At 71.3% G+C, this 56,927-nt stretch carries 49 protein-coding genes, 1 tRNA gene and 1 pseudogene (1 of these 51 running past the window's edge); 32 read left to right on the top strand and 19 right to left on the bottom strand.

All coding sequences use genetic code 11. From position 1 onward, the window contains the following. The 18 genes from VFV21_RS11805 to VFV21_RS11890 form a co-directional block, all read left to right on the top strand. Positions 1 to 931: amino acid--tRNA ligase-related protein (locus VFV21_RS11805; protein ID WP_329669622.1), on the top strand; the 931-nt coding region annotated here is incomplete at its 5' end. 3 nt (positions 932 to 934) lie between these two features. Beyond that, the gene (locus VFV21_RS11810) at positions 935 to 1,465 is read left to right on the top strand and encodes a GNAT family N-acetyltransferase (protein ID WP_329669623.1); all 531 of its coding nucleotides are present in this window, start codon (positions 935 to 937) and stop codon (positions 1,463 to 1,465) included. A 32-nt stretch (positions 1,466 to 1,497) separates the two neighbouring features. Continuing rightward, on the top strand, positions 1,498 to 2,127 hold the full coding sequence (locus tag VFV21_RS11815; protein WP_329669624.1) for an alpha/beta hydrolase: 630 nt from the start codon (positions 1,498 to 1,500) through the stop codon (positions 2,125 to 2,127). A 67-nt stretch (positions 2,128 to 2,194) separates the two neighbouring features. Next, entirely contained in the window at positions 2,195 to 2,926 is a 732-nt protein-coding gene (locus VFV21_RS11820; protein WP_329669625.1) for a YebC/PmpR family DNA-binding transcriptional regulator, read from the top strand. Beyond that, complete coding sequence (gene ruvC / locus VFV21_RS11825) at positions 2,923 to 3,450, top strand: crossover junction endodeoxyribonuclease RuvC (RefSeq protein WP_329669626.1); 528 nt, start codon at positions 2,923 to 2,925, stop codon at positions 3,448 to 3,450. Before VFV21_RS11820 ends, ruvC begins: the two co-directional genes overlap by 4 nt. Continuing rightward, entirely contained in the window at positions 3,447 to 4,046 is a 600-nt protein-coding gene (gene ruvA, locus VFV21_RS11830; protein ID WP_329669627.1) for a Holliday junction branch migration protein RuvA, read from the top strand. Before ruvC ends, ruvA begins: the two co-directional genes overlap by 4 nt. 26 nt (positions 4,047 to 4,072) lie before the next feature. Next, a complete protein-coding gene (locus tag VFV21_RS11835) occupies positions 4,073 to 5,962 on the top strand; it encodes a potassium transporter Kup (RefSeq protein ID WP_329669628.1) in 1,890 nt (629 codons plus the stop codon). A 137-nt stretch (positions 5,963 to 6,099) separates the two neighbouring features. Next, positions 6,100 to 7,131, top strand: coding sequence for a Holliday junction branch migration DNA helicase RuvB (ruvB, locus tag VFV21_RS11840; protein ID WP_329669629.1), 1,032 nt, complete (start codon positions 6,100 to 6,102; stop codon positions 7,129 to 7,131). Continuing rightward, positions 7,128 to 7,529: a tol-pal system-associated acyl-CoA thioesterase gene (ybgC, locus tag VFV21_RS11845; protein ID WP_329669630.1), complete on the top strand. Its 402-nt coding sequence runs from the start codon at positions 7,128 to 7,130 to the stop codon at positions 7,527 to 7,529. The genes ruvB and ybgC overlap by 4 nt, the downstream gene beginning before the upstream one ends. Before the next feature lie 16 nt (positions 7,530 to 7,545). Then, positions 7,546 to 8,322 (top strand): protein TolQ, encoded by a 777-nt coding sequence (gene tolQ, locus VFV21_RS11850; RefSeq protein WP_329669631.1) that lies wholly within the window; start codon positions 7,546 to 7,548, stop codon positions 8,320 to 8,322. A gap of 45 nt (positions 8,323 to 8,367) precedes the next feature. Then, the gene (tolR, locus tag VFV21_RS11855; RefSeq protein ID WP_034210867.1) at positions 8,368 to 8,808 is read left to right on the top strand and encodes a protein TolR; all 441 of its coding nucleotides are present in this window, start codon (positions 8,368 to 8,370) and stop codon (positions 8,806 to 8,808) included. Further along, on the top strand, positions 8,798 to 9,757 hold the full coding sequence (locus tag VFV21_RS11860; RefSeq protein ID WP_329669632.1) for a protein TolA: 960 nt from the start codon (positions 8,798 to 8,800) through the stop codon (positions 9,755 to 9,757). Before tolR ends, VFV21_RS11860 begins: the two co-directional genes overlap by 11 nt. After that, a complete protein-coding gene (gene tolB / locus VFV21_RS11865; RefSeq protein WP_329669633.1) occupies positions 9,754 to 11,064 on the top strand; it encodes a Tol-Pal system beta propeller repeat protein TolB in 1,311 nt (436 codons plus the stop codon). The genes VFV21_RS11860 and tolB overlap by 4 nt, the downstream gene beginning before the upstream one ends. A gap of 65 nt (positions 11,065 to 11,129) precedes the next feature. Beyond that, on the top strand, positions 11,130 to 11,633 hold the full coding sequence (pal, locus tag VFV21_RS11870) for a peptidoglycan-associated lipoprotein Pal (protein ID WP_329669634.1): 504 nt from the start codon (positions 11,130 to 11,132) through the stop codon (positions 11,631 to 11,633). Positions 11,634 to 11,636: 3 nt separating this feature from the next. Beyond that, positions 11,637 to 12,491: a tol-pal system protein YbgF gene (gene ybgF, locus VFV21_RS11875; RefSeq protein ID WP_329669635.1), complete on the top strand. Its 855-nt coding sequence runs from the start codon at positions 11,637 to 11,639 to the stop codon at positions 12,489 to 12,491. Positions 12,492 to 12,516: 25 nt separating this feature from the next. Next, positions 12,517 to 13,173 (top strand): 7-carboxy-7-deazaguanine synthase QueE, encoded by a 657-nt coding sequence (gene queE, locus VFV21_RS11880; protein WP_329669636.1) that lies wholly within the window; start codon positions 12,517 to 12,519, stop codon positions 13,171 to 13,173. A gap of 161 nt (positions 13,174 to 13,334) precedes the next feature. Then, positions 13,335 to 14,018, top strand: a complete 684-nt coding sequence (gene queC / locus VFV21_RS11885) for a 7-cyano-7-deazaguanine synthase QueC (RefSeq protein ID WP_329669637.1) — start codon at positions 13,335 to 13,337, stop codon at positions 14,016 to 14,018. Positions 14,019 to 14,069: 51 nt separating this feature from the next. Beyond that, positions 14,070 to 14,142, top strand: a tRNA-Lys gene (locus VFV21_RS11890). Positions 14,143 to 14,404: 262 nt separating this feature from the next. Here VFV21_RS11890 and VFV21_RS11895 read toward each other — a convergent pair. The 3 genes from VFV21_RS11895 to VFV21_RS11905 form a co-directional block, all read right to left on the bottom strand. Further along, positions 14,405 to 15,448, bottom strand: a complete 1,044-nt coding sequence (locus VFV21_RS11895) for a lipid A deacylase LpxR family protein (RefSeq protein WP_329669638.1) — start codon at positions 15,446 to 15,448, stop codon at positions 14,405 to 14,407. A 142-nt stretch (positions 15,449 to 15,590) separates the two neighbouring features. Further along, on the bottom strand, positions 15,591 to 17,411 hold the full coding sequence (recQ, locus tag VFV21_RS11900) for a DNA helicase RecQ (protein ID WP_329669639.1): 1,821 nt from the start codon (positions 17,409 to 17,411) through the stop codon (positions 15,591 to 15,593). Between the two features lie 100 nt (positions 17,412 to 17,511). After that, positions 17,512 to 18,027, bottom strand: coding sequence for a Dps family protein (locus tag VFV21_RS11905; protein WP_414638574.1), 516 nt, complete (start codon positions 18,025 to 18,027; stop codon positions 17,512 to 17,514). Between the two features lie 91 nt (positions 18,028 to 18,118). Here VFV21_RS11905 and hrpA point away from each other — a divergent pair, with 91 nt between their 5' ends. Next, on the top strand, positions 18,119 to 22,183 hold the full coding sequence (hrpA, locus tag VFV21_RS11910) for an ATP-dependent RNA helicase HrpA (RefSeq protein ID WP_329669640.1): 4,065 nt from the start codon (positions 18,119 to 18,121) through the stop codon (positions 22,181 to 22,183). Here hrpA and VFV21_RS11915 read toward each other — a convergent pair. Continuing rightward, the gene (locus VFV21_RS11915) at positions 22,167 to 22,643 is read right to left on the bottom strand and encodes a hypothetical protein (protein ID WP_329669641.1); all 477 of its coding nucleotides are present in this window, start codon (positions 22,641 to 22,643) and stop codon (positions 22,167 to 22,169) included. The genes hrpA and VFV21_RS11915 overlap by 17 nt on opposite strands. Positions 22,644 to 22,696: 53 nt before the next feature. Between VFV21_RS11915 and VFV21_RS11920 the strand changes: the two genes are divergently transcribed. Both VFV21_RS11920 and VFV21_RS11925 read left to right on the top strand, forming a co-directional pair. Then, complete coding sequence (locus VFV21_RS11920) at positions 22,697 to 24,820, top strand: bifunctional (p)ppGpp synthetase/guanosine-3',5'-bis(diphosphate) 3'-pyrophosphohydrolase (protein WP_329669642.1); 2,124 nt, start codon at positions 22,697 to 22,699, stop codon at positions 24,818 to 24,820. Positions 24,821 to 24,912: 92 nt separating this feature from the next. Further along, positions 24,913 to 26,523, top strand: coding sequence for a hypothetical protein (locus VFV21_RS11925; protein WP_329669643.1), 1,611 nt, complete (start codon positions 24,913 to 24,915; stop codon positions 26,521 to 26,523). On the opposite strand, the gene VFV21_RS11930 is transcribed toward VFV21_RS11925, so the two are convergent. Together VFV21_RS11930 and VFV21_RS11935 are read right to left on the bottom strand one after the other, a co-directional pair. Further along, on the bottom strand, positions 26,520 to 28,583 hold the full coding sequence (locus VFV21_RS11930; protein ID WP_329669688.1) for a glycosyltransferase: 2,064 nt from the start codon (positions 28,581 to 28,583) through the stop codon (positions 26,520 to 26,522). The two genes, VFV21_RS11925 and VFV21_RS11930, sit on opposite strands and share 4 nt — an antisense overlap. Positions 28,584 to 29,297: 714 nt before the next feature. Continuing rightward, a pseudogene (locus VFV21_RS11935) lies at positions 29,298 to 30,938 on the bottom strand (glycosyltransferase); the annotation flags it as partial. A gap of 77 nt (positions 30,939 to 31,015) precedes the next feature. Here VFV21_RS11935 and mrcB point away from each other — a divergent pair. From mrcB to tsaB, 4 genes are read left to right on the top strand one after another with little or no spacing between them, the layout of a single operon-like run. Then, positions 31,016 to 33,385 (top strand): penicillin-binding protein 1B, encoded by a 2,370-nt coding sequence (gene mrcB, locus VFV21_RS11940; RefSeq protein ID WP_329669644.1) that lies wholly within the window; start codon positions 31,016 to 31,018, stop codon positions 33,383 to 33,385. A gap of 4 nt (positions 33,386 to 33,389) precedes the next feature. Next, a complete protein-coding gene (locus VFV21_RS11945; RefSeq protein ID WP_329669645.1) occupies positions 33,390 to 33,899 on the top strand; it encodes a tetratricopeptide repeat protein in 510 nt (169 codons plus the stop codon). Beyond that, the gene (locus tag VFV21_RS11950) at positions 33,900 to 35,888 is read left to right on the top strand and encodes an ATP-dependent DNA helicase (protein WP_329669646.1); all 1,989 of its coding nucleotides are present in this window, start codon (positions 33,900 to 33,902) and stop codon (positions 35,886 to 35,888) included. After that, on the top strand, positions 35,885 to 36,577 hold the full coding sequence (gene tsaB, locus VFV21_RS11955) for a tRNA (adenosine(37)-N6)-threonylcarbamoyltransferase complex dimerization subunit type 1 TsaB (RefSeq protein ID WP_329669647.1): 693 nt from the start codon (positions 35,885 to 35,887) through the stop codon (positions 36,575 to 36,577). The genes VFV21_RS11950 and tsaB overlap by 4 nt, the downstream gene beginning before the upstream one ends. 241 nt (positions 36,578 to 36,818) lie before the next feature. Here the strand turns inward: tsaB and mgtE are convergent, their stop codons facing one another. Together mgtE and VFV21_RS11965 are read right to left on the bottom strand one after the other, a co-directional pair. After that, a complete protein-coding gene (gene mgtE / locus VFV21_RS11960) occupies positions 36,819 to 38,180 on the bottom strand; it encodes a magnesium transporter (RefSeq protein ID WP_329669648.1) in 1,362 nt (453 codons plus the stop codon). A gap of 533 nt (positions 38,181 to 38,713) precedes the next feature. Then, complete coding sequence (locus tag VFV21_RS11965; RefSeq protein ID WP_329669649.1) at positions 38,714 to 39,718, bottom strand: polyprenyl synthetase family protein; 1,005 nt, start codon at positions 39,716 to 39,718, stop codon at positions 38,714 to 38,716. 155 nt (positions 39,719 to 39,873) lie between these two features. Between VFV21_RS11965 and ssb the strand changes: the two genes are divergently transcribed. From ssb to rfbD, 5 genes are all read left to right on the top strand, one after another. After that, complete coding sequence (gene ssb, locus VFV21_RS11970) at positions 39,874 to 40,422, top strand: single-stranded DNA-binding protein (protein WP_329669650.1); 549 nt, start codon at positions 39,874 to 39,876, stop codon at positions 40,420 to 40,422. 62 nt (positions 40,423 to 40,484) lie between these two features. Further along, positions 40,485 to 41,540, top strand: coding sequence for a dTDP-glucose 4,6-dehydratase (rfbB, locus tag VFV21_RS11975; RefSeq protein ID WP_329669651.1), 1,056 nt, complete (start codon positions 40,485 to 40,487; stop codon positions 41,538 to 41,540). 1 nt (position 41,541) lies between these two features. Further along, positions 41,542 to 42,426 carry a glucose-1-phosphate thymidylyltransferase RfbA gene (gene rfbA / locus VFV21_RS11980; RefSeq protein WP_034210237.1) on the top strand — a complete coding sequence of 295 codons (885 nt, stop codon included), beginning with the start codon at positions 41,542 to 41,544 and terminating at the stop codon, positions 42,424 to 42,426. Beyond that, positions 42,423 to 42,980: a dTDP-4-dehydrorhamnose 3,5-epimerase gene (rfbC, locus tag VFV21_RS11985; protein WP_329669652.1), complete on the top strand. Its 558-nt coding sequence runs from the start codon at positions 42,423 to 42,425 to the stop codon at positions 42,978 to 42,980. Before rfbA ends, rfbC begins: the two co-directional genes overlap by 4 nt. After that, positions 42,977 to 43,873 (top strand): dTDP-4-dehydrorhamnose reductase, encoded by an 897-nt coding sequence (gene rfbD / locus VFV21_RS11990; protein ID WP_329669653.1) that lies wholly within the window; start codon positions 42,977 to 42,979, stop codon positions 43,871 to 43,873. Before rfbC ends, rfbD begins: the two co-directional genes overlap by 4 nt. Positions 43,874 to 43,925: 52 nt before the next feature. On the opposite strand, the gene VFV21_RS11995 is transcribed toward rfbD, so the two are convergent. Continuing rightward, positions 43,926 to 45,515: a peptide MFS transporter gene (locus VFV21_RS11995; RefSeq protein ID WP_329669654.1), complete on the bottom strand. Its 1,590-nt coding sequence runs from the start codon at positions 45,513 to 45,515 to the stop codon at positions 43,926 to 43,928. Positions 45,516 to 45,628: 113 nt separating this feature from the next. On the opposite strand from VFV21_RS11995, the gene VFV21_RS12000 reads away from it, so the two are divergent. Together VFV21_RS12000 and VFV21_RS12005 are read left to right on the top strand one after the other, a co-directional pair. Next, positions 45,629 to 47,692, top strand: coding sequence for a S9 family peptidase (locus VFV21_RS12000; protein WP_329669655.1), 2,064 nt, complete (start codon positions 45,629 to 45,631; stop codon positions 47,690 to 47,692). A 5-nt stretch (positions 47,693 to 47,697) separates the two neighbouring features. Next, positions 47,698 to 48,450 (top strand): helix-turn-helix domain-containing protein, encoded by a 753-nt coding sequence (locus tag VFV21_RS12005; protein ID WP_329669656.1) that lies wholly within the window; start codon positions 47,698 to 47,700, stop codon positions 48,448 to 48,450. A gap of 269 nt (positions 48,451 to 48,719) precedes the next feature. Here VFV21_RS12005 and VFV21_RS12010 read toward each other — a convergent pair whose 3' ends face one another. The 10 genes in view from VFV21_RS12010 to ccoN are tightly spaced (at most 9 nt apart) and all read right to left on the bottom strand, a layout consistent with a single transcriptional unit that may run on beyond the window. Beyond that, positions 48,720 to 49,436, bottom strand: coding sequence for a sulfite exporter TauE/SafE family protein (locus VFV21_RS12010; RefSeq protein WP_329669657.1), 717 nt, complete (start codon positions 49,434 to 49,436; stop codon positions 48,720 to 48,722). Beyond that, positions 49,436 to 49,663: a cbb3-type cytochrome oxidase assembly protein CcoS gene (gene ccoS / locus VFV21_RS12015; RefSeq protein ID WP_329669658.1), complete on the bottom strand. Its 228-nt coding sequence runs from the start codon at positions 49,661 to 49,663 to the stop codon at positions 49,436 to 49,438. Before ccoS ends, VFV21_RS12010 begins: the two co-directional genes overlap by 1 nt. Further along, positions 49,660 to 52,035, bottom strand: coding sequence for a heavy metal translocating P-type ATPase (locus VFV21_RS12020; RefSeq protein ID WP_329669659.1), 2,376 nt, complete (start codon positions 52,033 to 52,035; stop codon positions 49,660 to 49,662). Before VFV21_RS12020 ends, ccoS begins: the two co-directional genes overlap by 4 nt. Next, positions 52,032 to 52,529, bottom strand: coding sequence for a FixH family protein (locus tag VFV21_RS12025; protein ID WP_329669660.1), 498 nt, complete (start codon positions 52,527 to 52,529; stop codon positions 52,032 to 52,034). The genes VFV21_RS12020 and VFV21_RS12025 overlap by 4 nt, the downstream gene beginning before the upstream one ends. Beyond that, entirely contained in the window at positions 52,526 to 54,082 is a 1,557-nt protein-coding gene (locus tag VFV21_RS12030; RefSeq protein ID WP_329669661.1) for a 4Fe-4S dicluster domain-containing protein, read from the bottom strand. The genes VFV21_RS12025 and VFV21_RS12030 overlap by 4 nt, the downstream gene beginning before the upstream one ends. 3 nt (positions 54,083 to 54,085) lie before the next feature. After that, entirely contained in the window at positions 54,086 to 54,382 is a 297-nt protein-coding gene (locus VFV21_RS12035) for a hypothetical protein (RefSeq protein WP_329669662.1), read from the bottom strand. Continuing rightward, positions 54,379 to 55,311, bottom strand: coding sequence for a cytochrome-c oxidase, cbb3-type subunit III (ccoP, locus tag VFV21_RS12040; RefSeq protein WP_329669663.1), 933 nt, complete (start codon positions 55,309 to 55,311; stop codon positions 54,379 to 54,381). The genes VFV21_RS12035 and ccoP overlap by 4 nt, the downstream gene beginning before the upstream one ends. Next, positions 55,308 to 55,451, bottom strand: coding sequence for a cbb3-type cytochrome oxidase subunit 3 (locus VFV21_RS12045; protein WP_156968861.1), 144 nt, complete (start codon positions 55,449 to 55,451; stop codon positions 55,308 to 55,310). Before VFV21_RS12045 ends, ccoP begins: the two co-directional genes overlap by 4 nt. A 5-nt stretch (positions 55,452 to 55,456) precedes the next feature. Beyond that, positions 55,457 to 56,062, bottom strand: coding sequence for a cytochrome-c oxidase, cbb3-type subunit II (gene ccoO, locus VFV21_RS12050; protein ID WP_329669664.1), 606 nt, complete (start codon positions 56,060 to 56,062; stop codon positions 55,457 to 55,459). Between the two features lie 9 nt (positions 56,063 to 56,071). Continuing rightward, on the bottom strand, positions 56,072 to 56,927 hold the 3' portion of the coding sequence (ccoN, locus tag VFV21_RS12055; RefSeq protein ID WP_329669665.1) for a cytochrome-c oxidase, cbb3-type subunit I. The gene runs 590 nt beyond the window's last position; 856 of the gene's 1,446 nt are visible here — the last part of the coding sequence; its start codon lies off the right edge, out of view — the gene reads right to left on this strand; its stop codon occupies positions 56,072 to 56,074.

Genomic DNA, 56,927 nt, shown 5'->3' on the forward strand with positions numbered 1-56,927 from the left:
CCGCTACGGCTCGGACAAGCCTGACCTGCGCATCGCGCTGGAACTGGTGGATGTGGCTTCGCTGGTCAAGGGCTGCGAGTTCAAGGTGTTCGCCGAGTGGGCCAACCACGCCGAAGGCCGCGTCGCCGTGCTGCGCTGCCCCGGCGCCGCCGGCTGGTCGCGCAAGCAGATCGACGACATGGGCGCGCACGCCGCCAAGTACGGCGCCAAGGGCCTGGCCTACGCCAAGATCGACGAGGCGGGCGCGGTCAATTCTCCGATCGCCAAGTTCTTCGCCGAAGACGCCTTCGCCGCGCTGCTGGCCGCCACCGGCGCGCAGAAGGGCGACATCGTCTTCTTCGGCGCCGGCGCCTACAACAAGGCCAGCGACTTCATGGGTGCGGTGCGCCTGAAGGCTGGCAAGGACTTCCACCTCGTCTCGAACGACTGGAAGCCGCTGTGGGTCACCGACTTCCCGATGTTCGAATGGGACGCGGACGAGGCGCGCTACGTCGCGCTGCACCACCCGTTCACCGCGCCCGCGATCGACGACATCGCCGAGCTCAAGGCTAACGCGAAGATCGCGGTGTCGCGCGGCTACGACATGGTGCTCAACGGCAACGAGATCGGCGGCGGCTCCATCCGCATCCACCGCAGCGACATGCAGAGCGCGGTGTTCGACCTGCTGGGCATCGGCGCGGAAGAGGCCGAGGCCAAGTTCGGCTTCCTGCTCGACGCGCTGCGCTTCGGCGCACCGCCGCACGGCGGCATCGCCTTCGGCATCGACCGCATCGCCGCGCTGATGGCTGGCACCGAGTCCATCCGCGACGTCATCGCCTTCCCGAAAACCACCACCGCGCAGTGCCTGATGACCGGCGCGCCGTCGCCGGTGCCGGACGCGCAGCTGGCCGAGGTGCACGTCGCCGTCCGCCCCAGGCCCGACAAGGCCTGAGCAATGGCGCTGGCGATCCGTCGCGCCACGCCGGCGGACGCCGCGACGCTGTCGGCGCTCGCCGAGCGCACCTTCGTCGAGGCCTTCGGGCATCTCTATCCGCCCGAGGACCTCGCCGCCTTCCTGCGGGAGTCCTACGCCGTGGATCGCCAGCGGGAGATCCTGGAAGCGCCCGGCTACGCCGTCTGGCTGCTCGAGGACGACGGCGTGGCGGTGGGCCACGCAGCCGCAGGTCCCTGCGGGCTGCCCAATCCCGCGGTGAAGCCCGGCGACGGCGAGCTCAAGCGCCTGTACGTGCTGGCTGCCTACCAGTCCGGAGGCTGGGGCGGGCGGCTGTTCCAAACGGCGATGGACTGGCTGCAGGCCGAGGGCCCGCGCACGGTCTGGATCGGCGTGTGGTCGGAGAACCTCGGGGCGCAGCGTTTCTACGCCCGGCACGGCTTCTCGAAGGTCGGCGAGCACACCTTCCCCGTGGGGCGCGTGGTGGACCTTGAGTTCACCCTGTGCCGCGAAAAGACCGCCGCGCCGGCATAGACTGCCGCCTGCCCGCCGAACGAGCGACGCCCTTGCGCCCACCCTCCGGTCCCCGCGTGATCCTGCTGCACGGCGTCTGGATGCGCGGCTTCACGCTGTGGCCGCTGGCGCAGCGGCTGCGCCAACACGGGTTCCGCGCCGACGTCTTCGACTACGCCAGCCTGTTCCGCGGCCCGGCGCCGTCCGTGGACAAGCTGGCGACGACCCTGCTGGCCGCCGGCGGCGAGCCGGTGCATCTCGTCGGCCACAGCCTCGGTGGCCTGGTCGCGCTGGAAACCGCCGCCAGCTACGCCGGCCTGCCGCCCGGCCGCATCGTCTGCCTGGGCTCGCCGCTGGCCGGCAGCGGCGCCGCCCGCGGCATGGCCCGCAGCCACCTTGGCGCACTGCTGGGTCGCAGCGCCCGCCTGCTCAAGAGCGGCCTGTACGAGCTGCCGCGCGGGCGCGAGGTCGGCGTGGTCGCCGGCTGCAAGGCCGCGGGGCTGGGCAAGGTCTTCGGGCGCTTCGACGGCCCCAACGACGGCACCGTGGCGGTCTGGGAAACCCAGCTGCCGGGCCTGGCCGACCACCGTGTCCTGCCCGCCAGCCACACCGGCATGATCTTCTCGCCGGAAGTGGCGGCGCTGGCCGCCGGCTTCCTCCGGGACGGCCGTTTCCCCGTCTGAGCGCAGGGCGCCGGCCCTATAATCACCGCATCGCAAATCACCGTTCGTCAGGCAGGGGTTGGGTTCCATGGGCAGATTGATGGCCATCGAAGGGCGCAAGAACGCCCAGGACGCCAAGCGCGGCAAGGTCTTCACCAAGATCATCCGCGAGATTTCCACCGCCGCGCGCCTCGGCGGCGGCGACCCGAAGGGCAACCCGCGCCTGCGCGTCGCCGTCGACAAGGGCCTGGGCGTGAACATGTCGCGCGACGTGATCGAGCGCGCCATCAAGAAGGCCACCGGCGAGCTCGAGGGCGTCAGCTACGAGGAAATCCGCTACGAGGGCTACGCGCCCGGCGGCGTCGCCGTCATCGTCGACTGCCTCACCGACAACAAGGTGCGCACCGTCGCCGACGTGCGGCACGCGTTCAACAAGTGCGGTGGCAACCTCGGCACCGACGGCTCGGTCGCCTTCATGTTCAAGAAGGTGGGCGTGCTCAGCTTCGGCCCCGGCAGCAGCGAGGACGCACTCACGGAGGCCGCGATCGAGGCCGGCGCCGACGACGTGCAGGCCTTCCCCGAGGACGGCCTGGTCGAGGTGCTGTGCGCGCCGGAGTCGTTCGAGGCGGTGAAGTTGGCGATGGCCGCGGCCGGCTTCACGCCGCTCGAGGCCGAGGTGACGATGCGCGCCGACAACGACATCGCGGTCACCGGCGACACCGCGCTGCAGGTCAAGAAGATGCTCGACATGCTCGAGGACCTCGACGACGTGCAGAACGTTTATTCCAACGCCGACTTGGGCGACGTCGCCTACACGTGATCCGCATCCTCGGCATCGACCCGGGCTCGCAGCGCACCGGCGTTGGCATCATCGACGTCGACGCCGCGGGCAAGTGTGCCTACGTGCACTGCCAAGCCCTGAACCTGCTGGTGGACACCGAGGATTTCCCGGCGCGGCTGGGCAAACTCGTGTTCGAACTCGAGGAAGTGCTGGAGACCTGGCAGCCCACGGTCGTCGCCATCGAGTCGGTGTTCATGGACAAGTCGGCCACTTCGGCACTGAAGCTCGGCCATGCCCGCGGCGCCGCCATCGCCACCGTGGTGCGCCGCGGCCTGTCGGTGAGCGAGTACGCGCCGCGCCTGATCAAGCAGTCCCTGGTGGGCAGCGGCGCCGCCGACAAGACCCAGGTGCAGCACATGGTCCGCCTGCTGCTGAACCTCGGCGACAGGAAGCTTCAGGCCGACGCCGCCGATGCGCTGGCGGTCGCGCTCACCCACGCCCACACCAGCGCCACCGCCGGCCGCACCGGCCTGGCCAGTGCCTTGCTCCGGAGACGCAGATGATCGGCCGCCTGAAGGGTTTGCTCGTGTACAAGGCGCCGCCGGCGCTGATGGTGGACGTGGGCGGCGTGGGCTACGAGCTCTCGGCGCCGATGAGCACGTTCTACGACCTGCCCGAGGTGGGCCGCGAGGTCACGCTGTTCACCCACTACGCGGTGAAGGAGGACGGCGTGGCGCTGTTCGGCTTCCTCACCGAGGCCGAGCGCCGGCTGTTCCGCGAAGTGCAGAAGGTGACCGGCGTGGGCGCCAAGATCGCGCTGGCGGTGCTGTCCGGCGCCAGCGTGGATGATTTCGCGCGGCTGGTGCAGGCCGGCGACATCACCGCGCTGTGCCGCATCCCCGGCATCGGCAAGAAGACCGCCGAGCGCATGGTGGTCGAGCTGCGCGACCGCGCCGCCGATTTCGCCGGTGGCGGCGTCGCCGTCATCACCGGCAAGGGCGGCGCGGTGCCGGCCGACCCGGTCACCGAGGCCAGCGTCGCGCTCACCCAGCTCGGCTACAAGCCGGCCGAGGTGCAGCGCATGCTCAAGCAGGCCGAACCCGGCGACAGCGCCGAAGGCATCATCCGGAAAGCGCTCAAGTCCGTGCTGCGCGGCTGACCCCCACCCAACGCCACACCTCGACCATGACTACACCTGCTCACGACGGCGCCGCGGCGCCGCGCACCTGGCCGTTGGTGATCGGCGCCGTCGGCGTCGTCTTCGGCGACATCGGCACCAGTCCGCTGTACACCCTGAAGGAGGCCTTCGGGCCGCACTATGGCATCGACGCGGTGCCCGCCAACGTGCTGGGCGTGCTGTCGCTGATCCTGTGGTCGCTGGTGCTGGTGGTTACGCTCAAGTACGTCGCGATCCTGATGCGCGCCGACAACCGCGGCGAAGGCGGCATCCTGGCGCTGACGGCGCTCGTCCAGCGCAGCCTGCCGGTTGCCGCGCCGCTCGCCTACACGGTGGGCATCCTCGGCGTGTTCGGCACCGCGCTGTTCTTCGGCGATGGCATCATCACGCCGGCGATTTCCGTGCTCTCGGCGGTCGAGGGCCTCGAGGTGGCGGCGCCGGAGCTCAAGCGGTTCGTGCTGCCGATCACGCTGGTGGTGCTGGTCGCGCTGTTCTCGATGCAGAAGCACGGCACCGAGCGGGTGGGCCGGATCTTCGGTCCGATCACCTGCCTGTGGTTCTTCGTGCTGGCGGTGCTGGGCATCGTCGAGATCGCGCAGCACCCGGCCGTGCTGGCCGCGCTCAACCCCGTGTGGGCGGTGCGGTTCTTCGCCGAGCACGGCGTGGTGGCCTGGCTTGCGCTTGGCGCGATCGTGCTGGCCGTCACCGGCGGCGAGGCCCTGTACGCGGACATGGGCCACTTCGGGCGATTCCCGATACGCGCGGCCTGGCTGGGCCTGGTGATGCCCTCGCTGGTGCTGAATTACTTCGGCCAGGGCGCCTTCATCCTTTCCCACCCGGGGCGGGTGCAGAACCCCTTCTACGAGCTGGTGCCCGGCTGGGCGCTGTTCCCGATGATCCTGCTGGCGACGCTGGCCACGGTGATCGCGTCGCAGGCCCTGATCTCGGGCACGTTCTCGGTGGTGCGGCAGGCGATCCAGCTGGGCTACCTGCCGCGCATGCAGATCGTGCACACCTCGGCCCACAGCGAGGGGCAGATCTACCTGCCCTGGGTGAACCGGGCGATGCTGCTGGCCGTGATCGCCGTGGTCCTGTACTTCGGCAGCTCGAGCAAGCTGGCCATCGCCTACGGCGTTTCCGTCACCGGGACGATGTTCATCAGCACGCTGCTGCTGCTGATCCTGGCCAAGGTGCGTTGGCGGCTGCCGGGTTGGCAGGTGTGGCCGCTGGCGCTGATGTTCCTGGCGATCGAGGCGGCGTTCTTCTCGGCGAACGCGATCAAGTTCGTCGAGGGCGCCTGGTTCCCGCTGGCGCTGGGCGTGCTGGCCTTCGCGCTGATGCGCAGCTGGCGCCGCGGCCGCGAGCTGGTGCAGGCGCAGGTGAAGAAGGACAGCCTGCGCATCGAGACCTTCGTCAACAGCCTGGTCGCGCATCCGCCGCTGCGGGTGCCCGGGACGGCGGTGTTCCTGACCCCGTCGAACCAGTTCATGCCGCCGGCGATGCTCCACAACCTCAAGCACAACAAGGTGCTGCACGAGCGGAACGTACTGCTCAGCGTGGAGATCCTTGGCGTGCCCCGGGCCGACGAGGCCGAGCGGGTGGTGTACCTGGACCTGGGTCACGGGTTCGCGCGCCTGACCCTGCGCTTCGGCTACCTCGAGGACCCGAACGTGCCGCGCGCGCTCAAGCAGTGGCGCATCCCAGGTCCGGCCTTCGAGATGATGGAAACCACCTACTTCGCAAGCCGCGAAACCCTGGTCGCCGAGCCGGGGGAGGGCATGGCGCTCTGGCGCGACAAGCTGTTCCTCTTCATGTCCCGGAACGCGACGCCGGCGACGGAGTTCTTCCATATTCCCGGGAACCGGCTGGTGGAGCTGGGGACGCAGGTGGCCATCTGAAAGCAGGAGTTAGTGATTAGGAGTTAGGAGTTAGTAAGAGCCAGGAGCGATTCCACTAACTCCTAACTCCTAATCACTAACTCCTGGTTCCCGGCCGCAGGGGCCGCGCGCCGCCGGAACTGCCATAATCCCCCCCCATGGAAGACACCCGCGTCATCGCCCCCACCGCCACCCGCGAGGACGACCTGGCCGAGGCGAGCATCCGGCCCAAGCGCCTGGACGACTACCTGGGCCAGCAGCCGGTGCGCGAGCAGCTCAAGATCGCGATCGAGGCCGCCAAGGGGCGCGGCGAGGCGATGGACCACGTGCTGATCTTCGGACCGCCGGGCCTGGGCAAGACCACGCTCAGCCACGTCATCGCCAACGAGCTGGGCGTGAACCTGCGCACCACGTCGGGCCCGGTGATCGAGCGCGCCGGCGACCTGGCCGCGCTGCTGACCAACCTGCAGCCGCACGACGTGCTGTTCGTGGACGAGATCCACCGCCTCTCGCCCGTGGTCGAGGAGGTGCTGTATCCGGCGATGGAGGACTACCAGATCGACATCATGATCGGCGAAGGCCCCGCCGCCCGTTCGATCAAGCTCGACCTGCCGCCCTTCACCCTGATCGGCGCCACCACCCGCGCCGGCCTGCTGACCGCGCCGCTGCGCGACCGCTTCGGCATCGTCCAGCGGCTGGAGTTCTACAGCGCCGAGGAGCTGACCCGCATCGTCCGGCGGTCGGCCAGCATCCTGGGCATCGAGTGCGCCCCGGACGGCGCCGGCGAGATCGCCCGCCGCGCCCGCGGCACGCCCCGCATCGCCAACCGCCTGCTGCGCCGCGTGCGCGACTTCGCCCAGGTGCGCGCCGGCGGCACCATCACCCGTCCGGTGGCCGACGAGGCCCTGGCCATGCTGAAGGTGGACGCCGAGGGCTTCGACACCCTCGACCGCCGCATGCTGGGCATGATCATCGAGAACTTCGACGGCGGCCCGGTCGGCGTCGAGTCCCTGGCCGCGGCCCTGAGCGAGGAGCGCGGCACCCTCGAGGACGTGATCGAGCCCTACCTGATCCAGCAGGGCTACCTGGTCCGCACCGCCCGCGGCCGCATGGTGACCCACCGGGCCTACACCCACCTGGGCCTCAAACCCCCGCGCAAGGCCGTCCCGCCCGACCTGTTCGAGCCATGAGCGCGGCGCCGTTCAGCTTCCCGATAAGGGTTTATTGGGAGGATACCGACGCCGGCGGGGTGGTTTACCACGCCAGCTACGTGCGGTTCCTCGAACGCGCCCGGACCGAATGGCTCCGGGCGATGGGCATCGGGCAGCAGGGCCTGCGCGAAAGCGACGACCTGGTGCTGGTGGTCCGCGCGATGCAGCTCGATTTCCACCAACCCGCCCGGCTCGACGACGAACTGCTTGCCAGCGTCGTCGTCACCGAGCGGCGCCACGCCAGCCTGTTGATCGGGCAGGTGATTACCCGGGGCGACCAGGTCCTGGTCCGCGCGACTGTCCGCGTGGCCTGTCTGGTGGCTTCCAGTTTCCGCCCGCGCGCCCTGCCCGAATGGCTGGCCGCGGATTCCACGTAACCCGGAGCACGACAAGATGCCTCACCCGAACGCCCTGATCCTCGCCGCCGCCCCGGTGACCGAGCTCCCGACCGAGGCGTTGCCCGCCGCGACGGACGCGGCCGCGGCCGCCGGCGGCTCCGGCATCAACTACCTCGAGCTGATGCTGCACGCCAGCTGGCCGGTGCAGCTGATCGTGCTGCTGCTGGTGCTGGGCTCGGTGCTGAGCTGGGTGATCATCTTCCGCAAGAACCGCGTGTTCGCCCGCGCCGCCGACGACGCGGACGAGTTCGAGACCCGCTTCTGGTCCGGCGTCGACCTGACCCAGCTCTACCGCTCGGCCACCGACCGCAACCGCGTGGTCTCGGGCCTGGAGGCCATCTTCGAGGCCGGCTTCCGCGAGTACGCCCGCCTGCGCCAGAAGAAGGGCCTCGATTCGCGCACCCAGCTCGAAGGCGCCCAGCGCGCCATGCGCGCCACCTACGCCCGCGAGGTCGACCGCCTCGAGCACAACCTCGAGCTGCTCGCCAACATCGGTTCCACCGCGCCCTACGTCGGCCTGGTCGGCACCGTGTTCGGCATCATGGTGACCATGCACGGCCTGTCCACGCAGCAGAGCGCGTCCATCGCCGCCGTGGCCCCGGGCATCTCCGAGGCCCTGTTCGCCACCGCCATCGGCCTGTTCGTGGCGATCCCGGCGGTCTGGGCCTACAACCGTTTCGCCACCAAGGTCGAGCGCATCTCGGTGCGCTATGAAAGCTTCTCCGAGGAATTCTCCTCGATCCTGCAGCGCCAGTCCCACGTCGAGGAATAAGCGGGCAACCCCGTTTCCCCCGACCATACGTTGAGAGCTGTCGCCATGTCCGCCACCATCACCCGCCACCGCAAGCGCCGCAAGCTCAAGGCCGACATCAACGTCGTGCCCTACATCGACGTGATGCTGGTGCTGCTGATCATCTTCATGGTCACCGCGCCGCTGCTCAGCCTCGGCGTGGACGTCGAGCTGCCGCAGGCCCGCGCCAAGCCGATCGAGCAGCAGAAGGAGCCGGTGATCGTCTCGGTCACGGCCGAGGGTGCCTACGCGCTCAAGCTCGAGGGTGGCGCCAACGAGCCGATCGACGCCACCGAGCTGCAGGCCAAGGTCGCGGCCTTCGTGCGCGCCAACCCGGAGGTGCCGGTGTTCGTCGCCGGCGCCCGCGACGCCGATTACTCCACCGTCTTCGACACCATGGTGCTGCTGCAGCAGGCCGGCGTGCCGCGCGTGGGCCTGATGGGGCAGCCGCCGGAAAATGCACGCTGATACCGCCCGCCCCGGGGACGTGCAGGACGACATCGCGGCGCCGGTCGCGATGGCCATTGCCCTGCACGTCGGCCTGCTGGTGCTGCTGCTGGTTGCCGGCTGGTGGCAGCCCGCGCCGCAGGTGATTTCGGTCGCCGGCCCGGTGGTCGAGGCCTCGCTGGTCGTTTCTCCGTCCGACGTGGTCGCCGCCGAGCGCAGCGCCGCCGAGGCGCCCAAGCCCGAGCCCACGCCGCCGCCCCCGGTGGAGGCCGCGCCGCCGCCGCAGCCGCTGCCCGCGCCGCAGCCCCAGGACGCGCCCGACGAGGCCCAGGCGGTGCCGCAGGAGCGCGTGCCCGAACCCTCGCCGGTCGAACAGGACGCGGTCGCCAGGCTGGCGCTGGAGCAGGAGCAGGCCAAGGAGCGCGAGGAGCAGGAAGCCAAGCGCCGCCAGGAACAGATCGACCTGACCGAGCGCGAGCGCAAGCAGGAGGAGGCCGAGCGCCGCCAGCGCCTGCGCGAGCAGCAGCTGGCCCAGCTGGCCGAGATCCGCCGCGAGCGCGAGGAGGCCGAGCGCCGCACCAAGATGGAAGAGCAGCGCCTGCGCCAGCTCGCCGACCGGGAGGCCGCCCCCGCGCCCAGCCCGGCCCCGGCCCAGCCCGCCGGCGGCAACAACGGCGTCGACACCGACCTGGCCGCGCGCTATGCCCTGGCCATGCTGCAGACCGCCGAAATGAACTGGAACCGCTCGCTGGCCCCGGAAAGCACGCCCTGCAAGGTGCGCTTCACCCAGATCCCGGGCGGCGAAGTGATCGACATCAGCTTCCTGTCCTGCCCCTTCGACGGCCAGGCGCGGGAGTCTGTGGAGCGCGCCCTGCGCCGCTCGCCGATGCCCTACGCCGGCTTCGAACCCGTGTTCCAACGCCAGATCGACCTGACTTTCTGCTACCCCCAAGAGGCCTGCCCACGATGAGACGCTTACTGACCTTCCTGGCGTTCGCGCTGCTGCTGCCCTTCGGTTCCGCCCAGGCCCAGGGCCTGGACATCGGCATGGTGCAGGGCCGCGACGGCGCCCTGCCGATCACCATCGTGCCGATGCCCTACCTCGGCACCAGCGTGGCGCCCGACACCGACATCGCCGCGGTGATCCGCGCCGACCTCAACCGCTCCGGCCAGTTCAACGCGCTGTCCGAGCAGGACGTGATCGAGAAGCCGATCCGCGGCAGCGAGATCAAGTTCCCGACCTGGCGCGTGCTCAAGCAGGACTTCATCGTGGTCGGCCGGGTGCTGGACAACGCCGACGGCGGCTACCGGGTCGAGTACGAGCTGTACGACGTGGCCAAGCAGGAGCGCATGCTCGGCCTGGCCGTCGGCGGCCGCGCCCGCGGCATGCGCGACGTGGCGCACCAGATCGCCGACCAGGTGTACGAGAAGATCCTGGGCGTCCGCGGCGCCTTCTGGACCCGCATCGCCTACGTCACCGCCAACGGCCTGGGCGGCAACACCCAGTACGCCCTGATGGTCGCCGACTCGGACGGCTTCAACCCGCAGACGGTCGTGAAGTCGCGCGAGCCGCTGCTGTCCCCGGCCTGGAGCCCGGACGGCCGCAAGCTGGCCTACGTCAGCTTCGAGCGGGGCAATTCGACCATCTACGTGCAGGAAATCACCACCGGCGCCCGTGAGGTCCTGGCCAGTTTCAAGGGCATCAACGGCGCCCCGTCCTTCTCCCCGGACGGCCGCCGCCTGGCCCTGACCCTGTCCCGGACCGGCAACCCCGAGATCTACGTGATGGACCTGGCCACCAAGCAGGTGACCCAGGTGACCCGCCACTACGGCATCGACACCGAGGCGGTCTGGTCGGCCGACGGCCAGTCCCTCGTCTTCACCTCGGACCGGGCCGGCAAGCCCCAGCTCTACCAGGTGCCCGCCTCGGGCGGTGACGCGACCCGGGTCAGCTTCCAGGGTGATTCCAACGCAAAGGCCAGTATTTCCTTTGACGGCAAGAAGATAGCTATGGCGCAGGGCAGCGGAAACGTTTATCGTATTGCCGTTCTTGACCGCAGTTTTGGCGGGGCAGGGCGTTGGCAGACGCTGTCGCCGGGCAACCTCGACGAGTCGCCCAGCTTCGCCCCGAATGCCAGCATGCTGCTTTATGCAACCAAGGAAGGTAGGCGCGGAGTGCTGTTCGCAGTGTCTGCGGATGGCAGCGTGCGACAGCGTTTGGTGTTGGCCGATGGTGACGTCCGGGAGCCCGCCTGGTCACCGTTCAGGCAGAGATAAGCAAGGACGGGCCGAAAATAACCACAGCTACAACCCCTGCATCCGAATAATAAGAGGCTTCCCCAATGAACATGACCACCCGCGTGCTGCTCGCCGCTTCGATCACCGTCGCCCTGGCCGCCTGCACCAAGAAGACCAAGCCGGTTGAAGAAGCCGTCACCGAGACCCCGGCCGTGACCCAGCCGGCCTCCGACGGCCGCTACACCCCGGCTGACCTCGACACCGACTCCTGCCTGCGCCAGCGCACCGTGTACTTCGACTTCGACCAGGACACCCTGCGTCCGGAGTTCCAGGCCATCATGGCCTGCCACGCCAAGTACCTGAACGACCGTCCGGAGTCGCGCATCACCCTCGAGGGCAATGCCGACGAGCGCGGTACCCGTGAGTACAACCTGGGCCTCGGCGAGCGCCGCGGCAACGCCGTCTCCGGCGCCCTGCAGGGTGCGGGTGGTTCGGCCGGCCAGCTCACCGTCGTGTCCTACGGCGAAGAGCGTCCGACCTGCGGCGAGTCCAGCGAGACCTGCTGGCAGCAGAACCGTCGCGTCGAAATCGTCTACACCGCCAAGTAAGCGATGGGACGCCAGCGCATCCTTTGCGTTGTGACCGTGGTGGCGGCCCTCGTGGCCGCCACCCCGGCCGCTGCCCAGCGACTGAGCCTGGGCGAGCGCGTCACGCTGCTCGAGAACAAGGCCAACACCGAGAACCAGGCGGCGGTGCAGGGCAACATCGAAGCCCAGAACCGCATCGTCCAGCTGCAGTCCGAAGTGCAGTCGCTGCGCAACCAGATCGAGACGCTGCAGAACGAGATCGAGCAGCTCAAGCAGACCAACCGCCAGCAGTACCTCGACCTCGACGGCCGCCTCGCCCGCCTCGAAGGCGGTGTCGCCCCGGCCAACCCCGCGTCACCCCAGAATCCTGCCGCCGCGCCCGCCGCGCCCGCCGCACCGGCCGCACCGGCCGCCAATACCGCGAACGCGCCGGCCTCCGCCGGCCAGGCCCCGGCCGCTGATGCCGCCGCCCCGGCCGCCGCCGACCCCGCCGCCGAGGAAGCCGCCTACCAGGCCGCCCTCGATGCCCTGGTCGAGCGCTTCGAGGCCGATGAATCCGCGCGCCTGTTCCAGGGCTTCCTGCGCGACTATCCCAGCAGCGCCCTGGTGCCCAACGCCTACTACTGGCTGGGCGAGAGCTACTACGTCACCCAGAACTACGAGCTCGCGCTGGAAGCGTTCCAGACGCTGCTGTCGCAGCACGCCGGTTCGCGCAAGGAAGGCGACGCCCTGCTGAAGCTGGGCTACTGCCAGATCGCCCTGGGCCAGCGCGCCGCGGGCGAAGAGTCGCTGCGCCAGGTGTCCGCGCGCTTCGCCGGCACCGACGCCGCGGGCAAGGCCGAAAGCCGCCTGCGCACGCTCGCCCTCGAATCCCGCTGATCCCGGCCCCGCGCCGGCCCCCGCCATGGACACCCCGGCCGCCGAGCGCCTGCGCCTGACCGAAATCTTCCTGTCCGTGCAGGGCGAGGCCCGCGCCGTGGGCTGGCCGACCGTGTTCGTGCGCCTCACCGGCTGCCCGCTGCGCTGCCAGTACTGCGACACCGCCTATGCGTTCCACGGCGGCGAGTGGTGGGAGATCGAAACCATCCTGGCCGAGGTCGCCCGCCACGGCGTCCGCCATGTCTGCGTCACCGGCGGCGAGCCGCTGGCGCAGAAGCGCTGCCTGAAGCTGCTCGAGGCCCTGTGCGACGCCGGCTACGAGGTTTCGCTAGAGACCTCGGGCGCGCTCGACATCGCCGGCGTGGACCCGCGCGTAAGCCGCGTGGTCGACCTCAAGACGCCCGGCTCCAAGGAAATGCACCGCAACCTGCTGTCGAACCTGCCGCTGCTCACCGCGCACGACCAGGTCAAGTTCGTCATCTGCGACCGCGCCGACTACGACTGGGCCCGCGCGATGGTCTCCGAGCACGCCATCGCCGAACGCTGCGACGTGCTGTTCTCGCCCAGCCAGTCCGAACTCGCCCCGCGCGACCTCGCCGACTGGATCATCGCCGACCGCCTCCCCGTCCGTTTCCAGCTCCAGCTCCACAAGGTCCTCTGGGGCGACATGCCGGGCAAATAGTTTTTCAGACGCGGATTGACGCGGATGAACGCGGATAGAGCAAGATCGAACGAAAGGTGTGGGGTTCTCCGCGGGTTTGATCGGTCTTCTTCCTCCCTTGGTTTTGCGTTATCCGCGTCCATCCGCGTTAATCCGCGTCCAAAACCGCTTTTGGTAACCCCATGACAGAACAGCAGCGCAAGGCAGTGGTATTGGTTTCCGGCGGGATGGACTCGGCGGTCGTGCTGGCGATGGCGCGTGAGCAAGGCTTCCGGTGCCATGCGCTCAGCGTGTCCTACGGGCAGCGGCATACCTCCGAGCTGGCCGCTGCCGCCGCGCTCGCGGCGCTGCACGGCGCCGAGCACAAGGTGGTGACGGTGGACCTGCGCAGCATCGGCGGCTCGGCGCTCACGGCCGACATCGCCGTGCCGGAAACCGCGGCCGCCGGCATCCCCGTCACCTACGTGCCGGCGCGCAACACCATCATGCTGTCGATCGCGCTGGGCTGGGCCGAGGTGCTGGGCGCCGACGACCTGTTCTGCGGCGTGAACGCGGTGGATTACTCGGGATACCCCGATTGCCGGCCCGAGTTCATCGCCGCCTTCGAGCGCCTGGCCAACCTGGCCACCAAGGCCGGCGTCGAGGGCAACGCGCTGCGCGTGCACGCGCCGCTGATGCGGATGTCGAAGGCCGATATCGCGCGCGAGGGCGCCCGCCTGGGCGTGGATTTCTCGGCGACGGTGTCGTGCTACCAGGCCGACGCCGACGGCCGCGCCTGCGGCCGCTGCGACGCCTGCCGCCTGCGCGCCGAGGGCTTCGCCGCCGCCGGCCTGCCGGACCCCACGCGCTACGCCTCGCGCGAATGATGGGTTAGAATCTCCGCCCCGAGCGCCGGCAAGCCGCGCCCGGGCTTCGATGGGCCGTTAGCTCAGTTGGTAGAGCAGAAGACTTTTAATCTTTTGGTCGATGGTTCGAATCCATCACGGCCCATGTTCCTCAAATGCAGTCGCATTTGAGGAACCCCACGATCCTCACGCGCTGCGCGCGCTCGTATCGCGGGCCCCGATGCTCGCTCCCAATCCCCCGCGCCTGTCGGCGCGCCCCCCTTACCAAGGGGGGGCTTGGCGATGCAGGCATTTCTGGCGCTGCCCATGAAATAGGGGTCAGAGTAATTATTCGTTTGAAACGGATAATTACTCTGACCCCTTTTTTCCGTTTGCGGAGGCGTTGGTGGGGTGGTGGCGTGTTTGCTTCAGAAGGCGCGTGAGAAGGTGAGGGTGCCGAAGGCGGGGAGTTCATGCTGGCCTTCGAATTCGCGGGTACGGCGGACGTGGGTGGCGGTGAATTTCCAGGGGCCGCGGGTGATGGCGACGCCGAGGACGAGGTCGGCGACGGCGTCCTTCGGCTCGACCGAGTGGCTGTCCTTCGAGGTGTTGCCGTCGAAGAGGATGTCGTTGCCGACCCAGCGGCCGTCGAGGGCGATGAAGCCGTGCCAGCGGATGGCGTCGATGCTCTCGTCGCGGGTGCCGGGCGCGCTGTTGTCGCCACCGAGGCGCAGCGGGTTCGAGCCGAAGTCGTCGGGCAGGTGCTTGCCGAAGCGCAGCTCGGCGCCGGCGTTGGCGTAGGAGGCGAGGTTGCCGACGGCGCCGCCGGCATGGCCGATGGCGTCCCAGCGCCAGCCGCCCTCGGTGGTGGCGAACTCGCGGCGCCAGGCGCGCTCGTGCGCCAGCTGAACCACCACCTCGTCGCGCAGCTGGTTGTCCCAGCCCTTGAAGCGCGGGCGGCCGAACCACTGGTGCAGCGAGTCCTGGCCCATCTCCGCCTGCGCCGAGGGGCCGACCATGCCCAGGCGCAGCTGTGTGCTGCCAAGCCGGTTGCCCGTGCGCGCGTTCAGCGCGACGGACAGCGTGGCAACGCCGGCGTAGGGGCGGTCGTCCAGGATCACGTCGCTGCGGGTGCCGTCGGTGGGCGTGTAGGTGCCGTGCTGGAAGCCGAGCACGACGTTGTTCTGCTCGCCCTCGGGCACCAGCCAGCCGAGGGTGCGGGCGGCGACACGCACCGGCGCGGCCAGGCAGTCAGCGTCGAAGCGTTCGACGTTGGGCGAGACGTAGGCGACCACGAGGCCGTTGGTGTAGCCCTGGTCCTGGCCTTCGCGGCCGTAGAGGTCGTTGTCCGAGCGCAGCAGCCAGGTGGCGCGGTCCTCGCCGTTGTCGGCGGGGGCGGGGCAGGCGGCCTGGGCCAAGGCGGGGGCGAGCAGGAGGGCAGTGGCGGCGAGCGCCGGGAGGCGGAGGGTCATGGAGCCTGGCTTTTTTTGGGGACGCGCCATGTTACCGGGCCGGGGGCGCCGGTGATGGACGGCGGGTGAATGCGCAGCCTTGCGTCTTCACGCGCGTCGCGTACCTTGCGCGCGCAGGGCGCGAGCCGATGCCCGGCGAGCCTCAGGCGGTCTCGGCGTCCCGCAGCGCTGCCAGCACCTGCTCGCCGTAGCGCTCGAGCTTGGCCGCACCGACGCCGCTGACCTGGCCCAGGGCGTCGAGCGTGCCGGGACGGCGCTCGGCGATGGCGCGCAGGGTGGCGTCGTGGAAGATCACGTAGGCCGGCACCGACTGCTCGCGCGCCAGCTCGGCGCGCAGCTGGCGCAGGGCCTCGAACACCGGCTGGTCGGCGGCGTCCAGCGACACCGGCGCCGGCGCGCCGCCGCCGCGCCCCGTGCGGGCACCCTTCTCGCGCCGGCGCACCGACTCTTCGCGCAGGTGCACCGATTGCCCGCCCTTGAGCACGGGGCGGCTGGCGTCGGTCAGGCGCAGGCTGCCGTGGCCTTCGACGTCCACTTCCAGCAGGCCCATCGCCACCAGCTGGCGGAACACGCCCTTCCACTGCCGTGCGTCGAGCTCGGTGCCGATGCCGTAGGTGCTGAGCTGGTCGTGGCCGAGCTGGCGGATGCGCTCGTTGTCCGCGCCGGTGAGCACGTCGACCAGGTGGGTGACGCCGAAGCGCTGGCCGGTGCGGTAGACGCAGGACATCGCCTTTTGCGCGGCGACGGTGGCGTCCCAGGTGCGCGGCGGCTCGAGGCAGTTGTCGCAGTTGCCGCAGGCGCGCGGGTAGTCCTCGCCGAAGGCGGCCAGCAGCGTCTGGCGGCGGCAGCGGGTGGATTCGCAGTAGCCCAGCAGCACGTCGAGCTTGCGGCGCTCGAGCCAGCGGCGCTCCTCGCCGGCCTCGGAGTTCTCGATCATCTGCCGCAGCATCACCATGTCGCCCAGGCCGTAGCAGAGCCAGGCCTCGGCGGGCTCGCCGTCGCGGCCGGCGCGGCCGGTTTCCTGGTAGTAGCCCTCGAGCGACTTGGGCAGGTCGAGGTGGGCGACGAAGCGCACGTCGGGTTTGTCGATGCCCATGCCGAAGGCGATGGTGGCGCACATCACCACGCCGTCCTCGCGCAGGAAGCGGCGCTGGTTGGCGGCGCGCACGCCGGCGTCGAGGCCGGCGTGGTAGGGCAGGGCGGTGAGGCCCTGCGCGGCCAGGAACTCCGCGGTTTCCTCGACCTTGCGCCGGGACAGGCAATACACGATGCCGGCGTCGCCGCGGTGCGCGGCCAGGAAATCGAGCAGCTGGCGCCGGGCGTTGTCCTTGAGCTGCACCCGGTAGCGGATGTTGGGCCGGTCGAAGGAGGTGATGAACTGGCGCGCCTCGTCCAGGCCCAGCCGCTCGGCGATCTCGCGCCGGGTGGGTGCGTCGGCGGTGGCGGTGAGGGCGATGCGCGGCACCTGCGGCCAGCGCTCGTGCAGCAGGTTGAGCTCGCGGTACTCGGGGCGGAAATCGTGGCCCCACTGCGAGACGCAGTGCGCTTCGTCGATCGCGAACAGCGCGATGTGCGTGCGTTCCAGCAGGCGCAGGAAGCGGTCGGTGAGCAGGCGCTCGGGCGCGACGTAGAGCAGGTCGAGGTCGCCGGCCAGCAGGCGCGCCTCGACCGCCGCGGCCGCCTCGCCCGTCAGCGAGGAGTTGAGGTAGGCGGCGCGCACGCCGAGCTGCTCCAGCGCTTCCACCTGGTCCTGCATCAGCGCGATCAGTGGCGAGACGACGATGCCGGTGCCCTCGCGCAGCAAGGCCGGCACCTGGTAGCACAGGGACTTGCCGGCGCCGGTGGGCATCAGCACCAGGCAGTCGTTGCCGGCGACCAGGTGTTCGACCACGGCGGCCTGTTCGCCGCGGAAGTCGGCGTAGCCGAACACGCGGCGGAGCAATTCTCGGGCAGGGGTCGTCATGGCCACAGTTTACCGGGGGCAGGGCCCGCGGCGGGCTCGGGGATGGGCGTGCAGCGGTGTCGGAAGGCCGCCCGGGCCGAGGCCCGGGCCGCCGCGGGGCTTACTGCAGCAGCGAGCGCAGCATCCAGGCGTACTTCTCGTGGATCTGCAGGCGCTGGGTCAGCAGGTCCTCGGTCGGGTTGTCATCGGCATCGTCGGCGATGTCGAGCACCTTGCGGGCAGTGCGGCAGACCGCCTCGTTGCCCGCGACCAGCTGGCGGACCATTTCCTGCCACTCGGGGGCGTCGGGCACGCCGGGCTCTTCCTTGATGCTGGCGAGCTTGATGAACTGGGCGTACGACCCCGGCGCGTTGAAGCCCAGCGCACGGATCCGCTCGGCGATCTCGTCCAGCGCGGTCCACTGCTCGGTGTACTGGGCCATGAACATCGCGTGCAGCGAGTTGAACATCGGGCCCGTCACGTTCCAGTGGAAGTTGTGGGTCTTGAGGTAGAGCGTGTAGCTGTCGGCTAGGAAGCGCGACAGGCCGTCGGCGATCTTCCTGCGGTCCTTCTCGCTGATGCCGATGTCGATCTTGGGGGCACCAGCCGGGGCGGCGACGGTCTTCTTGGAAGCCATGGCGTTGCTCCTTGCTTGGGGACGCCGCGATGATACGCCGCAGCGCATTTAGCGGGGATGAACCCGCGCCCGGTGGCTACAATGGCCGCCCATGACGCCCGCCGCGCCGCCGATCCCCGCCTTCCCCGACCACGCCGCGCTCACGCGCGACCGCGGGCGGCTGCTGCGCCTGCTGGGTCAGTGGCGGAAGGCGCCCGAGGATGCCGCGCGCCGCGCCGCCTATGAGCAGGCGCTGGCCGCGTCCGTCGCCGCGCGCGAGCAGCGCGATGCGCAGGCGCCCACGCCCAGCTTCGACGACAGCCTGCCGGTGGCGCGCGAGGCGGACACGCTGGTCGGGCTGATCCGCAGGCACCCGGTGGTGGTGGTCGCGGGCGAGACCGGTTCGGGCAAGACCACCCAGCTGCCCAAGATCTGCCTGGCCGCGGGCCGCGGCCGCGCCGGCATGATCGGCTGCACCCAGCCGCGCCGCATCGCCGCCCGTGCCGTGGCGCGGCGCGTGGCCGAGGAGCTGCAGTCGCCGATGGGCGGCGCGGTCGGTTACCAGGTGCGCTTCACCGAGAACGTGGGCGACAACACCTTCGTCAAGTTCATGACCGACGGCATCCTGCTGGCCGAGATCCAGTCCGACCGCTGGCTGTCGAAGTACGACACGATCATCGTCGACGAAGCGCACGAGCGCAGCCTCAACATCGACTTCCTGCTCGGTTACCTCAAGCAGCTGGTGCGCAAGCGGCCGGACCTGAAGCTGGTGATCACCTCGGCCACGATCGACACCGAGCGGTTCGCGAAGCACTTCGACGGGGCGCCGGTGGTGAGCGTCGAGGGGCGCAGTTTCCCGGTGGAGGTGAGGTATCGGCCGGGCGACGACGAGGCGCAGGAAGAACGGGATCCGGTTGCCTTCTCCGGCAGCGCCGCGGCCAAACCGCCGCGGCCGGGCAGGAAAAGGGAACCGGACCCCGCGCTTCCTCGCGATAGGCCGCTGGCGGAGGCGATCGTTGCGGCAGCGGATGAAATCACCCGCGAAGACCCGCAGGGCGACGTCCTCGTCTTCCTGCCGGGCGAGCGCGAGATCCGCGACGCGCACGCCGCGCTCAATCGCCGCAAGTACCGCAGCACCGAAGTCATCCCGCTGTACGCGCGGCTGTCGGTGAAGGACCAGGACAAGGTCTTCAATCCCGGGCCGGGCCGGCGCATCGTGCTGGCCACCAACGTCGCCGAGACCTCGCTGACGGTGCCGCGCATCCGCTACGTGATCGACCCCGGCGTGGCGCGCGTGAAGCGCTACAGCCCGCGCGGCAAGCTCGACCGCCTGCACATCGAGCCGATCAGCCAGGCCAGCGCCGACCAGCGCAAGGGCCGCTGCGGCCGCATCGCCGCGGGCATCTGCTACCGGCTGTACTCGCAGGACGATTTCGAATCCCGCCCGCGCTACACCGACCCGGAGATCCTGCGCGCCTCGCTGGCCGGCGTGATCCTGCGCATGCTGACGCTGGGGCTGGGCCGGGTGGAAGACTTCCCCTTCATCGACGCGCCCGATTCGCGCGCCATCGCCGACGGCTGGCAGACGCTGCTGGAGCTGGGCGCGGTGGACGAGCAGCGCCAGCTCACCGCCATCGGCCGCGAGATGGCGCGCCTGCCGGTGGACGTGAAGCTGGCGCGCATGCTGGTCGCGGCGAGGGCGCTGGGCTGCCTGGCGGACATGACCGTGATCACGTCCTTCCTCGGCATCCAGGACCCGCGCGAGCGCCCCGCCGACGCCCGCGAAAAGGCCGACAACGCGCACGCCGAGTTCACCGATCCGAACTCCGAGTTCGTCGGCATCCTCAAGCTCTGGCGGGCCCACCACGCGGCGCACGAGGAGCTGATGCAGTCGAAGCTGCGCGATTGGTGCGAGCGCCGCTACCTCGCCTTCCTGCGCATGCGCGAGTGGCGCGAACTGCACCGCCAGCTGCTGCTGGCCTGCGAGGAGCTGTGGCCGGATGCAACGAACCAAAAGTCGTACCAGGTTCATTTTTCCGGAGATCGGCCCGGTAATGGCCAGGGCCCGCTCCGGAAAAATGAACCTGGTACGGCTTCCCGCGAAGCAGTCCAGGCCAACCAGGCCCTCCACCGCGCACTGATCGCCGGGCTTCCGTCGCAGATCGGCCACCGCAGCGAGAGAGGGCTTTACGATGCGCCGCGCCAGCGCAAGTTCTCGCTGTTCCCGGGATCGTCGCTGAGTAAGCTCCCGCCCGCCTGGGTGCTGGTGGCAACCTTGCTCGACACGCAGAAGGTCTGGGGCATGACCGCGGCGCGCATCGAGCCCGACTGGGTGATCGCCGAGCTGCCGCACCTGCTGGCGCGCAAGCATTTCGACCCGCACTGGTCGCGGCGCCAGGGCCGCGTCATCGGCAGCGAGCAGGTTTCGCTGTTCGGCCTGGTGCTGGCGCCCAAGAAGCCGGTGCACTACGGCGGCCTGTACCCGGCCGAATCGCGCGAGATCTTCGTGCGCCAGGGCCTGGTGCCGGGCGAGGTGGACACCCGCAGCCCCTTCCTCAAGCGAAACCTCGCCACGCTCGAGAAGGCGCGCGAGGAGGAGGCCAAGCTGCGCCGCGCCGGCCTGGTCGCCGACGAGGACTGGCAGGCGCGCTGGTACCTCGACCGGCTGCCGCCGGAGCTCAACTCGGTCGCCGGGCTCGACAGCTGGTACGGCAAGCTCCCGCCCGAGCAGAAGAAGTCGCTCGAGTGGTCGCTGGCCGACCTGCTGCCGGGCGAAGGCAGCGAGGCCGAGCGCTTCCCGAAATACTTCGCGCTCGGCGACGCCCGCCTCGCGCTGCACTACCGCTTCGAGCCGGGCCACGCCGAGGACGGCGTCACCCTCGACCTGCCGCTGCACCTGCTGATGGCGATCGACCCGACGCGCCTGGGCTGGCTGGTGCCTGGCCTGGTCGAGGAAAAGGCCACCGCCCTGATCCGCGGGCTGCCCAAGGCGCTGCGGCGCAACTACGTGCCCGCGCCGGATTTCGCCCGTGCCTTCGCCGAGGCGCACCCGAAGCCCGAGGCCGACAGCCTGGCCGGCAGCCTCGCGCACTTCCTCACCCGCGCCACCGGCGCGCCGGTCGCGGCGCTGGATTTCGACGAAGCCGCGCTCGAGCCCCACCTGCGCATGAACCTGCGCCTGGCCGAGCGCGACGGCCGCGTGCTGGCGCAGTCGCGCGACCTCGCCGAACTGCGGGCGCGCTTCGGCAGCGACGCCGAGCGCGCCTTCGCCGAGCGCGCCGGCGAAGACCTCGCCCGCGATGGCCTCACGGCCTTCCCCGACGCGCCCGTGCCGCGCGAAGTCCCCGGCGCCGCCGGCGTGCCGGCCTACCCGGCGCTGGTGGACCAGGGCGACACCGTCGCGCTCAGCGTGTTCGCCGATGCGCACGAAGCCGCGCGCGAGCACGATGCCGGCGTCCGCCGACTGGCCGCGCTCGCCCTGGCCGACAAGCAGCGGCAGGCCCGCAAGCAGCTGCCGGTGTCGCCCAAGCTGGCGCTGCTCTACGCCGCCATCGAAGGCTTCAGCCAGGCCCCGGGCCAGGCGCCCGCGCACGAGCACCTGCGCACCGACCTGGCCCAGGCCGCGCTCAATGCCGTGCTCGAAGGCGACTTCGCCGGCGTACGCGACGCCGACGCCTTCCGCCGCCTGCTCGACGGCGCCGGCAAGCGCCTGTTCGCCGAGGCCATGTCGCGCCTGCAGCTGGCCGAAGCCATCCTCGGCGGCGTCGCCGAACTCAAGCCACGGCTGGAGTCACCGCTGCTGGGCTGGGCCAGCGGCAACCTCGACGACCTCAAGGCGCAGCTGGCGGGCCTGGTGCCGCCGGGCTTCCTACGCGACACGCCCGCGGGCCTGCTGGCCGAATACCCGCGCTACCTCAAGGCCCTCTCGCTGCGCGCCGAGCGCGCCCTGCGCGACCCGCAGCGCGACCAGGCCCGCATGCTCGAGCTCAAGCCCTTCCACGACGCGCTGCTGCAGGCCCGGAAGACCGGCCGCGCCCAGGAGCTCGGCTGGCAGGAGCTGCGCTGGGACCTCGAGGAGTTGCGCGTGTCTGTGTTCGCGCAGGAGCTGGGCACCAAGCGCCAGGTCTCCGCCAAGCGCCTCGCGCGACAGCTCGAGGCGCTTACTCGACCCGCCTGACCTTGGCGCGGGCGTTGTAGCCCTCGATCCGCAGGCTCCAGGAGCCAAAGGCCGCCGGCGAGATGGTGGCCACGGGGTCAGTGACGTTCACCACCAGCGCGCCCGAGGTCTGGACGATGCGCCAGCGCTGCCCGTTCGCCAGCGTGATCACTTCGCCGGCGCCGCTCCAGCCGCGGAAGTTGCCGGGGATGCGCGAGACGATGTCGCTGTCGTCGGTGGCCACGGGCGCCGGCAGGCCGCGGCGGTCCTCGGCGGGCGCAGGCGCCGCGGCGCCCGCGGGCGAGGCATCCTGCGCGGCCAGCCACGCGTCGAGGCGCGCAAGTTCATCGGCGCTGAGTTTCTCCAGGCCCGCGGCCCGGAACTCCTCGGCGGTCATGCGCTGGCGCAGCGGCGCGCCGTCGGAAGCGTGCACGGAGGACGCGGCGAGCAGCAGGCAGGCAAGCAGGAGGGGCAGGCGCATGGCGTGGCTTCCGTAGCTGGTTAGACTGGGCGGGACCTCCCCGGATTCTAGCCTTGACGCCGCCCCGCGCCACGCCCCGCCTCCACGACTGGCTCGCCACCCCCGCCGCCCACGCCCCGCTGCTGGCGGCGCTGCGGGACGCGGCCGCCGCGCTGCCGCGCGCGCCCGAGGAAACCCTGGCCGTGCACGTGCTCGCCGTGCTGCAGCCGCTGCGCGCCGACCCCGAGGTGCTGGCGGCGGCCGCGCTGCACCTGTGGCCCGCGCTGCGCGCGGGCGTCGCCGCCGAGGCGCTGGGACCGCGCCTGCCGCCGCTGCTCGAAGGCCTGGCCGCCGCCGACCAGGTGCGCGCACTGCACCACCAGCGCCAGGGCAAGGGCAGCGCCGAAGGCCTGCGCCGCCTGCTGCTGGCCCTGGTGCGCGACCTGCGCGCGGTGCTGGTGCTGCTGGCCATCCAGCTGGTGCGCCTGCGCGAGGCCGGCACGCTTGAGCACGAGGCGCGCCACGCACTGGCCGAACTCACCTCCGACATCTACGCGCCGCTCGCCAACCGCCTCGGCATCTGGCAGCTCAAGTGGGAGCTCGAGGACCTCGCCTTCCGCTGGCTGCAGCCCGAGACCTACCAGCGCATCGCCCGCCTGCTCGACGAGAAGCGCGGCGACCGCGAGCGCTTCATCGAGGACGCAATGGCGCGCATCCGCGCCGCGCTGGCCGAGGCCGGCATCGCCGCCGACGTCGCCGGCCGCCCCAAGCACATCTACAGCATCTGGAAGAAGATGCAGCGCAAGGGCGTGCCCTTCAGCGAGCTCTACGACATCCGCGCGGTGCGGGTGCTGGTCGACGACATCCCCGCCTGCTATGCCGCGCTCGGCCTGGTGCACCAGCTCTGGCCCTCGATCCCGTCCGAGTTCGACGACTACATCGCGCACCCGAAGGGCAACGACTACCGCTCGCTGCACACCGCGGTGATCGGCCCGGGCGGCCGCACGCTGGAAGTGCAGATCCGCACGCACCAGATGCACGAGCACGCCGAGCTCGGCGTCGCCGCGCACTGGCGCTACAAGGAGGGCGGCGGCGCCGACGCCAGCTTCGAACGCAAGGTGGCGTGGATGCGCCAGCTGCTCGAGGCCCGCGACGAAGGCGAGGACGCGCTGCTGGCCGGCTTCTCCACCGAGCTCGTGGAGGACCGGGTCTACGTGCTGACGCCGCGCGGCGAAGTGATCGACCTGCCGCGCGGCGCCACCGTGCTCGACTTCGCCTACGCCGTGCACACCGAGGTCGGCCACCGCTGCCGCGGCGCCAAGGTCAACGGCCGCATCGTGCCGCTGGACCACGCGCCGGCCACCGGCGACCGCGTCGAGATCCTCACCGCCAAGACCGCCGAGCCGCGCCGCGACTGGCTGATGGCCAGCCACGCCTTCCTGGCCACCAGCCGCGCCCGCGACAAGGTGCGCGCCTGGTTCCACCGCATCGACCGCAGCCGCAACCTGCAGGCCGGCAAGGAGCTGCTGGAGAAGGAGCTTCGCCGCGTCGCGATGATGCACGCCGACCTCGCGCCGGTGCTGGCGAAGTTCCGGCTCGACACGGTCGACGACCTGCATCTCGCGCTGGCGCTCGGCGACCTCGGCCCGAGCCAGGTCAGCCGCGCGCTGCACGACCACGCGCAGGCGCTCAAGGCGCCGCCCGAGCCCGCCGCGCTGGTGTCGCGGCGCGCGCACGCGCCGATCGGCAAGGCGCCCTTCACCGTGGAGGGCGTGGGCAACCTGCTCAGCCAGATCGCGCGCTGCTGCCAGCCGGTGCCGGGCGATCCGATCGTGGGCTACCTGACGCGCGGTCGCGGCGTCAGCATCCACCGCGAGGGCTGCCCGGCGGCGCAGCGCCTGCTCGCGCGACAGCCCGATCGCTTCCTGCCGGTGGAGTGGGGCGGCGCGCGCGCCTCGAGCTACGAGGTGGACATCGTGCTGCACGCCTTCGACCGCAAATGGCTGCTGAAGGACCTCACCAACGTGATCGCCCAGCTGGGCGTGAACATCCTCGGCATCCAGTCGCGCGTGGACGAAGCGCAGGGCCTGGCCGAACTGCGCCTGGCCGTGCGCGTGGCCGACTTCGGCCAGCTCAGCGAAGTGCTGGGCCGCCTCAGCGCCATCCCCGGCGTGCAGGACGCCCGCCGCCTCGGCTAGCCCGGTCGGGGTCGCGTTCCGGACCCGGCCCGGGCCGGGTTGGCGTTCAGGGAGCGCTGCTATCCTGCCGGCATGACGAAGACCCCGACGCCATGACCGACCGCCGCGTCGACCCCGGCCAGACCCCGGCCCTGGGCTCGCTGGACCAGCTCGACCTGGGCGGCCCGGCGCGCCGGGTGCCGCCCGCATCGCCCGCTCAGCCGCACGCCCGCGCGGCGCGGCGCCCGCGTCGCTGGCCGTGGGTGCTGCTGGCCCTGGCCGTGATCGGCGGCGCGCTGGCGGTGGCGCTGGGCCAGTGGCGCGACCAGATCGGCCGCCGGCTTGTGCCCGAATCCGCGATCAACCGCGAGATTGAAGCGGCGCAGCAGGCCCTGGCCCGCGGTGACCTGACGCGCGCCGACGGCCGCGGCGCGCGCGAGCAGTTCCAGGCCGTGCTGGCCCGCGACCCCGACCATCCCGCGGCCCGCGCCGGCATGAATGCCGTGCGCGACGCGGCCGTGGCCCAGGCCCGCGCCGCGCTCGCGGCCGGCGACACCGAGACCGCCGCGCAGCGCCTGTCGCTTGCGCGCACGATGGCCGCGCCAGCGGCCGATCTGTCCCTGCTCGAACTCGAGCTGCAGCGCCTGCAGAGCACCGGCGCCGACATCGCCGACCTGCTGGGCCGCGCCCGCGAGGCGCAGGCCGCCGGCCAGATCGAACAGGTGCCCAACGGCGCGCTGGCGCTTTATTCCGACGTGCTGCGGCGCCAGCCGGACAACGCGCTCGCGCTCGAGGGACGCCGCGAGATCCTGGCCGGCCTGCTGCGCGACGCCGAGGCCGCGCTGGCCCGCGGCGAGCACGACGCCGCGCTGGCGCTGGTGGCGCGCGTGGTGGAAGCCGACCCCAGCCACCTCGGCCTGCCCGCGCTGCAGGCGCGGCTGGGCGAGGTGCAGCAGCAGCGCCAGCGCCAGCGCGAGGCGATCCTCGCCGCGGCCACGGCCGACCTGCGCGCCGGTCGCCTCGACGCCGCGGCCGCCGGTTACCGGCAGCTGCAGGCCAGCGAGCCCGATGCGGTCGAGGCGCGCCAGGGCCTGCAGGACGCCGCCGCGGCGCTGGCGGCGCGCGCGCGCCGCGAGGCCGCCGATTTCGATTTCGAAGCGGCGGAAGCGTCGCTGGCCTTGGCGCGCACCTGGGCGCCGGAGTCCGCGGACGTGGAGGCGGCGGCGATCCGCATTGCCGAGGCGCGCGCCGCGCGCGACGCGCTGCCGCCGCCGTCCGAGGCCGATCCGGACCGCCTGCGCGCCCTGCTCGAGCGCGCGCGCGCCGCGATGCGCCGCGGCGACCTGATCGATCCCCCCGGCGAAGCCGCCTGGGATTTCCTGCGCCAGGCCGCCGCCATCGAACCCGGCAGCGCCGACCTGCGCGATGCCCAGGCCGAATACGACCGCCGCGCGCGCGCCTGCTTCGAAGACGAACTGGCCGGCAATCGCCTGTCGGCGGCGCAGGCCTGCCTGGATGCCCGCGCGGCACGCCAGCGCGGCGGTGACGCCCTGGCCACGGATCGCCGGCGTCTGGCCGACCGTTGGCTGGCCTTCGCCGACGAGCGCCTGGGGGCGAACGAACTGGCGCTGGCGCGCCGCGCCCTGCAATCGGCGCAGGCCGTGGATCCGGGCCATCCGGGCCTCGGCGCGATGTCGGAACGCCTGGCCCGCGCGGGCGGTTAGCGCGGCGGCAGCGAGGCCAGCAGCGTGCGCAGGGTGTCGCGCACGGCCTCGCTGGAGAAGTGGCGGCGCGTGTTGTCCTGGCCGCCCTGCGACAGCTGCTCCCACAGCGCGGCGTCCTCGTGCAGGCGCACCACTGCCGCCGCGAACGCGTCCGCGTCGTCGGCCACCAGCACGTCGCGGCCGTCCTGCAGGAACATGCCCTCGACCGCGCAGGTGGTGGCTACCACCGGCAGGCCGTGGGCCAGCGCCTGGTTCACCTTGCCCTTGACGCCCGCGCCGTAACGCAGCGGCGCCACCGAAATGCGCGCGCCCTCGAGCAGAGGCAGCAGGTCCGGCACGTGGCCGTGGAAGCGGAGGCCGGGGCGCTCGCCCAGCGCGGCCACCTCGGCCGGCGCATCGCCGCCGACCAGATGCAGCACGACCCCGGGCAGGCGCGCGTGGATGCGCGGCAGGATCTCGTCGGCAAGCCACTGCGCCGCGTCCACGTTCGGCGGATGGCGGTAGCTGCCGACGAACAGCAGGCCCTGTCGCGCCGCGAACGGCGGCCCGCGATCGGCCACTTCGTGGATGTTGGAGACCACCGCGACCTTCGCGCCCGGCACTTCGGCCTCCAGCAGGGTCTTCTCGGCCGCGCTCACCACCCAGGTCGCGTCGCTGCGGGCGACCAGCGCCAGTTCGGCTTCGCGCGTGCGCGCGGCGGCGCGGCGGTGGGCCTCGTCGCCGGCGACCTCGGCCTCGCGCTGCTCGCGCAGGTAGTGCAGGTCGACCGTGTCGAACACCACGCGCGCCCGCGGCGCGTGCCGGCGCAGCAGCGGCAGCAGCGGCGAGAGCACGTAGTGGCGGCTGGCGATCACCAGATCGAAGCGCGGGCCCTCCTGCCGCAGCCAGCGCGGCACGTCGGCAAGGTGCGGCGTCCACCACGCGGCGACGCCGAGCTGCTGCAGCTCGCGCGTGTAGCCGTCGTCGTGGCTGCGGTCCTCGTTGAAGAAGTCGACCGCGCAGCCCGCCTCCCGGAGCAGGCGCAACAGGGCGGCCATCCGCACCGAACCGGAGTCGCGGTCGGGCCGCGGCGTGCAGGCGTCCAGCACCAGCACGCGGTGGCGGCGACCGCGTTCGCTGGCCGACACCGGGTCGGTGCCGGGCGGCGCGTGTTCGCGGGCCAGCACCTCGCGCCAGCGCTCGAGGAACTTCACCTGGTTGGTGACCTGGTGCTGCTTCACGCCCGAGCCCAGGTCGGTGCCGGAACTGATGCCTTCGTGGTGCACCACGACCGAGGCGGGCTGGTAGCGAACCTTCAGCCCGGCGGCGCGCACGCGCATGGCCAGGTCGGTGTCTTCGTAGTAGGCCGGTGCGTAGTGCGCGTCGAAGCCGCCCAGTCGCGTGAACAGGTCGCGCGGCAGCGCGATGGCGGCACCGGAGCAGTAGTCGACTTCGCGCACGAAGCCATAGCGCGGATGCGCGGGATCGTCGAAGCGGCCGTAGTTCCAGCCCGAGCCGTCGGCGAACACGATGCCGCCCGCTTCCTGCAGCCGGCCGTCGGGATACACCAGCTGGCTGCCGGCGAGGCCGGTGTCCGGATGCCGTTCGAACGTGTCGAGCAGGGCGTCCAGCCAGCCCGGGCGCACCGTGGTGTCGTTGTTGAGGAAGACCAGGAATTCGCCGCGGGCCTGCGCCGCGCCTGCGTTGCAGGCGCCGATGAAACCGAGGTTGCGGGCGTTGCGCAGGTAGCGCAGGCCGGGCACGCCCGGCAGCACGTCGGCGGTCGCGTCGCTGGAGGTGTCGTCCACCACGATCACTTCGAACGGCGTGCAGTCGCCGCTGTCGGCCAGCGCGTGCAGGCAGGCCAGCGTGTAGTCGAGCTGGTTGTAGGCGGGGACGATGATGCTGGCCCGCGGCGCGTCGGCCCGTGGCAGCCGCAGCGGCCGCTCGCGCAGGTCGGCGGCCGGCGGCGCGAAGGAGGTGCGCTGCGGCGCGCGCGCGGCGCGACGCTCGCGCACGCGCTGCCAGGTGCCGGCGAGGCCGCGCGTGCGCAGGCTGGCCAGCACGCGGCCCAGCACCATGCGCAGGTGGCGCGCGCGGTAGGCCAGCGCAAGCCGCTGGTTGGCGAGCGCGCCCAGCGCCTTGCGCGGCAGCGCGGTGGCGCGCCAGGTGCGGCTGGCGAAGACGCGATCCAGGTGGGCCTGCGCCTCGTCGCGCTGGCCGACGGCGACATCGCGCTGCCGGAGGAGGTCGCTGCGTTCGAGCTGGTGCGCCTCGCCGGCGCGCGCGAGTTCGTCGGCGCGATGCTGCAGGGCCGCGCGCAGGTCCTCGCGTTCCGCTTCGGCGGCCGCCAGCGTCGCGGCCAGCTGCTCTGCTTCGCGCGCGCGCGCCGCGGATTCGGCGGCGTGCGCGCCGGCGCGGGCCTCGGCGTCGGCCGCGGCGCGCTCGCGCTCGGCGGCATGCGCCCGGAGGGCGGCCTGTTCCTCGGCCAGGTGCCGGTGTCGTTCCTGCTGCGCCGCGATCTCGCCCTGGGCGAGGTGCAGCGCCTCGGCGCGGGCTTCGGTCTCCTCGCGCAGGCTGGCCAGCGCTTGCCGGGCCTGCGCGAGCTGCCGCGCCATCGTGCGGGCGACCTGCTCCGCGGTGACCCGGCGCATCGCCTCGGGCGTGGCCGCGGCGAGCCGCAGGGGGGCTGGCGCCACCGGCAGGCATTGGCGCCACGCGGTGGCCATGTCGGCGAGGTCGGCATGGGCCGGCGGCGGCAGCGCGCGTTCGCGGGCCAGCGGCTCGCGGTCGGCGGCCAGCGCGGCCAGCAGCGCGTTCACGCGGGCGGGGTCGGGCGGCAGCACCCAGCCGCGGCCCAGTGCGGCCAGGCGGTCGGCGGGGGCGCCCGGCGCGGTGCTGAGCACCGGCAGGCCGAGCGCCATCATTTCCGACAGCACGTAGCTGAAGGTTTCCGGCACGGTCGAGGGCAGCAGCGCGAGGTCCGGCGCGATCCGCGCCACTTCGCCGGCGAGTTCGGCGTGCGCGTAGTCGAGCACCACGGTGACATCGTCGCGGCCACGGAGCGTACCGCCGCGGTAGCCGCTGCCGAGCAGCACCAGCTCGACGCCCGCCGGCAGGTCGGCCAGCAGGGGCTGCAGCAGGCGCTCGCCTTTCTCGCCGTGGATGCGGCCCGGCACCAGCACGCGCAGCGGCGCGCCGGGCCGCGGCGCCGGCGCCGGCAGGCGCGGCAGCGGGGCGATGCCGTGCGGCACGATGTCCCAGTGCGCCTGCGCCAGTACCGGGGCCAGCGCCACGAAGCGGCGCCGCGCGAATTCGCTTGGCGCCACCAGGCCCACGCCGTGGTGCAGCACCGTGCCGACGAAGGCCGCGCGCAGCGCCATCCATCCGCAGCCGTCGCGGTCGCGGAACGGGAAGGTGTCGTCCATCTTCGCCAGGCCCTCGTCGAGCGCGGCCACGTCGAAAGGTTCGGTGGCCGGGTCGCGGGTGTCGTGCAGCAGGGGCCAGAGCGGGAACAGGTCGTGCGTGCACACCGCGGTCGGCAGGCCCGTGCGCATCAGGTCCAGGCCCAGGCCGATCAGCGAGGACACCAGCACGGCGCCCACGCCCCATTCGCGGATGATTTCGTCGAGCACGGCCTGCAGCTCGGGCGAGTGCACGCTGCAGTCATGGATGGGCTGCGACAGCGTCCAGGTGCGCACCGGCGGCGCATCGAGATTGAGGTGCAGGCAGAGCCGGCGGCCGAACGGCGCCACGTCGTCGTCGCCGCGGGCCAGCAGCAGGAGGTGCTGGCGCTCGCCGTCGCCGGCCGCGAGGTCGCGCGCGAAGCGTTCGACGCCGCCGCCCCAGCTGTGCAGCGCGTGCAGCAGGACGGGGCGCGCGGAGGCCGCGCCGGCGAATTCCGCGCCTGAGCGCAGGCGTTCGCGCAGGGCCAGCACGGGTGCGGGTTCGGTGCCGGCGTGCACCGAGGCGGGGCCGCCGGCGAACAAGCAGGGCAGCAGGGCTGGCCTCAGGGTGTCGGGTTCGGCGGGTTCGCGCGTGGCCAGCGCTTCGCCGCGCCACAGCGAGCACACGGTGGACCAGGCTCCCCAAGCAAACGATGCGTGTTCACCCAGGCTCCACGCGAGCGCATCGCAGCGCGTCGGGGGCAGCGCCGCATCAAACAAACGCCAGCCTTCGTCGATCGCCGACACCAGGTCCCAGTCGCCGCCGGCCAGCGCCGATTGCAGCCGCGCACCCGCATCGACGGGCAGCCACGCGTCGGCGCGCACCAGCAGCACGTCGCGGCCGGGGAATTGCCCGCGCGCCTTCGCCAGCGCTTCCAGCGGCGAGGGCGCCACGCCATCCACGCGCGGCCAGTCGGGCCAGCCGTGCGCGCCGGTCGTGGCCGGGGCATCGGCCCAGGCGCTGATGACCGGGCGGGGAGTGGCATCCATGCGTTGTGTTCAGTCTCGGTAAGGGTGGCGGTGCGTCGGCCTGCTAGACTCGCCGCACCTCCGGATTATCCACGTCCGTGCCTCGTAACGCTTCCCCCTCAAAATCCGGCCCGGACACCGCCCGCCCCCGCTGGCGCACCTGGCTCGTCCGCGGCGCCCTGCTGGCGCTGGGCCTGGCCGTGGGCATCGGCGTGCCGGTGTTCTACGTGCTCGACAAGCAGGTCCGCTCCGAGTTCGAGCAGCTGGCCTGGCAGGAGCCCACCCGCGTCTACGCCCGCCCGCTGTCGCTGGCGCCGGGCCAGCGCCTGGACGTGGCCACGCTCGAGCTCGAGCTCGCGGCTTCGGGCTATCGCAAGGACGCCGGCGGCGACGTGCCCGGCACCTACCAGCGTGAAGACAGCCGCTTCCGCATCGCCACCCGCGCCTTCACCGACGTGGACGGCCCGGTCCCGGCGCAGAAGCTCGAGGTGGTGCTCAATGGCGGCCAGGTCGCCCGCGCCACCGACCGCGCCTCGGGCAAGCCCGCCAGCACGGCGCGCCTCGACCCGGTCCGCATCGCCACGCTCTACGGCGGCAACCTGCAGGAAGAGCGCCGCCTGGTGCAGCTCAAGGACGTGCCGCCGCTGCTGGTGACCGGCCTGCAGGCGGTCGAGGACCGCAATTTCAAGCACCACCACGGCATCGACCCCTGGGGCATGCTGCGCGCGATGTGGGTGAACGTGCGCGAGGGCGAACTCGAGCAGGGCGCCAGCACGCTGACCCAGCAGCTGGTGCGCAGCCTGTTCCTGACGCGTGAGAAGCGCTGGAGCCGCAAGTTCAAGGAAATCGCCTACTCGCTGATCATCGAGGCGCGCTACGACAAGCAGCGCATCCTCGAGGCCTACCTCAACCAGGTCTACATGGGCCAGCAGGGCAACCAGTCGATCCGCGGCGTGGCCGCGGCGGCGGAATTCTGGTTCGGGCGCGAGCTGGCCAGCCTGCGCACCGAGGAACTGGCGCTGATGGTGGCGATGATCAAGGGCCCGTCGGTCTACGATCCGCGCCGCAAGCCCGAGGTCGCGCGCGAGCGCCGCGACCTCGTGCTGTCGGTGTGGCACGAACTGGGCCTGATCGACGCCGAACAGTCGCGCCGCGCCCGCGAGGCGCCGCTGGGCACCAGCGTCCGCCCCGGCGTGGCCAGCAACCGCTATCCCGCCTTCATGGACCTGGTGCGCCGCCAGCTGGCGCGCGACTACCCGGCGGACGCCCTGCGCGGCGCCGGCCTCAACGTGCTCACCACGCTGTCGCCCTCGGCCCAGCAACTTTCCGAACAGGCGGTCAGCGGAACCCTCGGCCGCGTGCAGAAAAAGGACGGCCCGGCGCTGCAGGCCGGCATGGTCGTCACCGACACGGGCACCGGCGAGGTGCTGGCGATGGTCGGCAACCGCGCCGTGGGCCAGCCCGGCTTCAACCGCGCGCTCGAGGCCCAGCGCCCGGTGGGCTCGCTGCTCAAGCCGATGGTCTACCTGCTGGCGCTGGCGCAGCCCGACCGCTGGTCGTTGGCGACGCCGGTGGACGACGCGCCCGTCAACATCACCCTGCCCAACGGCAAGACCTGGAACCCCGGCAACTCCGACGGCGTCAGCCACGGCCGGGTCAGCCTGCTCGACGCGCTGTCGCGGTCCTACAACCAGGCCACGGTGCGCGTGGGCATGGACGTCGGGCCCGAGCGCCTGGCCGAGCTGCTGAAAGTACTCGCCGGCCTGCGCGCGCCGGCCAATCCGTCGCTGATCCTGGGCTCGGTCGACCTCAGCCCGTTCGCGATGGCGCAGGTCTACCAGTTCCTGGCCTCGGGCGGCGAGATCCAGCCGCTGCGCGCGGTGCGCGGCGTGGTCGATCCGCGCGGCAGTGCGATCAAGCGCTACGATTTCGACGCCGAGCCGGCGAAGGAAGGCGACGCGGTCGCCGCGCGCCTGGTCACGCTGGCGCTGCAGGACGCGGTGGCCAACGGCACCGGCCGCAGCCTGCTGTCCGATGGCCTGGGCCGCCTGCGCGTGGCCGGCAAGACCGGCACCAGCAACGACAGCCGCGACAGCTGGTTCGCCGGCTACACCGGCGACCACCTGGCCGTGGTCTGGGTCGGCAACGACCAGAACGAACCCACCGGCCTGTACGGCGCCACCGGCGCGATGCGGGTGTGGTCGGCCCTGTTCACCAAGCTGCCCAGCGCGCCGCTGGACGTCGGCATGGGCGGGTTGGAGTGGGGCTGGGTGGACGCGGCCGAGTTCGCGACCACCGAGGAAGAGTGCGAGGGCGCGCGCCGCTATGCGTTCGTGGCCGGCTACCTGCCGCCCGAGCACGTGAGCTGCGTGAAGCGCAGCTGGCTGGACTGGTTCCGCTTCGGCGGGGATGACGACGAGCGCGACGCGCGCCGCGATGAGCGGCGCGAGCGCGAGCGCGGGGAATGAGGCGATGAAGCGGTTTTGGATCGGCGTGTCGTTGGTGCTGTTGGCGGGCTGTGGCGCGGAGACGACCACGTCGCCGCCGCGCAAGAAGGCCAAGGCGGACGTGGTGGCGCTGGTCGCCAGCGTGCGCGAGGCCGGCGTGCAGGGCCTTGAGCTGGAGGTGCAGCCGCTGCGCGACCCGCAGGTCGAGGACCTGCGCCACCGCGCCGAGGCGCAGGAGGCCGCGGGCGAGTACGCCGATGCCGCCGCGTCGCTGGACCAGGCGCTGGCGCTGGTGCCGGGCGATCCCGACCTGCTGCAGTGGAAGGCCGAGCTGGCGCTGCTGCGCCGGGTCTGGTCGCAAGCCGAAACGCTGGCCAACCAGTCCTACGGGAACGGCCCGAAGCTGGGCGGCCTGTGCCGCCGGAACTGGCTCACGATCCACCACGCGCGCCGCCTCGCCGGCAACGCCGATGGCGCCGCCGTGGCGCGCCGCCAGGTGGACGCCTGCACGGTGGCGCCGCCGGTCCGGATGTAGGTGGACGACCTCGCCGAACGCACGCTCGCGGCGCTGGCGCCCGGCGGGCCGCTGGCGGAGGGTTTGCCCGGCTATGCGCCGCGCGCAGCCCAGGCCCAGCTTGCGGACGCCGTGGCGCAGGCGATGGACGCGCGGGCGACGCTCATCGCCGAGGCTGGCACCGGCACCGGCAAGACCTACGCCTACCTGGTGCCGGCCTTGCTGTCGGGCCAGCGCACCATCATCTCCACCGGCACCCGCGCGCTGCAGGACCAGCTCTACCACCGCGACCTGCCGCGGGTGCGCGAGGCGCTGGGCGCCAGCGTCAAGACCGCGCTGCTCAAGGGGCGCGCGAACTACCTTTGCCAGTACCGGCTGCAGCAGGCCAAGGGCGAGAAATTCCTGACGCGTGAAATAGCCTCGGATTTCCAGCGCGTGGTCGCCTGGGCTGGCCGCACGCAGCGCGGCGATCTCGCCGAGCTCGCCGACATCGCCGAAGATTCCCCGCTGTGGCCGCAGGTCACCTCCACCGCCGACAACTGCCTGGGCGGCGAGTGCCCGTTCTGGAGCGAATGCTTCGTGGCCAAGGCGCGGCAGCAGGCGCAGGCCGCGGACCTCGTCGTGGTCAACCACCACCTGCTGCTGGCCGACCTGGCGATCAAGCAGGAGGGCTTCGGCGAGATCCTGCCGGGCGCCGCCGCCTTCGTGCTCGACGAGGCGCACCAGCTGCCCGAGCTGGCCGCGCAGTTCTTCGGCGAAGGCCTGGGCGCGCGCCAGCTCGCCGACCTTGCGCGCGATGCCCTGGCCGAGTGCAAGCACGTCACCGCCTCGCTGGCCAGCGTGCTGGGCCCCGCGCGCAGCCTCGAGCAGGCGATGCGCGAAGCGCGCCTGGCGATGGAAGGCTTGCCGCAGCGCGGCCCGATGGCGCGGCTGATGGCCCAACCCAAGCTGCCGGGCGCGATGGACCTGCTCGAGCACACGCTGGCCGAACTGCAGCAGGCGCTGTCGCCCCTCTCCGATGCCTCGCCCGGCTTCGCCGCCTGCGGCGACCGCGCCGCCGAACTCCAGCGCCGCCTCCACGCCTGGCGCCACCCCGAAGCAAATGTCCCCGAAGAAAATGAACCTGGTACATTTTCTTCGGGTTTCGCGGTGCGGTGGTATGAGCTGACGCCGCGCGGCTTCACGCTGCAGCGCACGCCGCTGGACGTGTCCGGGCCGCTGCGCGAATACCGCGAGAAGAGCCGGGCGGCGTGGATCTTCACTTCGGCGACGATGGCGGTGGCCGGCGATTTCCAGCACATCGGCAAGCGCCTTGGGCTGGACGCGCCGCGCGAGCTGCTGCAGCCCAGCCCCTTCGACTGGCCGAACCAGGCGCTGTGCTACCTGCCGCGCAACCTGCCCGAACCCAACAGCCGCGAGTTCCTCAATGCCATGCTGGACGAGGTGTGGCCGGTGCTGGAAGCCTCGAAGGGCCGCGCCTTCCTGCTGTTCACCTCGCACCGCGCGCTGCGCGAAGCAGCCGAGCAGCTGCGCGAGGGGCCGTGGCCGCTGTTCGTGCAGGGCACGGCGCCGCGCAACACGCTGCTCGAGCAGTTCCGCGCCTCGGGCAACGGCGTGCTGCTGGGCGCCGCCAGCTTCTGGGAAGGCGTGGACGTGGCCGGCGAGGCGCTGAGCGTGGTCGTGATCGACCGCATCCCGTTCGCGGCGCCCGATGACCCGGTGCTGGAGGCGCGCCTCGACGCAGTCAGGCGGGCCGGCGGCAATCCCTTCCGCGACGAGCAGCTGCCGCAGGCCGTGATCGCGCTCAAGCAGGGCGTCGGCCGCCTGATCCGCAGCCACCTCGACCGCGGCGTGCTGGTGCTGTGCGACCCGCGCCTGGTCACGAAATCCTACGGCCGCCTGTTCCTCGACAGCCTGCCGCCGTTCCCGCGCACCCGCGTGCTGGCCGACGTGCAGGACTTTTTCGCGGCACAATCCAGCCACGCCGAAACCGACGAGGCCCTGCCGTGAAGCTGCTCGCGATCGAAACCAGCACCGAGGCCTGCTCGGTCGCCGTGTACGTGGATGGCGAGGTGCGCGAGCGCCACGAGCTCGCGCCGCGCCGGCACACGCAGCTGGTGCTCCCCTGGGCCGACGAGCTGCTGGCGGAGGCGGGCCTGCGCAAGTCGCAGCTCGACGCCATCGCCGTCGGCCGCGGCCCCGGCGCCTTCACCGGCGTGCGCCTCGCGATCGCGATCGTGCAGGGCCTGGCCCTGGCGCTCGACCGCCCGGTGCTACCGGTGTCGACGCTGGCCGTGCTGGCGATGCAGGGGCAGGGCGACCGCCTCCTGGCTTCGATCGATGCGCGCATGGGCGAGATCTATCTCGGCGAGTTCCAGCGCGGCCCGGATGGCCTGGTGCACGCCGCGGCACCGGAAGGGATCGTCCTGCCGTCGCAGGCCCCGCTGCCCGCATCGCCGGTGCACGGCGTCGGCACCGGCTACGGCGCCGAATCCGCGGCCCTGGTCACGCGCCTGGGCGCTTCGCTGCTCGGCTTCGACGCCAGCGCATTGCCTCGCGCCGCTGACCTGGCCCGCCTGGCGGCCGCCGCCTACCGGCGCGGCGAAGCCATTGCTCCCGACGCCCTCGAACCCGCCTACCTCCGCGACAAGGTCGCCCTCACCCTCGAAGAACAGGGCAAACCCCGACCCGCCCTGTAGGAGGGACTTCAGTCCCGATGCCTCTCGGGAGGGGGAAGAGCGTTTTTTGACGCGGATTGACGCGGATGAGCGCGGATAAAGCAAAGAGAAAAAGGGGCTGAAAAAAGGGGTCAGAGTAAATATTTGTTTCAAGCAAATATTTACTCTGACCCCTTTTTTTTATCCAGTTTTTGTTGTTTCTGCTCTATCCGCGTTCATCCGCGTCAATCCGCGTCAAGACCGCCCTTGCTCTGACCAAGCGTCAGTTCAGCAGGACGAGGGTGGCGAGGCCGAGGAAGGAGAAGAAGCCCATCACGTCGGTGACGGTGGTCAGCACGACGCCGCCGGCGAGGGCCGGGTCGATGTTCATCCGGCGCAGCAGCAGCGGCACGCCGACGCCGGCCAGTGCCGCGGTGACCAGGTTGATCATCATCGCCGCGGCGATCACGACGCCCAGCATCGCGTCGCTGAACCACAGCGCCGACACCGAGCCCACCACCAGCGCCCAGGCCAGGCCGTTGAGGAAGCCGACCATCACTTCCTTGCTGAAGAGGGCGCGCAGATTGCCGCTGCCGACCTGGCCCAGGGCCATGCCGCGCACCATCAGCGTCAGGGTCTGCGTGCCGGCGACGCCGCCCATGCTCGCCACGATCGGCATCAGCACCGCCAGCGCCACCAGCTGCTCCAGCGTGTCGGCGAAGCGCCCGATCACCCACGAGGCCAGGAAGGCCGTGGCCAGGTTGATGCCCAGCCAGATCGCCCGCCGCCGCGCCGCGCGCGGCACCGGGCTGAACAGGTCCTCGTCCTCGTCCAGGCCGGCGGCGCCGAGCGCCTGGTGCGCGGCGTGCTCGCGGATGATGTCGACCACGTCGTCGATGGTGATGCGGCCCAGCAGGATATTGTTTTCGTCCACCACCGGCGCCGAGATCCAGTCGTGGTCGGAGAACTGGCTGGCGACGTCGTGCGAGGGCGTGTCCACCGGGATCGCCGGCTGCTCGTCGTCGATCAGTTCGTTGATCGGCGTGGCCGCGCCGTGGATCAGCAGGGACGAGATCGCCACGCGGCCCAGGTACTGGTGCCGGCGGCTGACCACGAACAGGTGGTCGGTGTGCTCGGGGATCTCGCCGCGCAGGCGCAGGTAGCGCAGCACCACGTCCACGGTGACGTCGGTGCGCACCGTGATGACGTCGGGGTTCATCAGGCGGCCGGCGGTGTCCTCGCCGTAGCTGAGCACCTGCTCGAGCCGCTCGCGGTTCTCGCGGTCCATCGACTTGAGCACTTCGTCGATGACGGTGTCGGGCAGGTCCTCGGCCAGCTCGGCCAGGTCGTCGATGTCGAGGTCCTCGACCGCGGCGACGATTTCGTCCGGGTCCATCTCGGCCAGCAGGAACTCGCGGACGTCGTCGCCCACGTGCACCAGCACCTCGCCGTCGTCCTCGGGATCGACCAGCCCCCACACGATGCCGCGCTTGGCCGCGGGCAGGGACTCGAGCAGGTTGCCGATCTCGGCCGGCGACAGCGTGTTCACCAGCCGTCGCACCGGACCCAGGCGGCCAGTATCCAGCGCATCCGAAAGGAGGCGGAGCTGTCGCGCGGTCTTGTCGTGGCGGACGGCTTCAGCCATCAGGTCGCTCCCGGGAAGGCGCCGCCATTATGCGTTCCCCACCCCCCCACCGCCTACCACCCCGCGCGTCCGCCCTGCGCACGACGGGTGATACGCCGTGCCATCCCGGCAGCGCCGCCGCCCACACACAGGGGTCTCCCGCCCGACTCGGAAGCGTCGTCCTGACCACCGATGTCGGCCGTTCCGGCCTCCTGCCTCCACTTCGGGAGACCCCTGTGTGTGTGCGACGTCGCCCCGGAAGCCAGTCGCACACCGCATCGAGGTCAAAGGCGAAGCCGGATCAACGGCGGTTGATCCGGCTTTTGACCTTGCCTCTTCTTACGCCCTTGCTCTCGAACCGGTGTGCGACGGACGGTCGGAGCGCCGCCCTGCGACGATAGGGTTCGACGAAGTGGAGGCAGGAGGCCGGAACGGCCGCCCTTCAATGGGCAGGACGCCGTGTTGAAGGGCGGGCGGCGAACCCTATCGTTGCTGGGCGGAGCTGCCGAGACGCTCCGGTGTGCGGCGGTTCGTGCGCAAGGCGCACGCCAAAATCAATGGTTGCGGGCGGTGGCGTAGTGGGCGAGGCCGTGGAGGGCGTCGCGCCAGGGGCTGGCGGGGAGCGCGTCGAGGGCGCGGGCGGCGAGGGCGGCGTAGTGTTCGGCACGCGCCCGGCTGTACTCGATGCCGCCCGTTTGCGCGATCGCGGCCAGCACCTCGGGCATCGCGCTGGCGTCGCCGGATTCGACGATCGCGCGCAGGCGCGCCCGCACCTTGTCGCCGCCGTTCGCCATCGCGTGGATCAGCGGCAGCGTGGCCTTGCCCTCCGCCAGGTCGTCGCCGAGGTTCTTGCCCAGCGCCTCGGCGTCGGCCGTGTAGTCGAGCACGTCGTCGGCGATCTGGAAGGCCAGGCCCAGGTTCATGCCGAAATCGTGCAGCTTCTGCTGCGTGGCGGCGTCGGCGCCGGCCTGCAGCGCGCCCAGGCGCGTGGCGGCCGCGAACAGCACCGCCGTCTTGCGCTCGATCACCCGCAGGTAGGTGGCCTCGTCGGTGTCGGGGTTGTGCACGTGCAGCAGCTGCAGCACCTCGCCCTCGGCGATCTGGTTGGTGGTGTCGGCCAGCACCCGCATGATCGGCATGGAATCGAGCCCGACCATCAGCTGGAAGCTGCGCGAGTACAGGAAATCGCCGACCAGCACGCTGGGCGCGTTGCCCCACAGCGCGTTGGCGGTCTTGCGGCCGCGGCGCAGGTCCGATTCATCCACCACGTCGTCGTGCAGCAGGGTCGAGGTGTGGATGAACTCGATGATCGCGGCCAGCTGGTGCGGCTCCGGGCCGGCGTGGCCCAGGGCGCGGGCCGCCAGCACCACCAGCATCGGCCGCAGGCGCTTGCCGCCGGCGGCGATGATGTGCTCGGAGATCTGGTTGATCAGCGCCACGTCGGAGGCCAGGCGGCTGCGGATCAGCTGGTTAACGGCCTCCATCTCGCCGGCGGCGAGCCCCTGGATGTCGGCGATGCCGGGGAGGGCGGGGGCGAGGTCGGGGGCGCGGGCGGACATGGCCGTGATTATAGGGGCTGGGCGTGGCCGGGCGGTGACGCCCGGGGCCGCGGAAGGCTTACCCCCGGGGCCGCGTGGCCCCTACACCCCCCTCCGCGCCGGGGCTGGCATAATGGCCGCCGGTTCACAATTCCATCGACGAAGGCAGGAAAGCCATGGCGCGCGGCATCAACAAAGTCATCCTGGTGGGCAACCTCGGCAACGACCCCGAAGTGCGCTACAGCCAGAGCGGCTCGGCCATCACCACGATCTCCGTCGCCACCACCGAGAGCTGGAAGGACAAGAACGGCGAGCAGCAGGAGCGGACCGAGTGGCACCGCGTGAAGGCCTTCGGCCGCCTCGCCGAGATCATGGGCGAATACCTCAAGAAGGGCCGCCAGGTCTATATCGAGGGCAGCCTGCGCACCGAGAAGTACACCGACAAGAACGGCGTCGAGAAGTACGCCACCGACATCATCGCCGACGAGATGCAGATGCTCGGCGGCATGGGCGAGGGTGGCGGTGGTGGCGGCGGTGGCCAGCGTGGCGGCGGCGAGCGCAGCGAGCGCCCGTCCCGGCCGGCCAGCGGCGGCCCGCGCGGCGGCGGCGACTATGGCTCGCGCTCCGGCGGTGGCGGCGGCGACTACGGTTCGCGCTCCGGCGGCGGCGCCCCGCCCCCGTCGCGCAACGACGATCCGTTCCCGGACGACGACATCCCGTTCTGATCCCTTTTTTCGCGCATCCCCCCACCGGCCCCGGCCGGGCGTTTTCGTGCAGGAGTCCTTGAGTGCAAACCTGGTTCGTGACCGGCGGTGCCGGTTTCATCGGCGGTAACTTCGTGCTCGACGCGGTCGCGTCGGGCGTTCGCGTCATCAACCTCGACGTGCTGACCTACGCCGGCAACCTCGACACCCTGTCGTCGCTGGACGGCAACCCGAACCACGTGTTCGTGCAGGGCGACATCGGCGACCGCGAGCTCGTGGCGAAGCTGCTGGCCGAGCACCGCCCGCAGGCCGTGATCAACTTCGCGGCCGAGAGCCACGTCGACCGCTCGATCGACGGCCCGGCCGCGTTCGTGCAGACCAATGTCGTCGGCACCCTGGCCCTGCTCGAGGCGGCCCGCGACTACTGGAAGTCGCTCGAGGGCGCGGCGAAGGACGGCTTCCGCTTCCTGCACGTCTCCACCGACGAGGTCTACGGCTCGCTGGGCGACGAGGGCAAGTTCACCGAAACCACGCCTTACGCGCCGAACTCGCCGTACTCGGCGTCCAAGGCCGCGTCCGACCACCTGGTGCGGGCCTTCCACCACACCTACGGGCTGCCGGTGCTCACCACCAACTGCTCGAACAACTACGGCCCGTTCCAGTTCCCCGAGAAGCTCATCCCGCTGATCATCCAGAAGGCCCTGGCCGGCGCCCCGCTGCCGGTCTACGGCGACGGCCGCAACGTCCGCGACTGGCTGTTCGTGAAGGACCACTGCAGCGCCATCCGCCGCGTGCTGGAAGCCGGCCGCGTGGGCGAGACCTACAACGTCGGCGGCGACGCCGAGCGCGAGAACATCCACGTGGTGCGCACGCTGTGCGCGCTGCTCGACGCCCGCCGCCCGCGCGCCGACGGCCAGCCGCGCGAATCCCAGGTCACCTACGTCAAGGACCGCCCGGGCCACGACCGCCGCTACGCCATCGACGCCAGCAAGATCCAGGGCGAACTCGGCTGGGCGCCCACGGTCAGCTTCGAGGAAGGCATGGCCGCCACGGTCGACTGGTACCTGGCCAACGAGGCCTGGGTGAACCGCGTGCTCGACGGCAGCTACCGCCTCGAGCGCATCGGCACGGAGGCCTGACATGGCGCGCAAGGGAATCATCCTCGCCGGCGGCTCCGGCACCCGCCTGTATCCGATCACGCAGTCGGTCAGCAAGCAGCTGCTGCCGGTCTACGACAAGCCGATGATCTACTACCCGCTCAGCGTGCTGATGCTGGCGGGCATCCGCGAAGTGCTGGTGATCAACACCCCGCACGAGCAGGAGCTGTTCAAGCGCCTGCTGGGCGACGGCTCGCAGTGGGGCATGAAGATCGAGTACGCCGTGCAGCCGAGCCCGGACGGCCTGGCCCAGGCCTTCCTGATCGGCCGCGAGTTCCTCGCCGGCCAGCCCAGCTGCCTGGTGCTGGGCGACAACATCTTCCACGGCACCGGCCTGACCGAGCTGCTGCAGCGCGCCGATGCGCGCGAGCACGGCGCCACCGTGTTCGGCTACTACGTGCGCGACCCGGAGCGCTACGGCGTGGCCGAGTTCGACGCCACCGGCAAGGTGGTGGGCCTGGAGGAAAAGCCGGCCAAGCCGAAGTCGAACTACGCCGTCACCGGCCTGTACTTCTACGACGGCCGCGCGCCGGAGTTCGCGGCGGCGCTCAAGCCCTCGCCGCGCGGCGAGCTCGAGATCACCGACCTCAACCGCTGCTACCTCGAGGAAGGCGCGCTGCAGCTCGAGCAGCTCGGCCGCGGCTACGCCTGGCTCGACACCGGCACCCACCAGTCGCTGCTGGAGGCCTCGAACTTCATCGAGACCATCGAGGCGCGCCAGGGCCTGCGCGTGTGCTGCCCGGAGGAGATCGCCTGGGGCAACGGCTGGATCGACGACGCCCAGCTGCAGGCGCTGGCCAAGCCGCTGGCCAAGAACGGCTACGGCGAGTACCTGCTGTCGCTGGTGCAGCGCGGGGTCGTGAAGTGAAAGTGACCGAGACCGCCCTGCCGGGCTGCCTCATGTTCGAGCCGAAGGTGTTCGGCGACGACCGCGGCTTCTTCTTCGAAAGCTGGAACCGCGCCGCCTTCGCCGAGCACGGGCTCTCGCCCGTGTTTGTGCAGGGCAACGTGTCCTCGTCGGTGCGCGGCGTGCTGCGCGGGCTGCACTACCAGTGGCCCAATCCGCAGGCCAAGTACGTCAGCGTGCTCGAAGGCGAGGTCTACGACGTCGCCGTCGACATCCGCCGCGGCTCGCCCACCTTCGGCCAGTCGGTCGGGGTGGTGCTGTCGGCGGAGAACAAGCGCCAGTTCTGGATCCCCGAGGGCTTCGCCCACGGCTTCGTGGTGCTGTCCGAGCGCGCCACCTTCCACTACCTCGTCACCGCGCCCTACGACCGCGCCGCCGACGCCAACCTGCGCTGGAACGACGCCACCTTCGGCATCGACTGGCCGGTGTCCGAGCCGCTGCTCTCGCCCAAGGACGCGGTCGCGCCCTTCCTCGCCGACATCGCCGAGGATCGCCTGCCGGTCTACGGCGGATGAGGATCCTGCTGCTGGGCGCCAACGGCCAGGTCGGCGATGCCCTGCGCGCGCCGCTGGCCGCCCGCGGCGAACTCATCGCCACCACGCGCAGCGGCCAGCTGCCCGACGGCACGGCCTGCCTCGCCGCTGATTTCTCCGAGCCCGCCCGCCTGGCCGGCCTGGTCGAGTCCGTGCGCCCGGATTGGGTGGTGAACGCCGCCGCTTACACCGCGGTGGACCGCGCCGAGGACGAGCCGGCGCTCGCGCACCGCATCAATGCCGAGGCCCCGGGGGTGCTGGCGCGGGCCTGCGCCGCCGCGGGCGTGCCCTTCGTGCATCTTTCCACCGACTACGTGTTCGACGGCAGCGCCCGTCGGCCGCTGGTCGAGACCGATCCGGCCGCGCCGCTGGGCGCCTATGGGCTCAGCAAGTGGCAGGGCGAGCAGGCCGTGCGCGACAGCGGCGCGTCGCACCGCATCTTCCGGCTCAGCTGGGTGTATGCGGCACGCGGCAGCAATTTCCTCCTCACGATGCTGCGGCTGGCGCGCGAGCGCGGCCACCTGCGCGTGGTCGCCGACCAGGTTGGTGCGCCCACCGCTGCACATCGCATCGCCGCGGCCCTGGCGGGCACGCTGGACGTCGCGCCTGCGACCAGCGGAACCTGGCATCTCGCCGCGGAGGGCGAGTGCAGCTGGCACGCGTTCGCCGCGGCGATTTTCGAAGGGGCGGTGGCCCGCGGCTTGCTCAGCGCCGCGCCGACCCTGGAAGCCATTACCACCGACCAGTACCCGACCAAGGCCAAACGGCCTGCCTACTCGCGGCTGGATTCCAGCGCCTTCGCCCGTGTTTTTGGCGCCGGCCTCGGCGACTGGCGTGAAGGCCTGGCCGACGTTCTCGACGAACTGGCCCGCTAGCCCGGTAAACCGGTAGGAGGGCCTTCAGGCCCTCCTACATTCATCCTTGGGATCAGACTGGGCGCATCAGCTTCTTCAGCATCGGCGTCAGCGCGAACATCAGCACGCCCGCGGCCAGGCCGATCCACATCATGTCGGTGAACACGCTGGAATAGACGCCCAGCGCGCGCGGGATGTCGAAGCTGCCGTCGGCGTTGGGCGCGATCGAGGCCCAGGTGCCCATGCGGCCGGCGATGATCTCACCGAAGGCCGAGAACAGGAACCACGCACCCATCATCAGGCCAACCGCGCGCTTGATCGACAGCGAGGTCACCGCGGCCAGGCCGATCGGCGACAGCACCATTTCGCCCATCACCAGCACGGCGTAGGCGAGGACCAGCCACCACACGCTGACCAGGCCATCGGTGCCCGGGTTCGCCGCCGACCACGCCAGCACGCCGAAGGCCAGGCCGCAGAACACCAGGCCCCAGGCGAACTTGGCCGGGTAGCTCGGGTTCATGCCCATCTTGTCGAGCTTGGGCCACAGCCACGCGAACGGCAGCGAGAACAGGATCACGAATAGCGCGCCGAAGGCCGTGGTCTGGCCGGCGGTCCAGGTGATGCCGAAGGTGTCGCGGTCCATCGCGCGGTCCGCCATCGCCACCCACGGGCCGTAGCTCTGCTCGTAGAGGCCCCAGAACAGCGCGCTGACCACGATCAGCACCATCAGCACGATCATCCGGCCCTTCTCGACCCGGGTCAGGTCGGTGAGCATCAGCCGGATGAACCAGGCGAACAGCGCCGCGCCCATGAGCACGGCGACCACTTCGGTCAGGGTCGGCTCGTGGCCGCCCAGCATCGCGGTCAGCGGCGCGAAACTCACGCGGGTCTGCAGCACCTGCCACACCACCACCGCCAGCACGAGGCCGCCCAGGTAGATCATCCACTCGCGCGAGATGCCGGCGAACACCGGCGCGCGCAGCGCCACCGGGTCGGACGGTTCGGCTTGGCCCAGCAGGTGTTTCTGGCCGAACACGAACTGCACCAGGCCCAGCGCCATCATCACGCCGGCCAGGCCGAAGCCCCAGCCCCAGCCGATGGTTTCGCCGATGTAGCCCACCACGATCGAGGCCAGGAAGGCGCCGACGTTGATGCCCATGTAGAAGATCGTGAAGCCGGAATCGCGGCGCGGGTCGTTGTCGGCATACAGCCGCCCGACGATGGTGGAGATGTTGGGCTTGAGGAAACCGACGCCCACGCCGATCAGCGCCAGCGATGCGTACATCACCTGCAGCGCGAACTCATCGCGCACGCCTTGGCCCTGGATGCCGGTGGCCGCATCACCCGTGTAGGCCATGCCCAGCTGGCCCAGCACCAGCAGCAGGCCGCCGAAGATCACCGCCTTGCGCATGCCCAGGTAGCGGTCGGCCAGCAGGCCGCCCAGCAGCGGAAGCGCATACGCCAGGCCGGCGTAGGTGCCCAGCAGCAGGTAGCCGTCGGCGTCGGCGAACAGGTGGTACTTGGTGAGGTACAGCAGCAGCAGCGTCTTCATGCCGTAGAACGCGAAGCGCTCCCACATCTCGGTCATGAAGCAGACGAACAGCCCCTTGGGGTGGCCGAACAGTTCGCCCGACTGGGCGGATAGGGCAGCGTTGTGGGTCACTGGGTGGCTCCGTGGCAGGACGGCCGAGTATAGCCATCCCCGCCCGAAGGTCGCCTTTGCTTACCCCGCCCGGGCTGCCTACCATGGGCGCCTGACCCACGGAGGCCGATTCGATGACCCTGCGTCCCGCCCTGATCGCCTTGCTGCTGCCGGCCCTGCTGCCCGCCGCCAGCCAGGCCGCCCGTCCCTTCGACGCCCGCGACATGGTCACCCTCGACCGCGTCTCGTCGCCCACCCTGTCGCCCGACGGCCGCAAGCTGGTGGTGGCGGTGCGCGAGGTCGATTTCGAGGCCAACAAGGCCAGCACCGGCCTGTGGATCGAGGACCTGCTGGCGCGCGACGCGGCGCCGCCGGTGCGCTTCACCGCCGAGGGCCTGAACGTCAACAGCCCGGCCTTCTCGCCGGACGGCGCGAACGTGTATTTCCTCAGCGCCAAGTCCGGCACGCAGCAGCTGTGGAAGCAGCCCGTGGCCGGTGGCGACGCCGTGCAGGTCACCGATTTCCCCCTCGATGTCGGCAGCTACAAGCTCTCGCCCGACGGCCAGTCGGTGGCGGTCAGCTTCGAGGTCTTCCCCGACTGCGCCGACCTGGCCTGCACCAAGGCGCGCCTGGACGAGAAGGCCGCGGCCAAGGCGACCGGCGTGCTCTACGACAGGCTGTTCGTGCGCCACTGGGACACCTGGATGGACGGCCGCCTGAACCAGCTGTTCGTGGCCCGCTTCGGCGCCGACGGCAAGGCCGCCGGTGAGCCCGTGCGCCTGTCCGCCGGCGTGCTCGGCGACGTCCCCTCCAAGCCCTTCGGCGACGCCAGCGAGTACGCCTGGGCGCCGGACGGCCAGTCGATCGTCTACAGCGTGCGCGCCGCCGACCGCGGCGAGGCCTGGTCCACCAACTTCGACCTGCACCGCGTCTGGGTGCGCGCGCGCCGCGCGCCGCAGAACCTGACCGCGTCCAACCCGGCCATGGACACCGGCCCGGTGTTCAGCGCCGACGGCAAGACGCTCTACTACCGCGCGATGAAGCGCCCCGGCTTCGAGGCCGACCGCCTGGCGCTGATGGCGATGGACCTGGCCAGCGGCAAGACCCGCGAAATCGCGCCCGATTGGGACCGGTCGGCCAGCAGCATCACGCTCTCGGCCGACGGCAAGCACATTTACACGACCACGCAGGATGTCGGCACCTACCCGCTCTACCGCGTGGAGATCGCCAGCGGCGCCGCCACCAAGGTGGTGCCGGGCGGCACGCTCGCGGGCTTCGACCTGGTGGGCGACACCCTGGCCTACGTCGTCAGCGACCTCGACACGCCGGGGCAGGCCTTCGTGGCCCGCGCCGACGGCAGCGCCGCGCGCCAGGTCACCCGCGCCAACGAGGAAGCGCTCAAGGACCTCGCGTTCGGCGGGTTCGAGCAGTTCAGCTTCAAGGGCTGGAACGACGAGACCGTCTACGGCTACGTGGTCAAGCCGGTCGGCTACGAGGAAGGCAAGCAGTACCCGGTCGCCTTCCTGATCCACGGCGGCCCGCAGGGCAGCTTCGGCGACAACTTCCACTACCGCTGGAACGCGCAGACCTACGCCGGCCAGGGCTTCGCGGTGGTGATGATCGACTTCCACGGCTCCACCGGCTACGGCCAGGCCTTCACCGATGCGATCTCGCAGGACTGGGGCGGCAAGCCGCTCGAGGACCTGCAGAAGGGCTGGGCCTTCGCGCAGGAAAAGTATCCCTTCCTCGACGGCGACCGCGCCTGCGCGCTGGGCGGCAGCTACGGCGGCTACATGGTGGCCTGGATCGCCGGCAACTGGCCGGACGCGTTCAAGTGCCTGGTCAACCACGCCGGCGTGGTGGACACGCGCATCATGGGCTTCAACACCGAGGAGCTGTGGTTCACCGAATGGGAGAACGGCGGCACGCCGGTGCAGGTGCCGGAGAACTACGAGAAGTTCAACCCGATCAACCACGTCTCGAAGTGGAAGTCGCCGATGCTGGTGATCCACGGCCAGAAGGACTACCGCGTGCTGGTGGAGCAGGGCCTGGCGGCGTTCAGCGCGGCGCAGCGCAATGGCGTCGAGAGCCAGCTGCTGTACTTCCCGGACGAGAACCACTGGATCCTCAAGCCGCACAACAGCGTGCAGTGGCACGACGCCGTCAACGACTGGCTCAAGCGCTGGACGAAGGAGTAAGCCGGGTGAGCGCCCAGGTCGTCGACCTCGACAGGCTGCGCAAGAGCTGCGCGCAGTGCTCGCTGCACGTGCTGTGCCTGCCGGCCGGCATCGGCGGCAGCGACCTGCAGCAGCTCGACGACATCGTGCGCAACAAGCGCCCGCTGGAGCAGGGCGAGACCCTGTTCCGCGCGGGCCAGAACCTGGGCTCGCTGTTCGTCGCGCGCGAGGGCGCGTTCAAGACGCTCGCCACCAACCAGGACGGCGACGTGCAGGTGATCGGCTTCCACCTGCCCGGCGAGCTGATGGGCCTGGACGCGCTGGGCAGCGGCCACCACGCCTGCGAGGCGCAGGCGCTGACCCGCGCCACCGTGTGCGAGATCCCGCTGACCCAGCTCGAGCATGTGTGCTCGAAGGTGCCGGGCCTGCAGCACCAGCTGCTGCGCATCATCGGCCAGGGCATCAACCGCGACCAGACGCACATGGAAATGCTCGGCCGCCGGCAGGCGCCGGAGCGGCTGGCGCTGTTCCTGCACGGGTTGTCCGAACGCTACAAGCTGCTCGGCCGCCCCGGCGACCAGTTCATGCTGCCGATGAGCCGCGAGGACATCGCCAGCTACCTCGGCATGGTGATCGAAACCGTCAGCCGCACGCTGACGAAGATGCAGGACGACGGCATCATCTCCGTCCGTGGCCGCCAGCTGCAGATCCTGGACATGGCCCGCCTCGACGCCATGGTCCACGGCCCCGCCAAACCCGCCTCCCGCGCCCACCCCTGACCCCCAGGCCCTGTGGGAGGGACTTCAGTCCCGATGCTCTTCGCGAAGATCCCGGGTTCGTGTTCCTAACGCGGATCAGAGCGGATGCACGCGGATCAAGGCGGATAGGGCAGAAGCCATTGGGATTGGCTCGGCGCCAGATTGCTGAAGCCGGCGACTGCGTGCGGTTTCCATCGCGAAGCGTCGCCCTTGCCGCAATCCACTTCCGTTTTGCCCTATCCGCTTTGATCCGCGTGCATCCGCTCTGATCCGCGTTCAATTCACCGAACTCAAACGGAGCGACACCCCAGCGCCACGAGTACGTCATGTACAGCGGGTCGGGCGGCGAGCCAGGGCCCGGCCATCGTGATGACGCCGGCGACGGCGATCACGCAGGCGCCGGCGAGGCGCCAGCCGCGCTGCTTCAGCAAACCGCCGAGGCGGGCCCCGCTCCAGGTGATGGGCAGCATCGTGGCCAGGGTGCCGGTGCCGAAGGCGAGCATCAGCAGGGCGCCGTGCAGGGCGCTGGCTTCGAGCCAGGCGGCCGCCAGCAGCGTGGTCGAGAGGCCGCAGGGCAGCCAGCCCCAGAACAGGCCCAGCACCCACGGGCGCAGCGGTCCGGCCGTGGGCAACACGCGTGCCTGCAGCGGACGCAGCGCCTGCCAGAACCAGGCGCCGCCACGCGCGACGAAGCCCAGGCGCGTGGGCCACAGCAGGCGCGCCGCGGCCACGAGCAGCACGACGCCCATGGCCACGCGCAGCGACGTGGCCAGTCCGTCCGAGCGCGCCAGCGTGAGCAGCCCGCCGCCGAAGCCGCCGACGATCGCGCCTGCCAGCGTGTAGCCCAGCAGCCGGCCGCCGTTGAGCGCGAACGCCGGCGCGAGGCCCGGCTTGGGCAGCGATGCCGCCAGCCCGGTCGCGATGCCGCCGCACATGGCCGCGCAGTGCAGCCCGCCCAGCAGGCCGGTGAGCAGCGCCGCCAGCAGCACGGTGAGATCGACGGGCATCAGTCGTCCTGGCGCGGCGGCGTGGCCTCGCGCGGGTCGCCTGGCGGGGTGTCTCGCGTCGCATCGCGCCTCGGCGCCGGCGCCGGGCGCTCGTCGTCGCCGAGGATGTCGAGCGAGGGCGTGTCGAGGTCGTCGAACTGCCCGCGCCGCACCGCCCACAGAAAGGCGCCGATCGCGACCAGCAGCAAAAGCAGGGAGATCGGCACCAGGGCGAGCAGGATGTTCATGGCGCGGTGTCCTCGATACGGCCCAGGCGCAGCGCGTTGGCGGTCACGACCAGCGAGGAGGCCGCCATGCCCAGCGCGGCCAGCCCCGGCGTGACCCACCCGAGCGCAGCGAAGGGCAGGGCGACCAGATTGTAGGCCAGCGCCCAGCCCAGGTTCTGGCGGATGACCCGTTGGCTGCGGCGGGCCAGCGCCACCGCCTGCGGCACGCGCACCAGCGAGGAGCCGGTCAGCACCAGGTCGGCGGCGCGGTGCGCCAGCGGGGCGCCGTCGGCCATCGCCATCGAGACGTCGGCACCGGCCAGCACGGGCGCGTCGTTGATGCCGTCGCCGAGCATCAGCACGCGGTGGCCCGCGGCCTGCAGCGCGCGCACCGCGGCGAGCTTTTGTTCCGGCGACTGGCGCGCGGCGTGCGCCTCGACGCCCAGCGATGCGGCGACGCGGCCGACCGCTTCGTGGCCGTCGCCGCTCAGGATGCGCGGCGCGAGGCCTTGCGCACGCAGCGCCGCGATCGCCGCCGCGGCATCCGCGCGCGGCGGATCCTCCAAAGTGAAACGCGCGAACGCGCGGGCGCCGTCGCCGAGCCACAGCGCGCCGTCGTCGGGCCGTGCCGCGGCGAAGTCCGCGCGCCCGAGCCGATACGGGCGCCCCTCGACGAACCCGGCGATGCCTTGCCCCGGATGCGCGCGAAGGGCGCTGGCCGCGGGCGCGTCGGCACGCAGGAAGGCGGCGGCGATCGGATGCCCGGCGTCGCGCTCGAGGGCCGCCGCGATCCGGAGCCACGGCGCCGGGTCGCCGCCGTCCATCGCGTCCGCGCTGGCCATCACCGGCCGGCCGGTGGTCAGCGTGCCGGTCTTGTCCATCACCACGGTGTCGGCCCGCGCCAGCGATTCCAACGCATCGGCGCCCAGCGCCAGCACGCCCATCCGCGCCAGCGTGCCGTGCGCGGTGGCCAGCGCCGCCGGCACCGCCAGCGACAGGGCGCAGGGGCAGCTGACCACCAGCACCGCCAGCGCCACTTCGAACGCGCGCGCGGGCTCGAAGTGCCACCATGCGACGAAGACGAGCGCCGCGACCACGAACAGCGCCGACACGAACCGCGTCGCCACCGCATCGGCCAGCCTGGCCACGCGCGGCCGCTGCGCCTGCGCCTGCTCGACGGCGCGCGTTAGCTGCGACAGCCGCGTGTCGGTGCCCGTGCGCTGCACGGCCATCGCCGCGGCCTGTTCGCGGCAGACGCTGCCGGCGTAGAGCGCATCGCCGGGCTGGCGCGCCACCGGCACCGATTCGCCCGTGAGCAGGGACTCGTCGAACGAGGCGGCGGCCTCGAGCAGCGCGCCGTCGGCCGGCACCGCCTCACCCACGCCCACCAGCACCACGTCGCCGGCCTGCAGCGCGGCCACCGGCACCTGCTCGCGGCCCGCGGGCGTGCGGCGCCAGGCCAGCGCCGGCTGCGCGCGCGCCAGCGTGTCGAGCCGGGCGCTGGCCTGCCGCCGCGCCATCAGCTCGAGGAAGCGCGCGGCCAGCAGGAACAGCACGAACATCACCGCGGCGTCGTACCAGACGTGGCGCCCGCCGCGCAGCGTCTCGAACAGGCTGGCGAAGTAGGCCAGCAGCACCGAAGTCGCCACCAGCGTGTCCATGCCCGGCCGCCGGTGCCGCAGCTCGACCGCCATGCCGGCGAGGAACGGCCAGCCCGAGAAGAACACCACCGGCGTCGACACCAGGAAGGTGATCCAGCGGAAGAAATCGCGCGTGGCCGGCGCCATTTCGTTGGCGGTGTCGAGGTAGAGCGCCTCCGCGAACATCATCGCCTGGGTGGTGCCCAGCACCGCCACGCCCAGGCGCGCGATCAGCCGGTTGCGCTCGCGGCGGCGCTCGCGCTCGGCGGCCTCGCCCTGCGCGAGGTGCGGGCGGTAGCCGAGCGCGGCGAGGCGCGACAGCAGCCGCGACAGCGGCGCCCGCGCCGGATCCCAGCGCAGGCGCACGCGGCCGGTGATGGCGTTCGCGCCCACCTCCAGCACGCCGTCCTCGCGCACCAGCGCGCGGTCGATCAGCCAGGCGCAGGCGGCGCAGCGCATGCCTTCCACCACCACCGTGACCTGGTCGCCTTCGGCCGTGCGCACCACGTGGCCGGCCTGCACGTCGGCGCGGTCCCAGCTGGCGAAGTCGGGCGCGGCTTCGTCCACGCGGGCGCCGTCCTCGCGCCGCAGGCGGTAGTAGTCGTCGAGGCCGGCGTCGGCGATCCACTGCGCGGCGGCGCCGCAGCCGTGGCAGCAGACCGCGCGCGCCTCGCCGGCGACGGTGACCCGGGGCGGGTCGGAAGGAAGGGGCTCGCCGCAGTGGAAGCAGGCGCTGCCGGGCGGGCGGTTCATTCGGCGCGGACCGCGGGCTCCAGGCGAAGCGCGGTGTCACCGGGGCGGTAGCGGCCGACCAGGCGCCAGCTGCCGTCGGCGGCGACCAGGCGCAGGTGCCAGGCCTCCTTCCCGACCCACTCGCCCGCCGCGAACCAGCCGCGTGGATGCGGCGACAGCACCAGCTCGCGGTCGAGGCTGGTCTCGATCGGATGCACCAGCTGCAGGCGCGGCGCCACCGGACCGGACGAGGGCAGCACCCGCACCAGCACGCCGTCGCCCCCGAACGTGAGCTCGGCCGACAGGCCCAGCCGGGCCGCGGTCTCGTCGGGTTCGAGCGAGGTCACCTGGACCTGCGCCGTGCGCCTGACCTGGTCGGGGTTGGTGTCGACGCCGCTCTCGCTGGCCGCCAGCCACAGCGTCCAGAAGCCGGCGACGACGGTGGCCGCGGGGATCGCGATCATCAGCCAGGCCACCGGGTTGCGGTGCCACTGGCGGGGCGGGGCGTCGGTCATGGGATCGGGCCGAAGAAGCGGGTTTCCTCGACAGCCTGCACGCCCTCGGCGTCGCTGTCGACCACGAAGCGCAGGTCGGCGCGGCCCTTCACGCGGCCGGCCGGCGCACGCAGCGTCACCGGCACGGTCAGCACTTCCTCGGGGGCGGCGGCATGGGTGGCGCCGGCCTCGACCAGCACGATCGAGGGATCGCCCTCGATGCGCACGCGGAACACGTGCGGGCGGTCTTCCTTGTTGACGATGCGCAGCAGGTAGGCGTTCTCGATGCTGCCGTCGGCGGCCACGCGGTAGAGCGCGTTGCGGTCGCGGATCACGTCGAGCAGCAGCGGCGTGCGGGTGGCGATGCCGACCCCGAAGCCCACCAGCAGCAGGAGCAGCAGGGTGCCGTAGACGAAGATGCGCGGCCGCAGGATGCGCGAGGGCTGGCCCTCGAGCGCGTTCTGGGTGGTGTTGCGGATCAGGCCGCGCGGGTAACCCATCTTGTCCATCACCGAATCGCAGGCGTCCACGCAGGCGCCGCAGGCGATGCACTCGTACTGCAGGCCGTTGCGGATGTCGATGCCGGTCGGGCAGACCTGCACGCAGATCGTGCAGTCGATGCAGTCGCCCAGGTCCTCGGGCGTGCTCACCGCGGGTGGCGGCGGCAGGCCATCCTGGGCGTCCACCACCAGGCCGGTGGTGGCGCGGGCGCCGGCCTTGAGGTCGGCGGCGCTGCGGTGCTGGGCCGCGTGCACCACCGCGCTGGTGGCCAGGTCCATCGGCAGCAGGCCGCGGGCGCGCTGCAGCACGCTGGCCAGCGCGTTCTTCTTGCGGGCGCCGCGCGGCTCGCCACGCATCGGGTCGTAGGCGATGATCAGGGTGTTGCGGTCGAACATCGCGCTCTGGAAGCGCGCATACGGGCACATGTACTTGCACACCTGCTCGCGCAGCACGCCGGCGTTGCCCCAGGTGGCCAGCGAATAGAACAGCACCCAGAACGTCTCCCAGCCACCCCATTCGAACGGCACCAGGCGCGCCGCGAGCTCCCGGATCGGGGTGAAGTAGCCGACGAAGGTGAAGCCGGTCCACAGCGCGAACACCAGCCACAGCACGTGCTTGGAACCCTTGCGCAGCAGCTTTTCGCGGCTCCAGGGCGCGGCGTCGAGCTTCATCCGCTTGTTGCGGTCGCCCTCGGTCCAGCGCTCCATCCAGATGAAGACTTCCGTCCACACCGTCTGCGGGCAGGCGTAGCCGCACCACAGCCGGCCGGCCAGCGCGGTGAAGAAGAACAGCGTGAGCCCGGCCATGATCAGCAGCAGGGCCAGGTAGAAGAAGTCCTGAGGCCAGAAACTCAGGCCGAAGACGTAGAACTTGCGCGCCGGCAGGTCGAACAGCACCGCCTGGCGCTCGTCCCACTGCAGCCAGGCGAAGCCGTAGTACATGCCCAGCAGCCAGAACACCGCCGCCTTGCGCAGGGTCTGGAAGAAGCCGCCCTGCTCGCGCGGATAGACCTTGCGCTCGGAGACGTAGAGGCCGACCTCATCCACCAGCTCGACGGGAATCTTGCCTGCCATCGCTCAGTCCTTCGGCAGCGGGCGGTTGAAGCGGCTCGCCGGCCTGAGCAGGATCCAGGTGAACAGGCTCGAGCTGGCCGTGCACGCCCAGAAGGTGAAGAACCCGATCGTATAGCCCATGCCGCGGCTGATCTCGAGCCCGGGGAAGGTCAGGTCGCGCAGCAGCAGCGGATCCACGAAGGCGAAGAACACCATCGTCGCCACGCCCGCCGCGAAGAAGCTCGGCCACAGGATCGCCCCGAGCCGCTGCGCGAGCGGCCGGGGCGGATGGTCGAAGCCGCGCTCGGCTTCGACCCTCATGGGGCTCCCGCCGGCGCGCCGGCGGCGGCCTTGTCGCCGTGCGACAGCGACCAGACATAGGCGGCCGCCAGGCGCGTGCGGGTCTCGCCGATGATCGGCAGGTGCGCCGGCATCATGCCGTTGCGGCCGAGGGTGATGGCTTCGCGGATGCTGTTGAAGTCGCTGCCGTAGACCCAGGCGTCGTCGGTGAGGTTGGGTGCGCCCAGGGCCGGGTTGCCCTTGCCCTCGATGCCGTGGCACGCGGCGCAGACGCCGCCGAACTTCGCCTTGCCCGCCGCCACCAGCGCCGGGTCGGCCTTGATGCCCGACAGGCTCTGCACGTAGGCCGCGACCTCGGTGACGCCGACGTCGCCGCCGATCGCCGGGGCCAGGGCCGGCATCGCCGCCTGGCGGCCGTGCAGGATGGTGGTGAGGATGTCGTCGGGCGAACCGCCCCACTGCCAGTCGGCGTCGGTGAGGTTGGGGAAGCCCTTGGCGCCGCGCGCATCCGAGCCGTGGCACATCGCGCAGTGGTTGGCGTACAGGCTGGCGCCGAAGGCGACCGCCGCCGGGTCCTTCGCGATCTGGTCGATCGCCATGCCGTCGAAGCGGCTGAAGGCCTCGGCCAGCTTCTTGTCGGCCTCGGCCTTGTCGGCGTCGTGCTCGCCCGCGGAGCTCCAGCCGGAGGTGCCGGCGAAGTTGCCCATGCCCGGGTACCAGATCAGGTATCCGACCGAGTAGATGATGGTCAGGTAGAACAGGTTGATCCACCACTTCGGCAGCGGCTTGTTGTATTCGGTGAGGTCACCGTCCCACACGTGGCCGGTGGTTTCGGCGTCCTTGTTGCCGTCGGACTTGCGCCTGCGCGCCGTCCACCACAGCAGCCAGGTGGTGGCCACGATGTTCAGGACCACCAGGAAGATGACGTAGAGGGACCAGCCGGTCGTCATGGGGTGTTCTCGCTCTGGTCTTCATCAAGGGGAATGCGGGAGGCTTCGTCGAACTCGGGCTTGCGCTTGGCGCTGTACACGTAGGCGGCGCCGCCGACGAAGGCGAGCAGCGCGAGCACCGTGAGGATTCCTGAAAGCATGTCGGTCACCCCTTCGGCGCGTGCTTGCCCAGGCCCTGGAGGTAGGCGATGAGCGCGTCGAGTTCGGTCTTGCCGGCGACCGCGGCGGCGGCGCCGTCGATCTCCTCGTCGGTGTACGGGTCGCCGATGCGCTGCAGCGCGCGCATGTTGCGCGCCACCGCGCCCGGGTCCACCGGGGTCTCGGCCAGCCACGGGTAGGCCGGCATGTTCGACACCGGCACCACGTCGCGCGGGTTGACCAGGTGCACGCGGTGCCAGTCGTCGGAATAGCGGCCGCCGATGCGGGCCAGGTCCGGGCCGGTGCGCTTGCTGCCCCACTGGAACGGGCGGTCGTACACCGACTCGCCGGCCAGCGAATAGTGGCCGTAGCGCTCGGTTTCATGGCGCAGCGTGCGCACCATCTGCGAGTGGCAGTTGTAGCAGCCCTCGCGCACGTAGATGTCGCGGCCTGCCAGCTCCAGCGGCGGGTAGGGCTTGATGCCCGGCAGCGGCTTCACCGTCTCCGCCTGGTACATCAGCGGGACGATCTCGGCCAGGCCGCCGAAGGAGATGACGACGGCGATCAGGATCGCCATCCAGCCGATGTTGGTCTCGAGTTTCTCGTGGCTCATGTCGGGTCCTCAGGCGTGGCTGGCTTCGGGGGCGGCGGGCAGCACCGGGGCGGCCACCAAGCCCTTGGCCTGCTGGAACGTGCGCCACATGTTCACCACCATCAGCACCATGCCGGCCAACACCAGCACGCCGCCCAGGAAGCGGATCATGTAGTAGGGGTAGTTGAACTTGACGATCTCGACGAAGGCGTAGGTCAGCGTGCCGTCGGCGTTGGAGGCGCGCGCCATCAGGCCCTGGCCGATGCCCGCGATCCACATCGAGGCCGCGTACAGCACGACGCCGATGGTGTGGACCCAGAAGTGCAGGTCGATGAGCTTGAGCGAGGCCATTTCCTTCAGGCCCAGGCAGCGCGGGATCACCATGTAGATCGAGCCGATGGAGATCATCGCCACCCAGCCCAGCGCGCCGGAATGCACGTGGCCGATGGTCCAGTCGGTGTAGTGGCTGAGCGCGTTGACGGTCTTGATCGACATCATCGGGCCCTCGAACGTGCTCATCATGTAGAACGAGATGGCGACGACCAGGAACTTGATGATCGGGTCGGTGCGCAGCTTGTGCCAGGCGCCCGAAAGCGTCATGACGCCGTTGATCGCGCCGCCCCAGCTGGGCGCCAGCAGGATCAGCGAGAACACCATGCCCACGCTCTGCACCCAGTCGGGCAGGGCGGTGTAGTGCAGGTGGTGCGGGCCGGCCCACATGTAGATGGCGATCAGGGCCCAGAAATGCACGATCGAGAGCCGGTAGCTGTAGATCGGGCGGCCGGCGCGGCGCGGCACGAAGTAATACATCATCCCGAGGAAGCCGGCGGTCAGGAAGAAGCCCACCGCGTTGTGGCCGTACCACCACTGCACCATCGCATCCACG

This window comes from Arenimonas sp. (genome assembly GCF_036275555.1).
Lineage (GTDB): Bacteria > Pseudomonadota > Gammaproteobacteria > Xanthomonadales > Xanthomonadaceae > Arenimonas.

Coding starts and splice junctions, on each gene's coding strand:
- VFV21_RS11810 (WP_329669623.1), top strand. CDS start 935: ATGGCGCTGGCGATCCGTCGCGCCACGCCGGCGGACGCCGCGACGCTG.
- VFV21_RS11820 (WP_329669625.1), top strand. CDS start 2,195: ATGGGCAGATTGATGGCCATCGAAGGGCGCAAGAACGCCCAGGACGCC.
- ruvA (WP_329669627.1), top strand. CDS start 3,447: ATGATCGGCCGCCTGAAGGGTTTGCTCGTGTACAAGGCGCCGCCGGCG.
- VFV21_RS11835 (WP_329669628.1), top strand. CDS start 4,073: ATGACTACACCTGCTCACGACGGCGCCGCGGCGCCGCGCACCTGGCCG.
- ruvB (WP_329669629.1), top strand. CDS start 6,100: ATGGAAGACACCCGCGTCATCGCCCCCACCGCCACCCGCGAGGACGAC.
- ybgC (WP_329669630.1), top strand. CDS start 7,128: ATGAGCGCGGCGCCGTTCAGCTTCCCGATAAGGGTTTATTGGGAGGAT.
- tolQ (WP_329669631.1), top strand. CDS start 7,546: ATGCCTCACCCGAACGCCCTGATCCTCGCCGCCGCCCCGGTGACCGAG.
- tolR (WP_034210867.1), top strand. CDS start 8,368: ATGTCCGCCACCATCACCCGCCACCGCAAGCGCCGCAAGCTCAAGGCC.
- VFV21_RS11860 (WP_329669632.1), top strand. CDS start 8,798: ATGCACGCTGATACCGCCCGCCCCGGGGACGTGCAGGACGACATCGCG.
- tolB (WP_329669633.1), top strand. CDS start 9,754: ATGAGACGCTTACTGACCTTCCTGGCGTTCGCGCTGCTGCTGCCCTTC.
- pal (WP_329669634.1), top strand. CDS start 11,130: ATGAACATGACCACCCGCGTGCTGCTCGCCGCTTCGATCACCGTCGCC.
- ybgF (WP_329669635.1), top strand. CDS start 11,637: ATGGGACGCCAGCGCATCCTTTGCGTTGTGACCGTGGTGGCGGCCCTC.
- queE (WP_329669636.1), top strand. CDS start 12,517: ATGGACACCCCGGCCGCCGAGCGCCTGCGCCTGACCGAAATCTTCCTG.
- queC (WP_329669637.1), top strand. CDS start 13,335: ATGACAGAACAGCAGCGCAAGGCAGTGGTATTGGTTTCCGGCGGGATG.
- VFV21_RS11895 (WP_329669638.1), bottom strand. CDS start 15,448: ATGACCCTCCGCCTCCCGGCGCTCGCCGCCACTGCCCTCCTGCTCGCC.
- recQ (WP_329669639.1), bottom strand. CDS start 17,411: ATGACGACCCCTGCCCGAGAATTGCTCCGCCGCGTGTTCGGCTACGCC.
- VFV21_RS11905 (WP_414638574.1), bottom strand. CDS start 18,027: ATGGCTTCCAAGAAGACCGTCGCCGCCCCGGCTGGTGCCCCCAAGATC.
- hrpA (WP_329669640.1), top strand. CDS start 18,119: ATGACGCCCGCCGCGCCGCCGATCCCCGCCTTCCCCGACCACGCCGCG.
- VFV21_RS11915 (WP_329669641.1), bottom strand. CDS start 22,643: ATGCGCCTGCCCCTCCTGCTTGCCTGCCTGCTGCTCGCCGCGTCCTCC.
- VFV21_RS11925 (WP_329669643.1), top strand. CDS start 24,913: ATGACCGACCGCCGCGTCGACCCCGGCCAGACCCCGGCCCTGGGCTCG.
- VFV21_RS11930 (WP_329669688.1), bottom strand. CDS start 28,583: ATGGTGCTGGGCCGCGTGCTGGCCAGCCTGCGCACGCGCGGCCTCGCC.
- VFV21_RS11945 (WP_329669645.1), top strand. CDS start 33,390: ATGAAGCGGTTTTGGATCGGCGTGTCGTTGGTGCTGTTGGCGGGCTGT.
- mgtE (WP_329669648.1), bottom strand. CDS start 38,180: ATGGCTGAAGCCGTCCGCCACGACAAGACCGCGCGACAGCTCCGCCTC.
- VFV21_RS11965 (WP_329669649.1), bottom strand. CDS start 39,718: ATGTCCGCCCGCGCCCCCGACCTCGCCCCCGCCCTCCCCGGCATCGCC.
- ssb (WP_329669650.1), top strand. CDS start 39,874: ATGGCGCGCGGCATCAACAAAGTCATCCTGGTGGGCAACCTCGGCAAC.
- rfbA (WP_034210237.1), top strand. CDS start 41,542: ATGGCGCGCAAGGGAATCATCCTCGCCGGCGGCTCCGGCACCCGCCTG.
- rfbD (WP_329669653.1), top strand. CDS start 42,977: ATGAGGATCCTGCTGCTGGGCGCCAACGGCCAGGTCGGCGATGCCCTG.
- VFV21_RS12000 (WP_329669655.1), top strand. CDS start 45,629: ATGACCCTGCGTCCCGCCCTGATCGCCTTGCTGCTGCCGGCCCTGCTG.
- VFV21_RS12010 (WP_329669657.1), bottom strand. CDS start 49,436: ATGCCCGTCGATCTCACCGTGCTGCTGGCGGCGCTGCTCACCGGCCTG.
- ccoS (WP_329669658.1), bottom strand. CDS start 49,663: ATGAACATCCTGCTCGCCCTGGTGCCGATCTCCCTGCTTTTGCTGCTG.
- VFV21_RS12020 (WP_329669659.1), bottom strand. CDS start 52,035: ATGAACCGCCCGCCCGGCAGCGCCTGCTTCCACTGCGGCGAGCCCCTT.
- VFV21_RS12025 (WP_329669660.1), bottom strand. CDS start 52,529: ATGACCGACGCCCCGCCCCGCCAGTGGCACCGCAACCCGGTGGCCTGG.
- VFV21_RS12030 (WP_329669661.1), bottom strand. CDS start 54,082: ATGGCAGGCAAGATTCCCGTCGAGCTGGTGGATGAGGTCGGCCTCTAC.
- VFV21_RS12035 (WP_329669662.1), bottom strand. CDS start 54,382: ATGAGGGTCGAAGCCGAGCGCGGCTTCGACCATCCGCCCCGGCCGCTC.
- ccoP (WP_329669663.1), bottom strand. CDS start 55,311: ATGACGACCGGCTGGTCCCTCTACGTCATCTTCCTGGTGGTCCTGAAC.
- VFV21_RS12045 (WP_156968861.1), bottom strand. CDS start 55,451: ATGCTTTCAGGAATCCTCACGGTGCTCGCGCTGCTCGCCTTCGTCGGC.
- ccoO (WP_329669664.1), bottom strand. CDS start 56,062: ATGAGCCACGAGAAACTCGAGACCAACATCGGCTGGATGGCGATCCTG.